This window comes from Kitasatospora sp. NPDC085879 (genome assembly GCF_040686255.1).
Taxonomy (GTDB): Bacteria; Actinomycetota; Actinomycetes; order Streptomycetales; family Streptomycetaceae; genus Kitasatospora.
The window spans coordinates 1-52,923 of the sequence record NZ_JBFBJZ010000045.1 but is presented as its reverse complement, the minus strand read 5'-3'; the positions used below and the strand labels follow the sequence as shown (position 1 = coordinate 52,923).

Below are 52,923 nucleotides of genomic sequence, written 5' to 3'. Positions count from 1 at the left end.
AGTCGGTGGAGGAGAGGATGACCGCCGCCGAGGCCGATTCGGCGGCCATCCCCTGTGGCGCCTCGATCTCCACCAGGCCCTTGCCGAGTGCCCGGATGACCCGCCAGCCGCCGATGTAGGTCCCGAGGGCGATCGCCACCGCGCAGCAGGTGACCACCCAGACCGGGGCGCTCGCTCCGGCGTGGAGCGTGCCGTTGGCGATCAGCGCCAGGGTGATGACGCCCATGGTCTTCTGCGCGTCGTTGGTTCCGTGGGCGAGCGAGACCATGCAGGCCGAACCGACCTGGCCGAGTCTGAAGCCGTGCGCCCGCGGGCCCTCGGCCACGTCGCGGGTGATGCGGTGGATGAGGTAGGTGCCGAGCGCGGCGACCGACCCGGCGATGAACGGCGACAGGGCGGCGGGCACGATCACCTTGGCGACCAGGCCCTGCCACTTGACGGCCGAGGCGCCGGCCGCGGCCATGGTCGCCCCGACCACACCGCCGATCAGCGCGTGCGAGGAACTGGACGGGATCCCGAAGAACCACGTGGTCAGGTTCCACAGGATGCTGCCCGCCAGGCCCGCCATCACCACGGTCAGCGTCACATCGCCACTGTCGACCAGGCCGCTCGCGATGGTCGCGGCGACCGCGGTCGACAGGAACGCGCCGACCAGGTTCAGCACTGCCGACACCGCGACCGCGACACGCGGCCGGAGGGCCCCGGTGACGATCGAGGTCGCCATGGCGTTGCCGGTGTCGTGGAATCCGTTGGTGAAGTCGAAGCCCAGCGCGGTCGCGACCACCAGCACCAGGACCGCGTCGTTGCCGGTCACGTGTACGAACGTAACCAACCGCCCCACCGCCCCCGGCGTACGACACTCCGTCGAACCGAACCGTCCGGGCCACGCGGTGTCAGCGTCCGCCGTCGGTGAGCAGCAGGGTGCGCACGGCCTCCTCCACCGGACCGTGGACGGCGAGCGGGGCATCGTCCGCGCCCAGGCCGTCGAGGCCCGGATCGATGGTGACACCGTCCTCGAACAGCTCGACCAGGCGCGGGTTGATGTACGAGGCGCGGCACACCGCCGGGGTGTTGCCCAGGCGGTCGGCCACCTCCCGGACGACCCGGGCGACCGCCCGGCGCCGGGCGGCCTCGGATCCGGCTGCCGTTCGGACGGACACCGCCATGCCTACGGCGGCCAGCACGGTCGCGTCCCAGGTACGGAATTCCTTCGCGGTCAGGTCGGTCCCGCTGCGCTCGCGGAGGTAGCTGTTGAGGTCGTCGCCACGGACCTCGTGCCAGCCCCGGCCGCTGCGGTGGGCCCGCAGCCGGTCGCCCGGGTACGTGCTGCGCAGCAGGGCGCGCAGGGCCGCGGTCGTCGCGGGGTCGGCGACGGTGGCCACGCGCCGCTGTCCGGACTTGGCGGGGTAGTCGAAGCGGACGTGTGCACCGCGGACGGCGACCTGGCTGCGCAGCACGGTGGTCAGGCCGTGGGAGCCGTTGGCACGGGCGTGCGTCTCGGACCGGAGGCGGAACATGTCGAGTTGAGCAGCCGGACGGCGCAGGCCATCACACGGTCGCGGGGCAGTCCGCGGTGGCGCAGGTCGCTGTCGACCGCGGCCCTCGGTTCGGGCAGCCGGGCGGAGAGCTTGAGGACGTGCTCGTGTTTGGCCGGCTCCTGCTGCCGGGCGCGGACCTCCGGGTGGTGCAGGTACTGGCAGCGGTCCTTGGCATCGGTGCCGAGCGCCTGCAGGTGACCGCCCGGGTGGGGACAGATCCAGATGTCCGTCCACGCGGGCGGGACGGCGAGGGCACGGATGCGGTCCAGTTCTGCGCGGTCGGTGACGGGCCGGCCGTTCGGGGAAAGGTAGCGGAAGCCCCCGCCGCACCGCGTTCGCCGCAGGCCCGGGCCGTGGGGGTCGCTGGTCCTCAGCCTCATCCCCGACGGTCCTCGCAGGGCCGGGGGCAGGGCACCGACCGGCCGCGGTGCACGGGGGTCATGCCGGACGCCTGCCCGGAACGCCCGTCCGACACACCTGCCGTACGCGGACCGCAGGCCGGTGGGGGCGGGATACGGGGTAGCCGCCGCCCGTGTGCGTCGATGCTTCCGGGGCGCCGGTCGGTCGGGGTGCGGTGGACGCTCATCGACGGAGCCGGTTCGGGTGGTCCCGCCGGCGGCGGCGCCGGACACCTGCGCGGTACGGCGAGCTGGCCCTGGGGCGCCGTCACCCCGCGGCCAGAGGACCGCGGCGCGGCGGGAGATCTCGAAGGGCGGTCCTGGCGCGCGGGAGGAACGGACCGGGGCAGCGGCGGACCCGGCCGTGCGGGCCGAGCGGGGAGCGGCGGCCGGGCCGGTGGCCACCCCGACGGGCGGCGGGCACGACGACGGGGTGTCTCGGTCTCACGGCTTCCTCCAAGTGGTTCGCGGACGGAAGTGCCCATGCGGCTACCCGTCGTTCGGGCATCGAAGCACCGCCCGGCCGTTCCGGGCGCGCCTGCCCGCGGCCCGCTCCCCCGCCGCTCCGTCGGGACCATCAGGGCATCAATCCGACCCGCCACGAACGGTCGGGTGAAAGGCCCGGGGTAGCCGCAGGCCGGAACGCACGAACCCGCGGTCCGGCCCGTCGCTGCCGGCCCGCGGGAGCGACGGCGGTCGGTCAGTCCTCGCTGAGCACGGCACGGCGTAGGGTTCGGCGTCCCGCCACGGCGCCTCGCCGTCCGGCTGTGTGCGAGTCTCGCGACTGCCGCCCGTCGCCGCCACGCGGCGTGCCTCGGCGAGACGGCGGCCCGGTCGGGCGCACGAATCCTGACGGACATCAGGGCGCCTCGCTGCTGCGACTCGGCCATCACGACCCGGGGGCCGAGCCCGAGGACGAGGGAATCCCCGACCTCGAGGACGGCTCGCCCGGCGCGCGCCGGGCCGAGGCCCCGCAGCGGATGCCGGTGCCCGGCGAGGCGCCCGTGGCGGCGGAGTCCTTCGGCGTGACGGGCGCCGAGCAGGCCGCGGGACAGTCGCTCGACGAGCGGCTCGCTGCCGAGGAACCCGAGATCGACGCGGTCGGCGCCGCCGGCACGCCCGACCCCGCCGGAGTCGGCCCCGAGGAGCGCGCGGTCCGCACGCGCCGCGTGGAGCAGGTCGACCTGCTGCCACAGGGGTGACGCGCGCGAGCGGCCGCAGCCCCCGGGCGGGCTGCGGCCGTCGGGCTGTCACGGCAGCGGTGTGCCTCCGGTCGCGTTGACAATCTCCCCTGTGATGTACGAGGCCTCCTGCGAGGCGAGGAACACGTACGCGGGTGCCATCTCGGCCGGCTGCGCGGCCCGCCCGAGCGGGGACTGCTCCCCGAAGTGCGCCACCTTCTCGGGCGTCATGGTGGCCGGGATCAGCGGCGTCCACACCGGGCCGGGGGCCACCGCGTTCACCCGGATCCCCTCCGGGGCGAGCTGCAGCGCGAGGCCCTGGGTGAAGGCGACGATCGCCGCCTTCGTCATGGCGTAGTCGAGCAGGTGCGGGCTGGGCTTGTACGCCTGCACCGAGGCGGTGTTGATGACCGCCGAACCGGGCCGCAGACCGGGCAGCGCGGCGCGGGTGAGCCAGAACATGCCGTACAGGTTGGTCCTCATCACCCGGTCGAACTGCTCGGTGGTGATCGCCGCCAATCCGTCCGGTTGCGACATCTGGTAAGCAGCGTTGTTCACCAGGACGTCCAGCCCGCCGAGTTCCCGGTCGCAGCGGTCCACCAGCGCGCGGCAGAAACCCTCATCTCGGAGGTCGCCCGGCACGGCCAGCGCCTTCCGCCCGGCCTCCTCCACCAGGCGGACGGTCTCCTCGGCGTCCTGCTGCTCCTCGGGGAGGTGGCAGAACGCCACCTCCGCGCCCTCGCGGGCGAAGGCGAGCGCGACCGCCCGGCCGATGCCCGAGTCACCGCCGGTGATCAGCGCCCGGCGGTCCTCCAGCCGTCCGCAGCCCCGGTAGGTGTCCTCGCCGTGGTCGGGCTCGGGGCGCATCCGACCGCCGGTGCCCGGATGCGGCTGCTGCTGTTCGGGGAACTCGGGCTGCGGGTGCTGACCCACCGGGTCCCTCCGCCGGTACTGATCGCCCGTCATGGCGGCTCTCCTCCTGGTACGCGGCCGGCCCTCGGAGTATGCACGGGTGGGGGCGGCCGACCCGGTTCAGGTCACCGCACGCACGGGACGGCACCGTCCCGCCGCAGTTCCGACCGCCGAGGGGAGACCGGTCGGCGCGGCGTTCGGGGAGACGGTGCCGGGCCTATCTGTGAAGGTGCGGGACGCCTGCCCGGCGCGGTTTCGGACAAACCCGCACAGGCGGGACGAACCCGAACGGGCCGCCCGGCCCGGGTCAGGCCCGCCAGCGCAGGACGGCGCCCACCCCGCCGGCCGGGCCCCCGGTGCCGTCCGGCACCGTCATCGCCTCGGCCCGCGAGGCGATGACGCAGCGCAGCAGCGCGTCACCGGCCTGCGCCCGCACGGGATGGGGAACGCCCATGCTGCGCAGCTCGCCGCGGTCCGTGCCGATGTGCTCGGGCTCGGGTCCGATCCAGACCTCGCGGCCGGTGTCCGGGCCGTCCGCGCGGAGCAGCAGGGTGGCGAGCTGGTGCTGCCGGGCGGCGGCCGCGACGGCGGGGACGCCCTCGGCGGCGGCTCCCGGCGCGATCTCGGTGCCCGTGCCGTCGGTGCGGTGTTCGCCGGGGCGGCCGGTGCCGCTGCGGAACCGGTCGAGGATCTCGTCGGCGTGGTGCCGGGAGAACTCCTGCCACGCCTCGTCGAGCCGCTGTTCGAAGGTCTCGGTGCGGATGCCGTCGGCGCGTCCGCCGCCGTCCACCTCCACGGTGAGCGGCCGCAGGTCCTGGGGGAGCCGCTCGTGGACGGCCCGGCGCTCGCGCGCGTCGCCGGTGAGGACGATGAGGTTCGCGCCGCAGTCCGAGCGGGCTTCGGCGAGGTGCCCGGCGATCGCGTCGGCGGACCGGTCCCAGGCGTCCTGCTCGCGGTGCCGGTAGTGCCATTCGTAGCGGTCGGCGGGCGGGGCGCGGTGCCCGCGGCCCTGCCAGGTCACTCCGTCCACGGTGCTGAGCGGCTCCGGCCGGCCGAGGCGGCGGAGCTCCAGGTCGGCTCCGGTGCGGTCGATCGCGGCGACCAGGCAGTCGGCGGCCGCGGCCTCCAGCCGGCCGAGCAGCGGGGCCAGGTGCGGCAGCGGCCCCCAGGCGGTCTCCACGGCCGGGGGTGCCGTGGTCAGCGGCACGTCGAGCACGACCTCGCCGCCTTCCGCGAACAGGGCTCGACCCGGCGGGGAGCCCGATGCGGGCTCCCCCGCGAGGTGCTCTCCGACGGCCCGGCAGGTCCGGGGGTCGGCCCCGCGGTCGGCGAGCTGGCGCACCGCCGCCCGCCGCAGCAGAACCTGCCGGTGTTCGGCGTCCTCGGTGGTGCGGGAGGTGTCGAGGCAGACGGTGGCCCAGGGGCCGGGCCTGCCTATCAGAGGTTCGAGGAAGCCGAGGTCCATGGCGTTCTCCGGGTCGGTGCGGGCCGGTGACGGCGCGGCGGGTCGGTGGGCCGGTGCGGCTTCCCGGCCCGTGCGCCCGGAAACCGGGCGGTCAGTCCGTGAGGCGGAGCGTGGTGCGGGGCGCTGCCCGGTACACCTCGCGGTAGAACGCGGCGAGCCGGCCGCTGTGGCCGAAGCCCCAGCGCGCGGCGATCTCGGTCACGGTGGTGGTCACCGGGTCCGCCGCCACCAGGTCCCGGTGGGCCGCATCCGGGCGGACCCGGCGCGGGTGGGTGAGCGGTGTGGTGTCCCGGTGCCGGCGGAAGGCGTACTGCAGGGCGCGCGACGTGACGTAGGCGGCCGCGGCGATGTCGGCGAGGACGACGTCCTCGGCCGCGTGGGACTGCATGAAGGCGCGGCGCACCGTGTCCGGGGCCGCGGCCACGCCCGGCTCGGGTACCGGGCCGGCGTCCGGGTCCGGCGACGTCGGGGAGGACGGCGGACGCAGCGGAGAACGGCCTTCCACAGGTCCGCGGCGGCCGTTTCCGGCAGGCCGATTCCGGGGCGGAGCCGCAAGATCGGGTCGCCGTCGGTCCGGCCGGCCAGTCTCAGCAAGGTCCCGAGAACAGGGGTCCGCGACCCGCCACGGCACACCACTGGCCGGGGCCGGAGCCGGAGCCGGGGCCGGGGCCGGGGGCGGCGAGCGGCCCGGCGGGATCGGATCGGAGCAAGCGGTACCGGCCATCCGGGGACCACCTCCTCGACGGCGACAGGCGACGGCCGACCGGTACCGGGAGGCTCGGCGCCGCGCCCTGTCCCTTTACACCTGCACCACTGGGCGGAGGCGAAACCCCTCGGCCCCACCAATGAGGCCCGCCCCGTTAGAAGAGGGAGCCGCCGGGCAGACGCGTCGCGGACCTGTTGGACGAGAAGACTGGAGGCCCGGCATGAGCATGGTTCAAGAGTCCGTCGAGGTCGAGGTTCCGCTGCACACCGCGTACAACCAGTGGACGCAGTTCGCGGACTTCCCCCGCTTCATGGAGGGCGTGGAGGAGGTCACCCAGATCGACGAGCGGCACAACCACTGGAAGACCAAGGTCGCCGGGGTGAGCCGCGAGTTCGACACCGAGATCGTCGACCAGTTGCCCGACGAGAAGATCGCCTGGCGCACCATGGGCGGCGACGTCCAGCAGATGGGCGTGGTCACGTTCGAGCGCCTCGACCAGGACCACACGATGGTGCGGCTGGCAATGGACTTCAAGCCGGGCGGCGTCGCCGAGAAGGCCGCCGAGATGATGGGGATGGTCGACCGCCGAGTCAAGGGCGACCTGCGGCGCTTCAAGTCCTTCATCGAGGACCAGGGCCTGGAGAGCGGCGGCTGGCGCGGCCGGATCACCCCCGGCAGCTCCTGACCACCCGCGGGAACGGAGGGCCGCCGCGGTGCTCCGCGGCGGCCTTCCACCGTGTGCCGCACCGGAGCTTTCCGCTCGCCGGCAGGGCAGGCGCGGGCCATGGACCAGTCACAAGCCCCCGTGCTGGAGGCCCTCGCGGCCCACCACGCGAATCCGCCGACCGCGTTCACCCCGCCGGGCCACAAGCAGGGCCGCGGCACCGACCCACGGGTCCTGGCGACCCTCGGCGCGGACGTGTTCCGCTCGGACGTGCTCGCCGTCAGCGGCCTGGACGACCGCACCTCGTCCCGGCGGATCCTCGAACACGCGCAGGAGCTGATGGCCGAGGCCGTCGGCGCGGAGCACACCTTCTTCTCCACCTGCGGCAGTTCGCTGTCGGTCAAGGCGGCCATGCTCTCGGTCGCCGGCCCGCACGAGGAACTGCTGGTCGGCCGCGACGCCCACAAGTCCGTCGTGGCCGGACTGATCCTCGCCGGCATCCGCCCGGTCTGGGTGGACCCGCAGTGGGACCCCGACCTTCATCTGGCGCACCCGCCGTCGGCGGACGCCTTCGACGCCGCCTTCCGCGAACACCCCGACGCGCGCGGCGCCCTCGTCACCTCACCCACCCGTACGGCACCTGCGCCGACCTCGCCGCGATCGCCGAGACCGCCCACCGACGCGGCCGGCCGCTGATCGTGGACGAGGCCTGGGGCGCCCACCTGCCCTTCCACCCCGAGCTGCCGACCTGGGCCATGGACGCGGGCGCCGACGTCTGCGTGACCTCCGTCCACAAGATGGGCTCCGCCTTCGAGCAGAGTTCGGTCTTCCACCTGCAGGGCGATCTGGTCGATCCGGCCGTGCTGAAGCAGCGCGCCGACCTGCTCGGCACCACCAGCCCCTCCGTCCTGGTGTACGCCGCGCTCGACGGCTGGCGCCGCCAGATGGTCCAGCACGGCCGGGCCCTGTACGACGCCGCCCTCGGCCTGGCCGCCGACCTCCGCACCCGCATCGACGCACTGGACGGCCTGCACGTCCACGGCCGCGAGGACTTCTGCGCGCCCGGCCGCGCCGCCGACCTCGACCCGCTGCAACTCGTCGTCGACCTGTCGGAGCTCGGCACGACCGGCTACCTCGCGGGCGACTGGCTGCGCTCCCACCACCAGGTCGACCTGCACGTGTGCGACCACCGCCGGATCAGCGCCCAGCTGACCCACGCCGACGACAGCACCACGGCCCACGTCCTGGTGTCCGCGCTGACCGAACTCGTCGCGGTCGCGCCCGGTCTTCCGCCCGCCGGCAAGGTCCACGTCCCCGACCCGGCCCGGCTGCGCCTGGAGCAGGTGCTCCTCCCCCGCGACGCCTTCTTCGGCGCGGTGGAGCGGGTGCCGGTCGAGGAGGCCGCCGGCCGGATCACCGCCGAGATGCTCACGCCGTACCCTCCCGGCATCCCGGCCACGCTGCCGGGCGAGCGCCTGAACGGCGACGTGGTGGCCTACCTGCGCACCGGGGCCGACGCCGGGATGCTCGTCCCCGACGCCGCCGACCCCCGGCTGCGGTCGGTGCGGGTCGCCGTCGAGGGCTGACCGCCATGCGTGAGCGGGGGTCCGCGGGGTAGGCGCGCCGCCAGGCACCAGCGAGCCCGAGGAGGAGCCATGCCGGCCGGTTCGAGCAAGAAGCGGGAACGCCAGTACGAGCACATCAAGGACAGTGCGCTGGACCGCGGCGAGAGCGAGAAGCGGGCGGAGGAGATCGCCGCCCGGACGGTCAACAAGGAACGCGCCCGGCACGGCGAGTCGAAGACCGCCAGCCGCAGCTCCATCCAGGACATGTCATCCTCGCGGCGGGGCGGGCAGCGCTCGCACTCCGGTGCCCAGGGCCCCACCTACGACCAGCTCTACAACGAGGCCAGGCAGCGCAACATCCACGGCCGCTCGAAGATGAACAAGAAACAGCTCGCCAACGCGCTCGGCCGCTGAGGCCTCTGCCCCGGCCCTCGGAGGTCGGCCGGTGCCCTACGGCGCCGCCGACCTCCGGGGGCCGCCCGCCTCCCCGGGTCACCGAATCGACGGTCCGTCCGGAGGTCCCCCTGATGGACACCTCTGCCGACAAGGCATCCGATGGCACACCGCCCGCACCGGCCGGGTCCGATCCCGAGCTGGATGCGGAGCTGACCGCGACCGTGCGCCGGACCGGCGCGTCCGCGGGCGCCGTCTACCTCCTCGACCGGGAACCGGTCCTGGTGATGGCCGTGGCCTTCGGCCTGCCGTCGGGACTCACCGCCGCGTGGAAGCGCGTCCCGCTGGGCGCACCGCTGCCGGTCTGCGACGCGGTGCGGGAGGAGCGGTTCGTGTGGGTCGGCTCGCAGCAGGACCTCGCCCGCTCCTACCCCCGCCTCGCGGCCTCCCTGCCCCACCCGCTCGCCCTCGCCGCGGCCCCGCTCACCGGGGCCCGCAGGGTCTGGGGCGCGGTGCTGCTGGTCTTCCCCGCCGACCACCCCCAGCGCGCCACCCCCCGCGAACGCGGCCACATCACCAACCGGGCCCGCCGGCTCGCCCGCCTCCTGGACGACGCGGACCACCCGCCGAACCTGCCCGACCTGCCGCGCACCGCCCCTGACCTGCCGGCCCGTCAGGCGCCGGTGCAGCCGGCACTGGCGGCGGCGGACTTCGCCGAACGCCTGCCCGGGGCCAGCCTGGCCCTCGACCTGGAGGGACGGATCGCCTACGCCAGCGCCGGCACCGAGGATCTGCTGGGCCGCACCCCGGACCAGCTGGTCGGCGCGCTGCCCTGGCTGGCTCTTCCGTGGCTCGACGTCCCCGGCGTCGAGGACCGCTACCGCACGGCCGTCATCAGCCGGGAGCCCGCCGCCTTCACCGCGCTGCGGCCGCCCGACACCTGGCTGGACTTCCGGCTCCATCCGGACCGCAGCGGCATCAGCGTCCGCGTCACCCCCGCCCACACCGGTTCGGCGGCGGACGACCCCGTGGACGGGCCCCGGCCCGACGACCACCGGGGCGGCCGCCTCTACCAGCTCATGCACCTCACCGCGGCCCTCACCGAGGCCGTCGGCGTCCGCGACGTCGTCGAGATGGTCGCCGACCAGGTCCTGCCCGCGTTCGGCGCGGACGGGCTCGTCCTGTCGGCCGCCGACGCCGGCCGACTGAAGATCATCGGCCACTGCGGCTACCCCTCCGCGAACATCGACCGGCTGGACGGCCTGCCGCTCGACACCCGCCTCACCCCCGCCGGCCACGTGCTGGCCACCGGCATCCCGGAGTTCTTCTCGGACCCGCACCGGATGGCCGACGAGTACCCCCGCGCCCAGCGGATGAGCGGCAAGCACGCCTGGGCCGTGCTCCCGCTGATCGTCTCCGGCCGGCCGGTCGGCGTCTGCATCCTGTCCTACGACCGCCCCCGGACGTTCAGCGCCGACGAGCGCGCCGTCCTCACCTCGCTCGCCGGCCTGCTGGCCCAGGCCGTCGACCGCGCCCGGCTGTACGACGCCACGCACGACCTCGCCGACGACCTCCAGCACGCGCTGCTCCCGCACTCCCTCCCGCACGTCCCCGGCATCACGGTCGCCTCCCGATACCTGCCCGCCACCCGCGGCCTCGACGTCGGCGGCGACTTCTACGACTTCATCCGGCTCGACGAACGCACCGCGGCCGCGGTGATCGGCGATGTGCAGGGCCACAACACCACCGCCGCCGCCCTGATGGGCCAGGTCCGCACCGCCGTCCACGCCCACGCGAGCGCCGGCGCCGCCCCGGGCCAGGTGCTGGCCCGCACCAACCGGCTGCTCGCCGATCTCGACCCCGATCTGCTCGTCTCCTGCCTCTACGCCCAGCTCGACCTCACCCGCCGCCAGGTCACCCTCGCCTCCGCCGGCCACCCGCCGCCGCTGCTGCGCCGCCCGGGCGGGCAGAGCCACGTCCTGACCGTCGAGGCCGGGCCCCTGCTCGGCGTCGACACGGACGCCGGCTACCCACTCACCACCCTCCCGCTGCTCAACGGGACACTGCTGGCCCTGTACACCGACGGGCTGGTCGAGATCCCCGGCACGGACGCCTCCCGCACCACGGCCGACCTGGCCGCTCTCCTCGGCGACAGCCGCGCCGAAACACCCGACCGGCTCATCGACGAGCTGGTGCACCACAGCTGGCCCGCCGGCCGGCACACCGACGACATCGCCCTCCTCGTGCTGGCCATCGTGCCCGCCGACGCGGCACCGTACGGGCCCGGCCGCCCGGGCGACCACGACACGCCGGCCGGTGCGCCGCGCGGGAGTGAGCGGTCCGCGGCAGGGTAGATGGCTGTGACTCACGGCGTCCGCCGCCCGGCGCGGCGCCCGCATGCTCCGCACCCGGGAGGTCCCCCGCCGTGGCATCCGCGTCCGCCGTCCAGGAGTTCATCGCCGTCAGAACGCCCGAGGAGATCGACCGCGCGGCCTGCGCGGTCCGCATCGACGGCGGGCCCGAGGCCCGCGGTGCCGCCGCGGCCTACCGGTGGGTGCTCGACCCGGAGGCGCCGGCGCCGATCAGCGGCAGCCGGTGCGGGGTGATCACGGAGCCGGACCTGGCAGCGGAGGAGCGGGCAGCGCTCCTGGCCGCCCGGGACCCCGCACGCTCCGCGGCCGAGAGGCAGCGCGCACGCGGCGTGGCCAAGGCGCTCGGCTGGGTGCTCGGCTTCGCACCGCTGAACGACTGAAGGGCACGCGGGTGAGGAGTCGGTCCGTTCAGGTCAGGGGCTTTCCATCCGGAAGAAGTCCCGCAGGTGCGTCTTCGGGCGCGGCCCGGTCGGCGGGAGGTCGTCCCGGGGGCGGTCGGCCGGCGAGCGGCGCACCTTGTGGACCGGCGCCGATCTGGCCTGTGCGCCCACATCCACCAGCTCCTCCCGCGATGCGGCGGTGCCGAGCTCGTCGAGGATCAGCGTCTGTTCCTCGTTGGCGTGGCCGGTGACCTCGCGGACGAGCAGCGCGACCTTGCGGTCGAAGAGCGGGGCGTCCGCGCCGATCCGGGACAGGTCGTCGAGCAGGGCGCCCATGGTGGCGAGGCCGGCCCGCTCCTGCTCGATGGTCTCCCGGCGGTTCGGCAGGGTGCGCAGCGCCAGCGGGTAGAGGTACTCCGCCTCGACCGCCATGTGGCGCTCCAGCAGGCCGGCCGCCTCGTCGAGGAGTTCACGGCGCAGCGGGTCCTTCAGCGGTGTGCCCGCCATGCGGCCGAACAGGGTGCGGAGCCGTTCGTGGTCGGTGCTGAGGACGTCGATGAGGTCGCCGGAGGTCATGGTGCACCTCGTCTTCCTGGCCGGGCGTTTCGGTCGACGGTGGCGTGTACCCGGGGCCGGGTGCGCCAACCGGCGCCGGTCAGAGCAGGGCGAGCGTGGCCGTGCCGTGCAGAACGACGCCGTCGTCGCAGACCTCGGCGACATTGCAGGTGAGTGCGGCGGCCTCCTTCTGCGGGTCGCTGCCGGACGCGCCGGTGAGGCGGGTTCCGGGCGGGACGACGACCACCAGGACCTCACCCTGTTCTCGGGCCGCGGTGCGCCACTCGGGGGAGGCCGCGGGTTCGGGCACCGGTTCCCAGGACTGCCGGCCGCCCACGAAGACCAGCCGTTCGATCAGGGGCCCCGCGCATCACGACCAAGGCGGTGCTCGGCGGCGCCTCGCCGGCGGCCGGCAGGAAGCCGCTCTCCAGGGCGTGGGCGAGCAGGTCGGCGTGCCACCGCCGGGCGACCGCGATGTACGCCTCCGCGACGGGAGGGCCGACCGGCTGCTCCTGCACGCAGGTGCTCCGGCGGATCTCCTGCCCGGGACGACCGTTCCGCAGGTGCGCCCGGGCCCTTCGTGTGCGCGTGCGGCGCACGGGTAGGCGCCGGGCAGAGCGCGGGCCGGAAGGCCCCGACACCCGGGCCGATCAGGAGGCTTCACCCATGACCTCTCCGCCCGCACCCGAGCCCCGACACCGGAGGTACCTCCTGTGCCCGCCGACGCACTTCGCCGTGCGCTACGCGATCAACCCGTGGATGGACCCCGACCGGCCGGTCGACGGCGCCGCGGCCGAACGGCAGTGGCGGCGGCTCTGCACGGTGCTGCGCGGTCTGGGCCACGAGGTGGCGACCATGGATCCGCTGCCTGGGCTGCCCGACATGGTGTTCACCGCCAACGGCGCCACCGTGGTCGACGGGCGGGTGCTGGTGGCGCGGTTCAAGCACGCGGAGCGTGCGGGCGAGGCACCGGCCCACCGTCGATGGTTCGCCGGCGCGGGCTTCCGGCCCGTGCACACGGCGACCCTGGTCAACGAGGGCGAGGGCGATCTGCTGGTCGCCGGACGGCGGATCCTGGCGGGCACGGGCTTCCGCACGACCGCGCCGGCCCACCGCGAGGCCCAGAACCTGCTCGGCCTGCCGGTGGTCACCCTGCAGCTGGTCGACCCGCGCTTCTACCACCTGGACACCGCGCTCGCCGTATTGAGCGACGATCAGATCATGTACTGGCCGCCCGCCTTCGCCCCCGCGAGTCGGCGGCTGCTGGCAAGGCTCTACCCCGACGCCGTCCGCGCGGCGGAGGCGGACGCCGCCGTGTTCGGGCTCAACGCGGTCAGCGACGGCCGGCACGTGGTGCTGCCGCGGGCCGCCACCGGCCTGGCCGCGCAGCTGCACGCGCACGGCTTCCGCCCCGTCCCGGTGGAGATGCCCGAGCTCCTCAAGGCCGGTGGCGGCCCCAAGTGCTGCACGCTCGAACTCCGCGGTGCGTGATCCGCGCCGCGGCCCCCGCGAGAGAGGCTCCCGCATGTCGACCGCGCTCCGTCCTGCCGCCCCGGCGGCGCCCGTCCTGCCCTCGGCGCGCGGCCCGCTGTCCGCGCTCGTCCTGGACCTGCTGACCGCCGTGCCGGGCACCGCGCCCCACGGCGTCCCGGCGGACGTCCCGGACCCGCTGGGCGACGACGCGCAACTCGCCCTGTACGTCTGCTACGAGCTCCACTACCAGGGCTTCCAGCGGGTCGACCCGGCCTGGGAGTGGGATCTCGGGCTGCTGGCGCTGCGCGCCCGACTGGAGGAGGCTTTCCTCGCGGCGCTCCGCGAGGCGGTGGGCGACCCGGGCCCACTGGAACGGGTGGTCGCCGACCTGCTCGTCGAGCCCCCGGACGGGGCGGGGCCCTCGTACCACCTGCTGGAGCGCGGTGAGCGCTGGCAGGCCCGGGAGTACCTCGTGCACCGGTCGCTGTACCACCTCAAGGAGGCCGACCCGCAGCTCTGGGTCGCCCCGCGGCTGCCCCACCCGGCCAAGGCCGCCCTGATGACCGTCCAGTACGACGAGTACGGCGCGGGGCGGCCCGAGCAGGCTCATGCGCTGCTCTTCGCGGGGATGATGGCCGATCTCGGCCTCGACACCCGCTACGGGCACTACCTCGATACCGTGCCCGCCCCCGCGCTGGCCGTGGTCAACCTGATGTCGCTGTTCGGGCTGCACCGGGCGCTGCGCGGTGCGGCGGTCGGCCAGTTCGCCGCGGTCGAGATCACCTCCCCGCCGGGCGCGGCCCGGCTGGCCCGGGCACTGGACCGCCTCGGTGCCTCGCCTGCGGGCACGCTCTTCTACCGGGAGCACGTGGTGGCCGACGCCGTCCACGAACAGCTGGTCCGCCGCACCGTCCTGGAACCGCTGGTGGCGGGCGACCCGGCGCTCGCCGCGGACATCGCCTTCGGCATCGCCGCCACCGGCGCGGTGGAGGACCGGCTCGCCGATCACCTGGTGACCGCCTGGGGCCGGGGTCGCAGCTCGCTGCGGTCTCCGCTGGACGACGGCCCGCCGGCCTGACGGCCGCCGCCCGCTGCCCAGGTGCCGCACGATGTGCTCCGCCCACCCGCGGGACGCCCCATGAGCATGATTGGGCCCCGGAGCGAGGGGCAGGCGCGGACCATGCTTCTGATCACCCCGCCGGGCGTGTACCCGGCCCAGGGGGACACCCGGCTGCTCACCGAGGCACTGGAGCGCGAGCACCTCGGCGGCCGGCGGGTCCTCGATCTGTGCACCGGCAGCGGGGCCGTGGCCATGGCCGCCGCCGCCCGGGGCGCCCGCGTGACGGCGGTGGACGTCTCCCGCCGCGCCCTGGCCGCGGCCGCGACCAACCTGCTGCTCAACCGGCGGCGGGTGCGGCTGCGCCACGGCGACCTGCTCACGCCGGTCGTCGGCGCTCGGTTCGACCTGATCACGGCCAATCCGCCGTACGTGCCGAGCCGGTCGGCGCCGCCGCGCCGCGGGATCGCCCGCAGCTGGGACGCCGGCCGCGACGGCCGCGCCCTGCTGGACCGGATCTGCGCCGACGCGCCCGCGCTGCTCGCACCGGGCGGGGTTCTGCTCGTGGTGCAGTCGGCGCTCGCAGGCGTCCCGGCGACCTGTGCCGCGCTCACCCGCGCCGGGCTCCGCGTCGGCATCGCCGCGCGGCGGCGCCAGCCGTTCGGGCCGGTGATGACCGCCCGGGCCGGCTGGTTCGAGGAGCGCGGCCTGATCGCCCCGGGGCAGCGCGAGGAGGAACTGGTGGTGGTCCGCGGTGTCCGGCCCGCCTGAGCGCCCGCCACGCGAGCACGCGCCGCGGCGGGTCACCGTCGCCGAGGACGGCCCGTACCTGGTCGAGGGTCCCGTCGAGGTCGTGCTGCCGGACGGTACCCGGCAGGTCAGCGAGCGGCCGGTGGTCGCGCTGTGCGCCTGCCGTCGCAGCCGGTGCTTCCCGTTCTGCGACACCAGCCACCGCCGCCGCAGCCGGCCACCGGACCCGCGGGTGTGAAGCTCCCCGCGCTGCCCCTCGCCGTGGCACCCGACCCGGTCGGCCGCCGGTCACCGCTTCAGGGTGACCGAGGGGGCGACCCCGTAGGCCTTCCGGTAGGCCTCCGCGAACCGGCCGGGGTGGGCGAAGCCCCAGCGGGCGGCGACCCCGGTCACCGTCACCCCGGTCTGCGTGTCGCCGCCTTCAGGTCGCCGTGCGCCCGGGCCAGCCGGACGCGTCGCAGGTCGGCCAGCGGGGTGCTGCCGGTGAGCCGCCGGAACGAGTAGCGCAGGGCCCGCGGCGTGACGTAGGCCGCCGCGACGATGTCGGCCAGGGTGAGGTCCAGTGGGCGTTGTCGTCGATGAACGCCATCGCCCGGCGCAGGGTGGCGGGCGTGGCGTCCCGGGTGTCGGCGGGCAGCAGGTCGGTGCGGGCGGTGTGCGGCAGCGAGGTCAGGGTGACGGCCGCCAAGTGCTGGGCCGCGGTCGACAGGAGCAGCTCGGACTCGCAGGCCACCGGGTCGTCCAGCACAGCGTCACGCCCGGGCGTCCTCGACCGGGCCGCCGATCCTCATCGGTGTGGAGGCCGAGGACAGGAAGTCCTCCGCCGCCTCCAGACTCGCGCTGTCGAAGAGGATCGACTCCATCACCACCACCAGAGCGCGGGAACGTCCCGTCCTCGCCGACGCTACGCCGAACCGCCCGGGACCGGCGATACCGGGGTGCCGGGTCCCCGCACGCGCGGTCAAAAGACGCGGCGGCGGCGGCCCTTCCGCGATTGCGGCCCGACGACGGGTGTGCACCCGGCACGACGGGGCAGCCGCCGACCACAGGCCCGCACCGGCGGGCCCCGACCGGAGGAGGCGGCGATGGCAGGCCACGGCGGCGACGTCATCAAGGAACTGGAGACCGACCACCGCGAGGTCGAGGACCTGTTCGCACAGATCCTCAAGTCCACCGGAGGACACCGCAAATCGCTGCTCGACGAGGTGACCGTCGAGCTCGTGCGGCACTCCGTGGCCGAAGAGGCCTACCTGTACCCCGCGGTCCGCGAGCACGTGACCGGCGGCGACGCGATGGCCGACCGCGAGGTCGACGACCACGCCAGGGTCGAGCGCCTGCTGAAGGAGATCGAGGGCCGGGACGCCGACGACCCCGAACTCACCCGTCTGGCGGACACCCTGGTCGACGAGGTCACCTCACACATCCGCGACGAAGAGCGGAACCTCTTCCCGGCGCTGCGCTCGGCCTGCACCCAAGCCGACCTGGAGGAGTTGGGCAACCGGGTCCGCCGCGCCAAGGCGACCGCGCCGACGCGTCCGCACCCCGGTGCGCCCTCCTCGCCGACCGCCCGCAAGGTGCTGGCGCCGGGCGTCGGGCTGATCGACCGGGTGCGGGACTACGTGTCCGACCGCGGCGCCGCGTAGGAGGGGCCGTGAGCATCCGACGCCGGGCGTACCCGGAGGCACGCAGCGACCAGGCCCGACGCGACGGCCACCGAACCGGCCCGTCCGACGGCGAGCGGGGCCCGGAGCGGGCCGCCCGCCGAGAGGAGCCGGGCGAGAGCACCGCGTCCTCGCCGGCAGCGGGACGCCGCGACGACGGACCGGAACCACCGGCGGCCGACACCGCGGCACCATAGCGACGGCCGCGACCGTTCCCCGACGACCGGGTGTCGGGAACGGGCGCTGTTCACCTGCGGAGCAGGCCGGGTAGACCGGCGAACGGCAGGGAGCCGCGTCGTCGTCCGTCCCTGTCGGCAGCGGCGATCATGAGGCCGCCGAGCACCATCGCCGTCGCCAGCGCGTGGTCCTACCCGGGCGTCCACCCGCTCGCCGCTCGTGGTCGGGGTTACTGCTCAGGCGAAGATGCGCGCCACCATGAAGACCAGGACGCAGAGGACGAGCAGTCCGATGACCGCAAGCGGCCACGGACCCCAGGCATTTCGCAGTTCCGGCGGCTCGGGCACCGAGATGCCCGCCGTGGTGCTCGACTCGGCCGGCGGCGTCTCCTCGGGCCGTCCGGCTCGGACGACCGGCGCGGACCGGTCCGGCCAGCTGCTCGCGGGGGCGGTCGGGGGCGTCCGGGTCTCCGCGGGCCGCCGGCCGGTCGATTCCAGCTCCCGCACGGTCGCGGCCAGGTCGAGTTCGACGACACCGGTGCCCGGGCCGGAGGCGCTGGCGTACGCGAAGGCGCCGTCGTGCGTGAAGACGGCCATCAGCGAGCGTCCCGGTCTCGTGAAGAGGAGGCGTTCGTTGCGCGTCCGGTCACCGGGCTCGCGGCGGACCGCCCAGCCGAGTTCGCCGGCCCGCTCGTAGAGTGCGGTCTGCTGCCGGCTGAGCGGCAGTCTTCGTGCGACGGTGGCCATGGTCGTGCACCCGTTCCGGTCGACCCGTTCCGCGTCCCGGTGCGCGGGGGGGGCTCCCACCGGGATCGCCTGAACCGGTGCGTCTGCCCGCGGATTCCCGGCCCAATCCAGGTGAGGGGCCGGCGTCCGCTGCGAGACGACGACGCGGGTCAGTGCAGGATGCCCGCCGTCTCGTCGGTGATCATGCGCACGAGGCCCTTGCGGCCGCTCTGCCGGAGTTCGCGGCGTTGGCGGAGCGCGCCGTTGCCCTCGGCGAGCAGGCGGCGCAGACCCCCACCGACGCGTTCCAGGTCGCCGCCGGCCCGCAGTTCGGGTTCGACGCAGGCGAGGGTGGTCGCAGCCGCTTCGGCGGCCGGGACGAGGGTGCCGGTCGCGGGGTCGGGCAGCCGCTCGGCGAGGCCGTGCCGGGCGGCGTACCAGGCGGCGGTCTGCAGGAGTTCTGGCGGGGCCGGCGGGACGGCGGGGGCACGTCGCGGGTCGAGGGACCGGGCGGCGAGGGCGCGGACGAGTCCGGCGAGCAGGACGGCCTCGTCCGCCCGCAGCTGGACGTCCGTCGCGCGGACCTCGACCGTCGGGTAGCGCTCCGAGAGCCGGGCCTGCCAGTACAGCTGCCCGGTGTCGCGGAGCAGTCCGGTGGCGACCAGCCGGTGGATGCGCCGGTCGTAGTCGGCGTCGTCCGCGAAGTGCGGGGGTACGCCGCTGACCGGCCAGCGGCCGAAGACGACGGTGCGCCAGCTGGCGAAGCCGGTGTCCTTGCCGCGCCACAGCGGGGAGTTGGCGCTCAGCGCGGTCAGCACGGGCAGCCAGGGGCGCAGCCCGTTGAGCACGGCCACGCCCGCCGCCCGGCCGGGCACACCGATGTGCACGTGCATGCCGTTGATCATCTGTTCGTCGGTGAGCGCCGGCGCGTCCCGGCGCATCCGCCGGTAGCGTGCCGACGGCGTGACCGGTACCGGGAGCCGGTCGGTGAACGGGGCGGAGCCGCAGGCGGCGAGCCGGCAGCCGCAGGCCTCGGCGGCGCCGGAGAGGCAGTGGCGCAGCCGCAGCAGATGGCCGCCGAGTTCGTCGAGGCCGTGGCAGACCGGGGTGGCCACCTCCAGCTGTGCCTGCAGCAGCTCGCGCTGTACCTCGCCGCGGTCCACCGCCGGGTGCAGGCCGGCCTCTGCCAGTACCCGGGCGGCGCACGCGACAGGCACCCCCGTGGCCGGAGAGACGAGGAGGTACTCCTCCTCCACGCCGATGGTGAGCACGTGAGGCGGCTACCCGCCGTCGCCGGCGGTCAACCGGCGTCCGGGGTTTGGCCCTGCGCGAACGGGACAGGCGCCGCGCCATGGCTCTCACGAACACGATCTGACCAGCGGACTGGACGGCCCTCGCCGTGGACGACGCCGGCCCGCACCTGCGGCTGATCGCGGCCGGGGCGGCCCTGGTGGTCGCCCTCGTCCTGGCGTTCGTCCTCGGACAGCGACGCAAGGACAAGGAGCCGCCGCCCCTGGACCTGCGCCACGAGGACGGGGGCGCAGACGCCGAGCGGCGGGACGGACCGGCGTAGCGGAGGGGTGCGGCAGTCAGCGGGCGGCTGTGGCGCGCCCTGACCGCCTCAGGCGATCGCGCCGAGGTCGGTGGGGCCCCGCTCGGCGGCGGGGCGGCGGACGACGATCGAAGGCCGGCTGCGGAACCGCTGTTCGCCCGGCCCAAGCGCCGCGAGGTCGTCGAAGAGTGCGCTGATCGCGGTGAGGACGGCCTGCTCGTGGCGTGCCTCCTCCCGCGCGGTGGGGCGCTGCGTGCGGGGGCGGGAGTTCGAGTGGTTGGGCACGACGGACTCCTCACGGGTGGAGCGGTCGGGCTCAGGTGAGCTCGGGGTGGCCGAGGAGGTCGGCGAACCCTGCGGGAAGTTCAGTGACGAGGGCGTCGAGTTCGCTGTCGTCCACGGCCTCGGCCACAGCGCGCAGGACGGCGGAAGCGTCCACGACGGCCTCGTCGGCGGTGGTGTCCCGTGCCTCGGCGAGCCGGCCGAGAAAGCCCTCGGTGGTCCAGTGGGCCTCCTCGCCGTCCGAGTCGGTCAGGACCAGGTCGCCCAGTTCCTCGGGGAGTTGGTCCGCGAGAGCCTCTGCGGAGCCCGTTCCCAGCAGTTCGCCCAGCAGGCCGAGCACGGTGGTGACCGCCTCGTCCGTGCCGTCGTCCTCGTAGCCGCCCGCTTCTCGCACCAGGCGGCGGAATTCCTCGTGTTCCATGGCCCGTTCCCTACGACCGGACGGATGGGATCAGTCGGCCTCGGAGGAACCGTCGTCGGACTGCGCGTCGGACGGCGGGTGCTCCGCGTCGGCGTCCTGCTCGGCGACCGGTGTGCCCGCACGTACGGTCTTCACCGTTGGCGTCCTCCGGTCGTCCTGTTCGTCGTCGTGGTGGCCGGGCACTCCCCCGGCGCCGCCCTGCGGGATGTCCTCCATGGCTCCTCCTCCGGTAGTGCGGTCACGGAGTACCGGTCTCGCCTGCCCGGCTTCCCACCTGGCAAAACGCCGCTCGGCTCATGGTGTGCCGATCCCGTGGTTCCACACCGGCCGCATTGGCTGGAAGCGGGTCCGCCCGTCCCCGGCGGAGCCCGACAAGGTGTCCCGAACGAACGGCCGGCCGCCCGGACGGTCGAACCGGCGCAGGACGCGGCTTCGTCCCCACGGACGGTCGACCACGGGAGGTCCCGGCGTGACCGACCCCGGTATCTCCCGCTCCGCACCGGCGGCCCCTCGACCGGGGCGGCCGGGAACGGCGACCAGGACCCGTCGCAGGGCATCCTGGAGGCGACCACGCAGGTGGCGCGGCTGCTCAAGGCGAGCGGCCACCGTTTCGCGCTCGCCGGCAGCGTCGCCGCCTACGCGCACGGAGTGCCGCGGCGGACGCTGCACGACACCGACTTCTGCGGCTGCGGCTGCGGCTGCGGCTGCGGCTGCGGGACGAGATCGGCGCCGTCAGCGATGTCCTCACCAGGTCGGGGCTGCACGTGTGGTCGCCGCCGGAGGACTGGCTGGTCAAGACCGAGTTCCAGGGGCGGCCGGTCGACCTGATCTTCGCCCTCTCCGACTAGCCGGTGAGCGCGGACCTGCTGGAGCGGGCGGCCGCCCGGCCGGTGGACTCGGTGTGGATGCCCGTCCCGGCACGAACCGACCTGATGGCCAGTCAACTCACCGCCTTCTCCGAGCGCCACTGCGGCTTCAGCCGGGTCCTACCCCTCGGCAGCTACCTGCTGGCGGAGGCCATCGACGGGGGCGGGCGGATCTGGCCGTCCACGGCCACGCCCACGCCGGCACCGAGCACGGGATGACCGCCGGCGGGGTGCCCGTAAGGAAGGTGGCGCAGCCGGTCGTCCGGCACGCCTTCGCCCTGTACGAGCTTCACCCGGCCGTCCCGGCCGGGTGCTGAGGCTCTTTCGGTTCGCATGCGGTCGCTGCTGCGTCAGTACGGCAGCGGGCGACCGGACGGGGTCCGCAGGTCGATCGGGGGCCGCGGGCGGCCGCGGCCGGGCTTTGGGGAAATCCGGATCCTGGCCATCACCCTCACCTCCTCGCTTCGGGCCTGCGGAGCGCCTGCCCGGGCATGGCGTTCCCACGCCTCCAACTGCCCTGCGCTTCACGGCGACCCGCCGTCCGGGCAGGTACCGGAACCGGCTCACCCTACGCGCCGGTCCCTGCCCTGCCCCGCGGCCATACGGCGGCGGATCACCATGAGGTCGAGCGCGGCGATGCCGGCGAAGGCCAGGCAGAGGAGCGCGAAGACGGCGAAGGTGGTGCCGTTCGGGGCGGGCCCCGTGCCCGCCGTCCCGGCAAGGACGGCGAAGGCGACCGTGCCCACCACGAAGAAGCCCAGGAAGATCCGCGACAGCAGACGCCTGAGCTCCAGGTCGGTGCGGGCCGTGACCGGCTCCGTGCCGCGACGCAGCGGCTCCTGGGGTCGCCACTGCGGCGAGGTGCGGCCCGGTCCGTGCGGGGCGTGCGGGTAGTCGTGCCGTTCCCCGGGTCGACGGGCGCCGTCCGGGGTGCGCTTACGGATGGTCATCACGGGCTCCTCGCGGCCGTGTGTCCCGCTCGGGCGGCTGCCCGTCCGGGGCCCGGCCGCGCGGTCCCGCAGGGCTGATTCCCGATCCGCGGGCCGGGCAGGCGCGGGGTGGACGGAAGGAGAGCGCCGTGGCCCATCGCACCGGGCTTGCCGGACCGAACGGGCAGGACGGCGGGTCCGCGACACCTCGGTGTACCGGACCCGCCCGTGCCTCGGGCCTTCCGCCCGAGGCCCCCGGCTACCGTCACCAGCGGTACCACCGAGACTGCCCGGAGGTACCTCGGACGAAGAAGCCCACCAGCCACAGGACCAGCACGGCCAGCGCGATCCACCACAGCAGGTGGAGGGCGAACCCGGCGCCGAACAGCACCAGGATCAGCAGCAGGACGAGCAACAGCGCAACCATGATCGATCACCTTCCCGCTCGGCGTGTGCCCGGCGGTGACCAGGTCAATCCACGTGGATCCGGAAGGGCCGGAAACGAGAGGACGCGGCGATGACCCTGCAGCATCCGGCACGGAAGGGCGAGGACGGCCGCCGGGGCCCGTTCGAGCGGTTCGCCGAGCTGGCGTCGAACTTCACCGCCTCGCCGCTGTTCGCCGGCCTGTGCCTGCTGCTGGTGGCGGCGTTCGTGGCCGTGCACGCGGCGGGGCTCGGCGCGGAGTGGCAACTGGTCGTCGGGGACACGATGACCGCCGTCACACTGCTTCTGCTCGCCATGCTGAAGAACTCGGAGCGACGCACCGAGCACGCGATCCAGCGCAAGCTCGACGCCATCGCCGAGGCACTGCTCGAACTTCAGGAGGACCAGCCGGGCGACGCCCACGAGCGCCTCCGGGAGGCCGTCGGCATGGAGGAGCGGCTGTAGCGCGAGCTCGGCCAGGCCGACGGACTGTCACTGCGGCTCGTTGGTGCCGCGTCCGGCGCGGTCCTACGTCCCGCGGCCGGCGAGTTCGCCGGCGATCAGCAGGCCGAGCCCGCGGGATCCACCGGTGACCAGCGCGGTCGCACCGCGGAAACGGTCGCTGTGGTGGCTGGACATGGTCGGCCTCGTCTCCGGTGTCCGGCCCGCGCGGGAACTCCCCCGCGGGCGCCTGTCCGACGCCCGCGGCCGCAAACGCGGGCCGGGCCGCCGTTTCCGCCCGGTGGCGATGGGCAGCCGCGACCACCGGACGACGAGAGCGGCGGCGGAGAGGCTGGTCGACGTGAAGGCAGTGGTGTTCAAGGGGCCGTACGAGGTGTCGGTCGAGGAGGTGCCCGACCCGAGGCCGGAGGCGCCCGGGGACGCGGTCGTGCGCATCACCACGACCAACATCTGCGGGTCCGACCTGCACATGTACGAGGAGCGGACCTCGGTGGAGGAGGGCAAGGTCCTCGGCCACGAGAACATGGGCATCGTCGAGGCGACCGGCCCTGGCGTCACCCGGATCGAGCCGGGCGACCGGGTGTCCGTCCCGTTCAACATCGCCTGTGGCAGCTGCCGCAACTGCGTGGACGGGCTGACGGCCTTCTGCCTCCGCACGAACCCCACCGAGGGTGTCGACGGCGCGGCCTACGGCTACGCGAACATGGGCCCGTACGGCGGCGGGCAGGCCGAGTACCTGCGGGTGCCGCACGCGGACTTCAACCTGCTGGAGCTCCCGGCGGGCACCGAGCACGAGAACGACTTCACCATGCTGTCGGACATCTTCCCGACCGGCTGGCACGGCACCGAGCTGGCCGGTATGCGGCCGGGCGACACCGTCGCCGTGTTCGGCGCCGGCCCGGTCGGCCTGCTGGCCGCCCACAGCGCGGTGATCCGCGGCGCCGCGCGGGTGTTCGTCGTCGACGAGGAACCGGACCGGCTGGCGCTCGCCGAGCGGATCGGCGCCGAGCCCGTCGACTTCTCCGCGGCCGACCCGGTCGAGCAGATCACCGGCGCCACGCACGGCGCCGGCGCGGACTGCGGCGTCGAGGCCGTCGGCTACCAGGCGCACGACCCGACCGGCCGGGAGCACTCCGAACTGGTGCTGGACCAGCTGGTCAAGGCCGTCCGGACGGCGGGCGGCATCGGTGTGGTCGGCGTCCACGTCCCCGAGGACCCGGAGGCCGCCGCCGAGGGCGCAAAGGACGGCCGGATCGGCTTCGACTACGGCACCTTCTTCACCAAGGGCCAGCGGATGGGCACCGGCCAGTGCCCGGTGAAGCGGTACAACGCCCGGCTGCGCGACCTCATCGTCGCCGGGCGGGCGGAGCCGTCCTTCCTGGTCTCCCACGAACTGCCGCTCACCGAGGCCCCCCGGGGCTACCGCTGCTTCGACCACCGGGACGACGGCTGGACGAAGGTCCTGCTGCACCCGACGGTCCTTGCGGCCTGACCGCGCACCGCACGGACGGAGGAACGACACCATGACGGACCGCGAGGGCGAGCGGTGGCTCGCCATCTACCTCAACGACCACCTGGCCGGCGCCTACGGCGGCGCGGCGCTCGCCCGCCGGATCGCCCGCGAGCATCCGACCGACCCGGACTCCCCCGACCTGCGGTCGCTGGCCCGGGAGATCGCCGAGGACCGCGACGAACTCGTCGCCCTGATGCGGGCGCTCGGCGTCCGGCCCCGGCGGCACCGGATGCTGCTGGGTGCGGCCGCGGAGCTGGCCGGCCGGCTGAAGCTCAACGGGCGGGTACTGCGCCGCTCGCCGCTGAGCGACCTGCTGGAGACCGAGGCGATGCGCTCCGGTGTCCAGGGCAAGACCGCGCTCTGGCGGGCGCTGCGGGCGGCGTCCTCGGACGACCTTCTCGACGCCCGGCTGCGGCGCCTGTCGGCGCGGGCCGACCGCCAGGCGGAGGTACTCGACGCCCGGCACGCCGAGGCCGCCGAGCTGCTGCGGCACGCCCTCGACCGGACCTGGCGGGCGGCGAAGCGCCCCGATCGGGTGCACGGCACCGTGCCGGAGCACGTCTGACCGCACCGGCCGTCAGCTCTGCGCGGCGACGGCCACGCAGAGCACGGCGACGCCGACGGCCAGCCAGGCGAGGTAGTCGCCGAGATGGCCGGAGTGCAGCCGCCGCAGGCCGCGCACGGCCCGGGCGGCGGCCCGCGGGCGGCGGTGGGTGTCGGGCTGCCGCACCAGGGCGGTGGTGTGACCGGCCGTCATTCCGTTCCTCCGTCCGTGGTGTCGTGGTCGTCGTCGCGGTCGTGCTCGTCGCCGCGGCCGGTGACGAAGCGGGTGAAGACGAGTGTCCCGGCGGGGGCGAGGACGGCCAGCACCAGCGCGAGGTCCTGGTAGGACGGCCGGTCGTAGGCCTCGCGCAGCAGCAGGAACACCGCGCCGACGACGCTCGACAGCAGGCAGAGCCCGATGAGCCGGCCGACGGTTCCGCCCCTCGACAGCGCCCACACGCAGGCGGGGACGTCGGCGGCGAGCAGAACCAGGGCGGCGGCGGTCCAGGCGTTCACCGTCGCTCTCCCGGGTCGGTGACCGCCTGCTCCACCGGCCCCGGGCACCGGTCGAGGGTGTGCAGCAGGGGGTCGTCCTCGTGTGGCAGGTCGAGGACGCAGGTGTCCGGCGAGGCGGCCAGCACGACGGCCGCCCATCCGGGGTCGGCGCCCTCCCGCAGGACGGTCCGGCGTACCGTCGCTCCGTCGTCGCGGCGCCGCACCACCGCGGCCGACAGCGCGGCGCACCCGCACGGCACCGCCCACGGCAGCCGCAACACCGCCTGCCCGGCGCCGCGGGCACCCCGCCACCCGACACCCGCGGCGCGGCGCATGGCGCGGGCCGTGCAGGCCGCACCGAGCGCCGCCGTGGCGGCGACCAGTGTCTCGACGGGCGACACGGTGCTGATCGACACCACCGTCACTCCCGTCAGCGCGGCCCACCAGACGGCGGTCTCGACCGGACCCGCGGCCACCGCCTTGTCCTTCCGTCGAACGGCCATCTGTTCATCGGCCGTCCGGGCCGAGGGCCCGAGCGGCGGTCAGTCCGGCGGCTCGACGGGCTCGGCCGGGCCGGGTTCGGTGTCCGGTTCCCCGTCCGGCGGCCGCGGGTGGGGCGGTTCCGGCGGCGGGGTCGGCGAGCCGGGAGGCGGGGGCGGGTCGGGCGGCACCGGGGTGACGTCCGGGTCGGGGGACACGGGGACGGATCCCATGGTGGTCACTCCTGTCGTACGGGGGTCGGAGGCGCGCCGGGGCTCTCCGCCGCGCTCCGTCCCGGATCCATCGCGGTCTGCGGGCCGGGGATCCGTGACGCTGGCCCGGGCAGCGCCGCCCGTAGCCCCGGCATCACCCGTCCTGCCGTCCGCAGGCCTCGGGCTGCGAGGGTGCCGAGCAGGTGCGCGGCCTGCTGCTGGCGGCTGCGGGCCCGCGCCCGGTCGTCGAAGCGGCCGTGCGAGCCGGGGGCGTCGGCCGGCCGGGGCTCGCCGCTCTGGGTCGGCGACGTCGGCCTCGATGGCGATCGCCTTCGCGGCACCGGCCGGCTCGGCCTCGTGGACGGCGCCGTCGAGTATCCGGCGCGGCCGCGGGCGATCAGCGCGAGCCGGTCGCCGCGTGCGGCGAAGGCGGCGGCGCAGGCCCGCCCGATGCCTCCGGTCGCCCCGGTGATCACGACGGTCCGGGCGGCGGCTTGGTGGCCTGTCATACCGTGCGGCTTTCCGGTCCGGGTCCGGGCAAACGGGGGCGGTGGCCACGTGCCGGGTCAGGACCGCAGGGCCGGCAGGACGAGTTCGCGGTAGGCGTCGAAGAAGACCTCCTGGTCGGGGCCGACCTGGCCGACGTACACCTCGTCGAAGCCGGCCCGGGCGTAGCCGCGCACCGTGTCGATGTGCTGCTGGGCGTCGTCGCCGCAGGTCACCGCCTCGGCGACCATCGCGCGGGTGACGAGCTCGCCGGCCTGCTCGAAGTGGGCGGGCGTGGGGAGGATCTGCGCGAGTTCGCCGGGCAGGAGTTCGGTGGGCCACAGCCGGTGGACGGTGTCGACCGCCTTGTCCCGGTTGCTGCTCCAGCAGACCTTCGCCCCGCCGACGACGGGCTTGCCGGCGCCTCCGCCGTCCCGGAAGGCCGCGACCAGGTCGGCGTCGGGCGTCATGGTGACGAAGCCGTCGCCGATCCGGCCGGCCAGCTCGGCCGCGTTCGGCCCGAAGCCCGAGACGTACACCGGCAGCGGCCCGTCGGGCGGGGTGTAGAGCCGGGCGTTGTCGACCGTGTAGTGCCGGCCGCGGTGGCTGACGAGCCCGCCGGTGAACAGCTCCCTCATCACCGCGACGGCCTCCTCCAGCATCGCGGCGCGGTCGTCGAAGGACGGCCACCGGTCGCCGTGGATGTGCTCGTTGAGCGCCTCGCCGGTGCCCACGCCGAGGGCGAAGCGGCCACCCAGCAGCACGCTGGACGTCGCCGCGGCCTGGGCCGTGACAGCGGGGTGCAGCCGCACCGTCGGGCAGGTCACGAGGGTGGTGACCGGCAGGTCGACGACCTGCGACAGTGCGCCGATCACCGACCAGACGAACGGACTGTTGCCCTGCGCGTCGTTCCACGGGTGGAAGTGGTCGGAGATCGCCAGCCGGGTGAAGCCCGCCTGCCGCGCGCGCCGGGCCTGGTCGATCAGCTCGGCGGGCGTGAACTCCTCGCACGACAGGAAGTAGCCGTAGTCGGTCATGGCATGGTGGTCCTCTCTGTGCCGGCCCCCTTGCGGCGGCTACCCGGGGCGCCGCGGCGGACACGTCGGCGCGGCCCGGGAGGACTGCTCAGGAGGACAGCAGTGCGGTGATGCACCCGTCCCAGTCGATCCGGGCACCCTCCGACCCGACCGGGACGAGGTCGGTGGTGGCGGCCAGGAACCGCGCCAGGTGGCCGAGCGGCGTGTGCAGCAGGGCCGTGTCGGCGCTCCGGCCCAGGGCGACGAACAGGTCGGTGCCACAGCACGGCTCGACGCGGACGTCGCCGGCCCCGGCCGGTCCGTGCAGGCCGGCCAGCAGCAGCTCGCGCGAGACGATCCAGGTCGCTCCGGGGTCGAAGGCCCGGAAGTCGAGGTGGACGGCGAACGGGTCGTCGGCGCGGTACCGCAGAACGGCGTCGATGTCGTGGACCGAGTCGGCTCCAGTGATCAGCCGCATGGGCATGCGGGCGGTGACACCTTCCATCTGTGCGCTGTCCCTTCGCCGACTGGTACCGCGTACGGTGTGGCCCCCGTCTGCCCCTCTGCTCCCGTACTCACACCCGTCGATGACGCCCCGTCATGATGGCTCGGCGAGCCGGACCGCGGCCTCCAGCAGGAGCGCGTGGACGAAAGCCTGCGGCAGGTTGCCGCGCAGCTGGCGCTGGGCGACGTCGAACTCCTCTGCGTCCAGCCCTGCTGGCCCGCACGCGGCGCGGTTGCGTTCGTACCAGCGCACGGCCTCGACGAGTTTGCCGCGCTGGTGCTCGGCCAGTGCCATGACGAAGCCGCAGAGCAGGAAGGCCCCCTCGGCGTCCTCCAGGGGGCGGCGGTCATGGCGGAAGCGGTAGACGTAGTGGTCCTGGACGAGGTCGGTACGGACGGCCCGCAGGGTGGCCGTGGTCCGCGGGTCGTCGGCGGGCAGGGCACCGCGGACTGCGGGCAGCAGCAGTGCGGCGTCCACCGCGCGGTCGGTCGGGGTGCGTTGCCAGCGGCCGGTGGGGTGCAGGCTGTCAGCCGCGGTGTCGGCGACGATCCGGTCCGCGAGCGCCTCCCAGCGGGCGGCTCGGCCGCTGTCGGCGCCGGGCGCGGAGGCGGCGAGGGCGGAGGCGGCGAGGGCGCGCAGTCCAGCGGCGCAGACGAGTCGGCTGTGTGTCCAGCGGTCGTCGTGGAGTTCCCAGATCCCGGCGTCCGGCTCGTCGCGGCGCGTCTCGACGGCCGGGCGGCGACCAGGGCCGCCCGCCGGCCGTCTGCGTCGAGCCGGCCGGCGCGGGCGGCGGCCGCGAGCAGCAGCAGGCTTTCGCCCAGGGTGTCCAGTTGGAACTGCCGGTTGACGTGGTTTCCGACGACGTCGAAGCCGCCGGGGTAGCCGGGCAGGTCGAGGGTCCGCCGGTCGGGCCCGGTGGCCCCGGTCAGGGTGTAGGCGGGGGCGAGGGCCGGGCCGTCCGCGAGCAGGCGGGCGGCGACGAACCGCACGGAGTCGTCGAGGAGGGGGTGCGTGCCGGCCGCCGCGGCGGCCTGGCCGATGTAGCACTGGTCGCGGATCCACGCACCGGTAGTCGTAGTTGCGGCTCTGTTCGGCCCGTTCGGGCAGGCTGGTGGTCGCGGCGGCGACGGTGCCGCCGGCCCGGGCCGTCATGCCGCGCAGCACGGCGACGGCGTGCCGGGCGTCGCGGCGCCCGAGCGCGTACGGCAGGTCGGGGACGCAGGCGGCCCAGGAGTCCTCGGTGGCACGCCAGAGGCGGTCCGCGGGCTTCGGGCTCGGGCAGTGGCCGGTCGGAGATTTCGAGGATCAGGTCGTGATGCGTGTCGGCGTCCAGGCGTACGGAGGTGCGGAGCAACGCGTCCCCGGGGCCGGCCGGTCGGGCGCCGGGGGCGCCGGTCCAGCGCAGGTGCAGGCCGCCGGCCCGGGCGGTCCAGCGCCCGGCGTCGTCCCGGTGCGGGTCGCGCGGTGGTGGGCGCCGAACCCCGCTGCCGCGTGCAGGCGCACGTCGAGCCGGGCGTCGCCGTCGACGGCCAGGATCCGGCGGAGCAGCACGCGCGGTGCGGGTCGCCGGGGTGGGCGAGGGCTTCGCGGCATTCGACGATGCCGCCGGTGGTGGTCCAGCGGCTGCGCCAGATCAGGGTGCCGCTCTCGTAGTAGCCGGCCCGCACGACGGGTTCGGCGGGGGGTGACGGAGCAGTGGCCGGCGCCGCCGATCAGGGCGGCGAAGACGGTGTCGCTGTCCCAGGCGGGCGCGCACAGCCACACGATGATGCCGCGCGGACCGACCAGGGCGCCGCGCTCGCCGTCGGCGAGCAGGGCGTAGTCGCGCAGCGCGTGCGGGGTGGGGCGTCACCGCTGGAAGGTGTGAGTTCCTCTCTGCCGGGCTGTCAGGTGGCCCGGAGGTGCTCGGCCTCCTGCGGTCTGAGGGTCAGTCCGAGGCCGGGAGCGCCGGAGCCGCCGGGGCGGATGCTGCCGCCGGTGGGGTCCATGGCGCCGTCGAAGAGCCGGCTCTCGATCCGGACGTGGTCGTGGAACCACTCGAGGTGGCGGAGGTTGGGGATCGCTCCGGCGGCGTGGGCGTGGGCGTGGACGTGCAGGGCGCAGTGGCCGGACAGCTGGAGGCCGCACGCCTCGGCAAGGTCTGCGGCGCGCAGCCAGACGGTGATACCGCCGCAGCGGGTGGCGTCCGCCTGCAGGCAGTCGACGGCCGGGGCCATCCGGGCGAAGGAGGGCAGGTCGTAGCCGTACTCAGTCCGTGCCACGGCTTTCCGTGCCGGTCCTGGGTGGCCTGGATCAGCTGCTTCTGCAGGTCGGGCGCGAGGTCGGCGAAGGAGGCGGCGCCGTGCCGCTCGGCGGCGTCCTCGTCGAGGGTGGCGAGGGTGGCCCGCCAGGCGTCGCCGTCCTCGGGCATGTCGGCGTAACGCCAGCCGTCGGTCTGCGCCTCGGCGAGGCGGGCGTCGACCATCTGCAGGACGGGGACCTCGGGCGCGCCGGGCGGGCCGTCCTGGGCGAGCAGCCGGTCGAACAGGGCGCCTGCGGTGGCCTCCTCGGCGGGGGTGAAGAACCGCAGGTCGGGTTGGAGCGCGAGCCGTCCGACGACGGTGGCGGCGGTGGCCGGGTCCCACTCGCCGACCCGGTCGAGGACGTCGAGGTGCGGGAAGCCGCGGCCGCTCTCCCCCGAGGGGACGCGGCGGCCGGCCGGCAGGCGCTGTCCTCGCACGGCTCACCTCTCCCGGCGCAGCACGGCGGCGAGCAGGCCCATGCCGCCGACCATGGTGACCAGCAGCGGTGCGAAGAGCGGTGGGCCGGTCTCAAGACGTTGAAGCGGACCATCGACCATTCGCCGGGTTTCCGCGCGATGCCGCGCACGTGCAGCCAGGTGCCCTGCAGGCCGTTGGCGACGACGGCCGCGGAGACCGCCGGCAGCACGGTGTGCGCGGCGCGCTCGCTGCGGAAGCCGGCGACCCCGGCCGCCGCCCCGAGCGGGCCCAGGACGACGGGCCACCACATCATCCGGTTCCCGAAGCCCGCCCGGTCGTGCTCCAGGTAGATCTCCGCCGTCGTGACGAGCGCGCCCGCGGCCGTCAGCAGCGACATGGACCGTTCGAACCGCCCGTGCCGGACACCGGCGACCAGCCGTCCGACCGTCGAGGCGGGCGCCGCGGTGCCCCGCGTCATCGCGCTCACCCCTTCCCCCGGCCGGGCAGGAACTCCTGGATCTTGGCCTTCATGCCCTGCTTCACCACGGCGGCGCGGTCGCTGTCGCCGTGCAGCACCGCGGAGGCGGCCGACGTGATCTGGTCCCAGCTGGCGTGCGGCGGGATCGGCGGCACGGCCGGGTCGGTGCGGAAGTCGATGACGAACGGGCGGTCAGAGGCGAGGGCCTGACGCCACACCGGCTCCACGTCCTCCGGTTGTTCGACCCGTACGCCGTACAGGCCGAGGAGCACCGCGATGTCGGCGTACCGGACGTCCGGGAGGCTCTGCGAGGCCTCGAACCGGGGGGCGCCTTGCATGGCGCGCATCTCCCACGTGACCTGGTTGAGGTCGTGGTTGTTGAGGACGGCGACGATCAGCCGTGGGTCCGACCACTCCTGGTAGTACTTGGCCGCGGTGATCAGCTCGGCGAGTCCGTTCATCTGCGTGGCGCCGTCGCCGACGATCGCGATGGCCGGCCGGTCCGGGTGGGCGAACTTCGCGCCGATCGTGTAGGGCACGCCGGGGCCCATGGTGGCGAGGGTGCCGGAGAGCGAGCCGCGCATGGTGCCGCGCATTCGCAGGTGCCGGGCGTACCAGTTGGCGGCCGACCCGGAGTCCGCGGCGAGGATCGCGTTCTCGGGCAGCAGGGCGTCGAGGGCGTGCACCACGTGCTCGGGGTTGAGCGGGTCCGCCGGCACCTCGGCGCGGCGCTGCATGACCTCCCACCAGCGGGCGGTGTTCTCCTCGACGGTCTTGCGCCAGGTGCGGTCCTCCTTGTGCTCCAGCAGCGGGATCAGGCGGCGCAGCGACTCGGCGGCGTCGCCGACCAGGTTGGCCTCGAACGGGTAGCGCAGCCCGACCATCGACGGGTCGAGCTCGATCTGGACCGCCCGGGCCTGGTCGAACTCGGGCAGGAACTGGGTGTAGGGGAAGCTGGAGCCGACCACCAGCAGGGTGTCGCAGTCCCGCATCAGCTCGTAGGACGGGCGGGTGCCGAGCAGGCCGATCGCCCCGGTCACGTACGTCAGGGTGTCCGGCAGGACGTCCTTGCCGAGCAGCGCCTTCGCCACCCCGGCGCCGAGCAGCTCGGCGGTCTCCTCGACCTCCGCGCGGGCGTGCCGGGCGCCCTGCCCGACCAGCATCGCGACCTTCTCTCCCGCGTTGAGGATCTCGGCCGCGCGGGCCAGGTCCTCCTCCGCCGGGATCGGCGCCCACCGACCGGTGCCGAGGCTGGAGGGGACCTGTTTGAAGGCGTGTGCCGGCGGCTCGTACTCCAGCTCCTGCACGTCCGCCGGGATGATCACCGCGGTGACGGTGCGCCTGGCCGCGGCCACCCGCATCGCTCGGTCCAGCACGTTCGGCAGCTGCTCGGGAACGGTGACCATCTCGCAGAACTCCGAGGCCACGTCCTTGTACAGGGTCAGCAGGTCGACCTCCTGCTGGTAGGAACCGCCCATCGCGCTGCGGTCGGTCTGGCCGACGATCGCCACCACCGGTACATGGTCGAGCCTCGCGTCGTACAGGCCGTTCAGCAGGTGAATGGCGCCCGGCCCCGAGGTGGCGACACACACGCCCGTCCGGCCGGAGAACTTGGCGTAGCCGACGGCCTGGAACGCGGCCATCTCCTCGTGCCGGGCCTGCACGAACCGGGGCCGGTCCTCGGCCCTGCCCCAGGCCGCCAGCAGTCCGTTGATCCCGTCGCCGGGATAGGCGAAGACGTGGTCGACCTCCCATTGCCTGAGGCGCTGCAGTACGTAGTCGGAGACCTTCATCGGCCGGCTCCTTCTGCTCCGCTCGGTCGCACGGGACCGGTCAGCCCCTGGAACGCGGGTAACCGCTGTCACCGGCCCAAAACCCGCCGGATTCCGTGCCGGTCCCGACGGCAGCTCGGACGAACGCGGTCATGCGTGCGCCGGCGCGGCCCAAGCCGCGAGGGTGCCGAGGAAGACGGGGCAGCGCCAGGGCCGCCGCCCTCCAGGCGCGGGCGAGCCGAAGAGCCAACGGGTCGCGACGCGGCGGGCCCGACGGCCCGGGTACCGAACGATCGACCGAGCGGCTGCGCGTGGACGGGCGTGTCCGGCACCGGCCGACCCACGAGGTCCAGAACGTGGACCAGGCCGCCGTCCTCAATCTCGACCCGCACCGTGCGGTCCGCGTCCTCGTAGATCGGGAACCCGTGGAGGCCGTATCCCGCCTGCGCCTCCACCACGACGGTGTCCTGCTCGCCGTGGGAGCCCGCGGGGCCGGGAAACGTCAGGATCCAGCGGGACGGCTGTCGCGTCACGACGATCACCTCCCTGGTCGACCTTGGGCGGCGGCCCGTCGTCCTACCGCACGCCCTGCGAGGGCCCTGCGCCTGCAGGACGCCCGCTCTCGGCCCCGGCCGGGAGCGACGGCGGGTCCGGGGACACCGGGGCTCACGGCGGTGCCGGGCCACAGGCTCATGGCGCACCTGCTCGGGGATTCACCGGCCGATCCGAGAGCGGCCCGCCCGCCCTGCTCAGTCGCCCGGACGAGTCGGAGACCGATGCCGGAACCGGCGGGCCCGGACGACTTCGCCCAGGCACGGCACAACGGCGCCGCCGGCAGCCGGAGCACAGCAACCGGCCCCGGTCGGCGGGCGCAGCGTCAGCGTGCGCCGTCGGCCTGGAACTGGAACAGACCCGCGGTAGCGGTGAGCCTCAGCAGGCGCGCCACCTGGCGGGAGGGCCGCGCCACCCGCACCGGGACGCCTTCCCGGCCGGCGCGGTCACGGGCTTTCAGTAGGGCGTTGAGGCCCGAGGAGTCGCAGAAGTCCACCATCGCCATGTCCACCGTGATCGCCGCCCCGCGGGGACACAGATCCACCGCATCCTCCAGGGCCTCGGCCAGGGTGGGGACGCTGTGCCGATCGATCTCCCCTTCCAGGAACAGCACCGGCCCCTGCACCCGGGAACCCCTCGTCACCGACAGACCAGACATGACCCGACCCACTCCCCTCGACGACCCGAGGCCCGGCGGCAGCGCCGCCCCGGGGTGAACCCCGGCTCGCCTACCCCCACACCCGCGCACCGAACCCGGCCCGCGGCACGTGGGCCGCACCGAGCGCAACGCGCCGCCATCCGCCCGCCCCACCTTGCGGTCGACCTGAGCGGGGGAACTCTCGCCTCCGGCGGACTGAACGCCCTGCTGCGGGCCCGGACCGCGGCAGCCGACCGGGCGCGGCACGTCGAGGAACCGCCCGCCTTCGACGCGTAGACGGCTTCGGTCGGGGCAGACGCTCGAACGGAGACCCTTCGGCCATCGACCAGGAACCGTCATGTGCTCCTCCCCTCACCCCGTGGCTTCGGACCGGCGTCGACTGGACTTCCTGCCCGGCGGCGAACCGGAGTGCGTGAGCGAGGGCCTCGCCTTCACCAGGGCCGCCCTCGCCGACTGGCACCTGCCGACCGCAGCCGGCCAGGTGGCCGCCGACACCGTTCTCGTGGCGGCCGAGCTGCTCGCCAATGCCGCCGAGCACGCCGGCCGGCCCCTCTTCCTCCGGCTCCACCGCGCTCCCGGGCGGCTTCGCATCGCCGTCACCGACCCCGACCCCACCCCGCCGAGCATGGTGAAGCCGCACCGGCCCGAGACGCCGCACGGACACGGCCTGGTCGTTGTCGACCGGATCGCCGCCGATTGGGGCTGCGCCCCCGACGGGCACGGCGGCAAGACCGTCTGGGCCGACCTCCCCCTGCCTTCCCCGGATACCGACCCCGCGGCCGAACCGGACCCCCGACCCGCGCGCTGGACGGCGCTGGCCGACCCCGACCCGTTGTTGGACAACTGACTCACCTGACGGGCCCATGGAGCGGTTTCGTCCGCCGGCTGCGATTCGCCGAGCGCTCCGGGACGTTCGGTGCGGGCCGGTTCGCGGGAAGCAGACGGCCCCGCCGCGACCCGAGTCGGGGCGGGGGCGGCTGGCTCACCATCACGAGGCGGCTCGTGTGCTGGGGGGTGCTCGCTCGCATGGACGTCGGGAGGCGGCTGGTGGAGAGCTGGGCGGTCTGGGCCCACGGCCTGTGCGTGGTCGAAGCCGCCCGTGATCTGCGTGAAGCCGGTGGTGATCGCCGTGGTCACCCGCGGGTGGGAGATGACCGTGCCGTCCAGTACGACCGCGACCTGGTTCGCGGGCTCGGTCCCGCCGCCGGCCGAATCCGGCTCGCGGCCGCAGGCCACCATCTGCCCGGCGGGCTCCGGCGCGACGGGACGAGCAGCAGCAGCCGTGCAGTTCACGGCGGAGAACTGCTGCCGAAGCGGTTCCGGCACCACGCCGACAACTGGTGCACCCGGCGCGGCGACGGCCACCACCGGCCGGAAGGAGAGCGCCCTGTGGCTGCCAGGGGCCTCTTCAGCGGCTCAAGGCGCACGGCGTACCTGCCGAGCCCTACTGCAAGGCGTTGGAAGGACGCTGACCGCGGGACGGAGTGGTGACCGATACGCCGACACGGGTGGCGTCGCAGCGATGAGTTTGCGCGTTCCCGCAGGTCCGGCCATCTCCGACCGAGCCGACCAATCACCGGGAGTAGGGCATGGGCCTCATCCACATCGAGCTGTTCGCAACCCTCGACCTCGTCGGGCAGGCGCCCGGCGGCCCCGACGAGGACCCGGTGGGGTTCCCGTTCGGCGGCTGGCAGGCACCCCTGTTGGACGATGTCGCCGGGGCGCAGGTCGGTGCCGCGTACGAGGACACGGACGCCCTCCTGCTCGGCCGGCGGACGTATGACATCTTCGCCGCCTATTGGCCGCACCAGGAGGGCGGCGAGGACGATCAGATCGCCACGCTCTTCAACAGCGTCCCGAAGTACGTGGCCTCCCGTGGCAGGCCCGACCTCTCGTGGGCCGGATCCGTGCAGCTCGGCCCGGACCTGGCCGGCGCGGTGCGCGAGGTCCGTGACCGGCACGAGCACGTGAAGGTCGTCGGGAGCCTGAACCTGGTGCAGACCCTCCTGCGCGAGAAGCTCTTCGACCGTCTCGACCTCTGGGTGCACCCGATCGTGCTCGGCGTCGGAAAGAAGGTGTTCGACGGTGGCGCGGTCCCCACGAACGTCACACTCCTCGAACCGCCGGTAGCCAGTCCGAGGGGCATCGTGTACCTGCGCTACGGGCTCGCCGACGGCACCCCTCGAACGGGGGACATGAGCGCACCCGATCGCGGTGCTGGGCGCAACGGCTGAAGTCACCCCCGCGCCAGATGGGGTCCGCGTCGTCGGCGGTGAATCCGCCAGGTCGTGCTTCCCTCGCCATCACCTCGGCGGCGGAACCGCCCGCCTCCGCGGCCTCGCGGACCCCCTGCGGCGGGAGTCGGCACTGCCTCGGGGCGGCGATCCGGCCGACACGGCACACGCCCCGGCGACGGCACCCCCGGTCCCGCGGGCAGGCGCAGGGGTGGAGCGGGGCCGCAAGATGGAACCGACGGGCGGCCCCGACGGTTGACACCGGGCCGCCGGAGGGACCTGCGAGAGGAGGAGCGATGGCTTCGAAGGAGTCTCCGGCCGAGAGGCTCTCGGCGGAGGCCGACGCGCGCACCGAGCTGTTGAAGGCGATCAGTGCGGAGACCCGGGCCCTGGGCCGCTACAGCGGGCAGCACCACCGCGCCCTGGTGGAGCTGGCCCACGCGTACGCGCTCGTGACCGGCGGCGTGGGATCCTCTGCCACCTCCAGCCCGGAGCAGCGGCTCTAGCCGGAGGCGGCGCGATGGCGTTCGACCCGCTGCAGGGCCCCGGCGATCCGGGAGACGAGCAGCAGCTGCTGAGCTCGGCGTTCACGGGGCTCGCGGCCGGGCTGCTCCTGATCGATGCCGGTGGACGGATCCTGGCCGCCAACCCGCGGGCCGAGGCCCTGCTGGGCCGCCCGGCGGCGGCCATGGTGGGTGCCGACGCCCACGACCTGCTGCACCGGGGCCCCACCGGTGCCCGGGTTCCGCGTTCGCAGTGTCTGCTGCTGGCGGTCTCCGAGCAGGCGAGGCCCGCGTGGGGTGAGACCGACTCCTTCCTGACCGGCGACGGCAGGGCACTGCCGGTGCGCTGGTCGGCGGCGCCCGTCATGCACGGGGGCCGGACGGTGGGCCTCGCCATACTGTTCGCCGACGTCGCGGGTAGCAGTGCACCCGACGGACGGGAGGCCGCCCGGATCGACCTGCTGGAGGACCTGACCGAGCGGCTGACCCTGGTGAGCGCCATCACCGAGGTGCTCTCCGAGACGCTGGACGTCGAGGAGGCGGTGGACCTGCTCGGCCCGCTCCTCGTCCCCCGGCTCGCCGACTGGGTGGCCGTGGACCTGCGGACCGCCGAGGGCGAGGTGCGCCGGGTGGCCGTCCTCGGCCCGGAGGGGCGGTCCTCCGCCCTGGAGGCGTGGCGGGGCCCCTTGCCGTCCCCGACGGCGCTCTCGCGCTCGGCACTGGTGCGGGTGCTGCACGGTGCGGAGCCCGTGGTGCTCGGCACGCGCGAGATGGCCGAACCGCCGGACGCCCCGCTCGCCGCCGTCCAGGTGGGGTTCCTCCGCGCGCTGGGCGCGACATCGGCCGCGGTCGTCCCGCTGACCAGCGCCCGCGAGATCACCGGAGCCGTCACCGCGGTGCGCACCGGACCGGGCCATCCCTTCAACGAGCAGGAGCTGGCCCTGCTCGCCGACATCGGCCACCGGGCCGGCGTGGCGATCGACAACGCCCGGCTGTTCGGCGAGCAGCGCGACATCGCCACCGCCATGCAGCACCATCTGCTCACCGAGCTGCCGCACAGCCCGGACCTCCAGCTGGCCGCCAGGTACCAGCCCGCGCCGGCCGGCTCGCGGGTCGGCGGCGACTGGTACGACGCCTTTCCGCTCAGGGACGGCGCGACCGCGCTGGTGATCGGCGACGTGATCGGGCACGATCTTCAGGCCGCCGCCCGCATGGCCCAGCTCCGCAACATCCTGCGCGCACTGGCCTGGGACCGCCACGAGGCACCGGCGGCGGTCGTCGCACGGCTCGACGACGCCATGACGAGTCTGACAGACGTGCCCATGGCCACCATGATCCTCGCCTGTGTCGAGGCGCCCGCGGACGGGTCGTGGCGGTTGCGGTGGACGAGCGCCGGGCACCCCCCGCCGCTCCTGCTTCCCGCTGCCGGGACGCAGTCCCGCGGCGGGGCACGCTACCTGGAGGCCGGCCAGGGGCTGGTGCTCGGAGCGGGCGGCGATCCCGACCGTCCGAACGGCGTGGAGGACCTGCCGGCCGGTTCGACGCTGCTGCTGTTCACGGACGGTCTCGTGGAAGCCCCGGGCACCGACCTCGGGGCCGGCCTGGAGAGGCTGCGCAGCCATGCCATGGGCGTGGTGGGGCTCCCTCTGGAGGAGTTCTGCGACGGGATCCTGCGGGCCGTGCCGCCCGGCAGCACCGACGACACCGCTCTTCTCGCGCTGCGGGTGCCGCCGGAGCGACTCCGGCCGCCGCCAAACCGGACAGGCTCCGCCGGGTCCGGGCTCGCCGACCGACCGGGCCCGCAGGGATGACGGACTCTGACCCTGGACACCGGCGGTGTCCCGCGGGGACTCACGCCGCGCCGTCCTCCTCCTCGTACTCCTCGGCCGGCTCGTAGGCGTCCTCGTACTCGTCGTCGCCGTACTCGTCGTCGCCGTACTCGTCGTCGCCGTACTCGTCGTCGCCGTACTCGTCGTCCGGCTCTTCGCCGTCCTCGGCCTCGTCCTCCTGGTTCCGGGCGGCCTCCTCCTCTTCCATGGCCTCGTCATGGGTCTTGACGACCTCGCCGTCTCGAAGAAGCCAGCGGGGTAGTACTCGACCACGAGGACGACGCGGGTCAGGTCCGGAGTGAGTTCGTGGAATCTGACGGCACCGCGGGTGCTGCCCTTGGCACCCTCCGAGGTCCACACGATGCGCTCGTCCGGCACCTGCTCCTGCACGGTCGCCTTGAAACTGCGCTTCGAGGGGCCGACCTTGACCTTCCAGTCGGTGGTGACCTCGTCGCCCTGCGAGACGCTCTGCACTCCCTTGGCAAACCACTGAAGTCCTCGTACTTGGTCCAGTGGTCGTAGACGGTCCGTACGGGCAGGCCGATGTCCAGGGTCTCGATCATGTTCATCGGCTTCTTGCCGGACTTCCGCCCGGGCTTACCGCCGCCGAAGGCTCCCTTGACCTTGTCGACGACGTTGTCCTTGATACTCTTCGCCTTCTCACCGAGAAAGGCCTTGATCGGCGAGTCGCCCTGCAGGACACGGGCACCCACCTTCGGCAGCACTCCCCCGTTCTCGGCAACGTCCCCGAGTTGACCCGTAAGGTCGGAGACCTTGTCGCCGGCCTTCTCGACCAGGTGCTCCATCTGGGCCCCGAAATAGTGGACGGCCTCCTCGCGTAGCCGGTCCATGCCCGAGGCCTCGTTGGTCTTCTGCGCGGTGTCGGTGTCGGCCATGACCTACCTCCGCCCGGTCGAGCGCGCGGACGGCTCCGCAGCGGTCTTCTTCGCGGCTGTGGTCTTCTTGGCCGCCGTCTTCTTCGCCGGGGCGGCCGCCTTTGTGCCGGGCGGCTTGGCGGCCGCGGTCTTGGACGAGCTCGAGCGGGCCGGTGTCCGCTTGGCCGTCGGGGTGCTCTTCGCCGGAGCTTTCCGGGCTGCCGCCTTCCTCGCCGGGGCGGCGGTGTCCTTGGCCGGCTTCCGCGCGGCCGGCGACTTCGCGGGGGACTTCGCGGCGGTGCGCGAGGCGCGGGGACGCTCGGCGGAGGCGGGAGCGGTGCGGCGACGCCGCGGGCGGCGGCGGCTCCTCCTCGTCCTCCGCTTCTCCCTCTTCCTCCTCTGCTTCCTCTTCGCCCTCTTCCTCCTCCGGCTCCTCGGCCTCCTCCTCGGGCGGTTCCCCGCCCTCGGCGAACGGCTCCTCCTCTTCCTGGTCCTCGTCGTCCTGGGGCTTCGGCTTGCCGACGTTCAGCGTGCGCTCGCGCAGAGAGTCCGCGAGTTCGCCGATGCGCCTGTTGGCTGCGGCCGCCACCGCGTGCTTGCCGGCTTCGAGCAGTTCACCACGGACCTGCTCGTTCAGTTCGGCGACCTGTGGCACCTCTGCCAGCTTTCTCAGCCCCTCCGTGACAAGCTGGCGCGGTTCGAGCCCGAACCGCCGACCTGCGAGATAGGTGGCGGCGGCGAACGCCAGACGCCCCTTCTTGACACGCCCCACCACGTAACCGCCGGCGACGGCGGCAGCAAGGGCGATCTTGGTGGTGTCCTGCATGGGTTGTCCTTTCGGGACCTGCTACTTCTCGGGCAGTCGGCCCGTTCGTGATCGGCTTTCCGCGGCGGGCCGGGCGGCCGGGCTCGGTGTCGCGAGACCGTCTCCGACGACGTGTCAGCCGGCCCCGATCCAACGGAATTTGCGCGCGGTCGGTCGGGCCCTCACGGCTTCGACCGAACCGCGGGCAGTCGACATGCTGCATGCACAACCTTCCGTGCGACCTCGGATCGGATATCGCCGAGGCGGGGAGCGGTCCCCAGGCACCGGTAGGCCCCGCCATCAAGGCCTATGGCCGAATCCGCACTTCCTGCACAAAATCGCCTCAATTAGCCGCATATCAGCATGATTCGGTCTTATCGGGGCAGGCGCGCTCGCACCGTACGCACGAGATCTCCGAACACCGGAGCAGGACCCATGGCCCCAGGCCCAGGCATCAAAGGCGAGGCACGCCCGCGGCGGCGAGCCGCACCGGCGACGCCCACCGAACGTGCCGACGCCGCCGGTACCCGGCGGTCGGAGGGCGGGACCGCTCGCCGTCCGCGGCGCCGCATCCCGGCATCGCAGGCGATGCGCTACGCCGCCCGGCAGCTCGCGGAACTCCTTGGCCGGACCCCGGAGTCCGTCTCGGCGCTCAAGCCCGCCGACGACGGCTGGCAGGCCGACGTCGAGGTCGTGGAGCTCGAACGCATCCCGGAGACGACCAGTGTGATGGCCAGCTACCGGGTGTCACTCGACGAGGACGGCGAGTTGGTCGCGTACGAGCGGATCCGCCGCTACACCCGCGGACAGATCGACCGGGGGACCTGAGAGCCCGCCGCACTCCGCGGCGCACCTCGACGCAACCGTCTCCCCCCGGCCGGAGGAGGCGGCGAAGGGAGGCACCATGACTGTGGCGCCGCAAAGCCAAGCCGGCGTTTCCCGTGGCGGGAGCACCGGCAGTCTCTACGACATCCTCGAACTGATCCTGGACCGCGGGCTGGTCATCGACGTCTTCATCCGGGTCTCCCTGGTCGGCATCGAGATCCTGAAGATCGACATCCGGATCGTCGTCGCCAGCGTCGACACCTACCTGCGCTTCGCCGAGGCCTGCAACCGCCTGGACCTCGAGGCCGGGCGCAAGGCACCCGCCCAGCTCACCGACATCGTCGGCGAGGTGACCGAGAGCGGAGCGCACGGCAAGAGCAAGGGCGCGCTGTCCGGCGCGGTCGAGGCCGTGGCCGACACCCTCCACCTGGGACGCGACCAGGACGACGAGGAGGAGAAGGAACCCGAACCGAAACGCACCCGGCCGGCCCGCAGGCCCGCCCGCCGCCGGGAGGAGTGAGGCGGGACGTGTACGTCTGCTCCGTGGTCGCCCGGACACACCCCGCGAACCTCCACAGGCTCACCGGCGTCGGCGAGACCGCCCCCGGGCTGCGACCCAAGCGCCGCGACCTCGTCGCCCACCAGGCGGTCCAGGAGCGGCTGATGAGCGACACGACCGGCCTGCCCATGCGCTTCGGGCTCGCCGTTCCCGACGACGACGCCGTCCGGACAGCACTCGCCGCAGAAGTCGTCGACGCGCTGCGACCCTTCGCGCGGCAGGACGCCGCCCACCGGCGACACTTCCTCAACGTGTTCTTCCTCGTCCGCCGAAACCGCGAGCCGGGCTTCCTCCGGGCGGAGGAGGGCCTGTTCGCCGATCTCGGCGGCGAGGTCGGCGCCCGCCTCCACGGGCCACTGCCCCCGTACAGCTTCGTCCGAGGAGAGACCGCCGTGGGCCTTCTCGCCCAGATCCTCACCCTTCCGCTGGCCCCGGTCCGCGGCACCGTGTGGGTGCTGGAACGAATCGTCGAGACCGCGGAGAACGAGTACTACGACCCCGCGCCCGTCGAACGCGAGCTCGCCGGACTCGAGAGTGACCTGCTGGCCGGACGCATCGACGAGGAGACCTTCGACCGGCGCGAGGACGAGCTCCTCGACCGGCTGGACGACATCCGGGCCCACTGACGGGGGGAGGCCCACTGACCGCGACCACGGCCCGCCCGCAGCACACACCACAGGGAAAGGAGGCCGAGCGCCATGAGCGACCGCATCGCCGACCGCCTCGGCACGCTGCCCTCCCGCTCCGCCCCCGTCCAGGGATCGTCCGCGAGCCTCGCCGACATCCTGGAACGCGTGCTCGACAAGGGCATCGTCATCGCCGGCGACATCCAGATCAACCTCCTCGACATCGAACTGCTCACCATCAAACTGCGTCTGCTGATCGCCTCCGTGGACAAGGCCAAGGAGATGGGCATCGACTGGTGGGAGCACGACCCCTCGCTCTCCTCCCGCGCCGACGACCGCCCCTCGCTCGCGGAGGAGAACGAGCGCCTGCGCGCCGAGATCGAGGCACTGCGCCGGAGCCCCGAGATCCCGTCCGGCGAGGACGCCGAGCCGCGACCGGCCGCGGCCGCATCGGGCCCGCCGGCCGGACCAGGTACCCGCCCCACCCGCCGGAGCCGGCCGTGACACCGCACCTCGGCTGCACCTACGCCGTCGCACGGCGCGCCGACCCGCTCGCGGCCGCCCTGACCCGGATCGACGGGGTGGCTCGGGCCCCCGTCCACCTCGTCCACGCGACCCGCGACGCCGGGCTGCTCGCCGCCGTGAGCCCGGTGAGCGCCGACCGACACCGAGGCCGGCGTCCACGACGACGTCGCGGTCGCCGCCGCGCAGCCACCACAGGTTGCCGCGCAGCAGCGGGTCGACGTGCGGTTCGGTGATCCGGGCGACGCCTCCTCCCAGCTCGTGCACCTCGAACCAGCGATCCGCCGTCGGCACGTCCACCGGGTCCCCTCCGTACGCCACCGGACACGTCGTCACCCACCCTACGCAGCCGGCGGCGCCCTCCACCGGCCGGACTCAGCCCATGCCGAAGAAGTCGTGGACGGGCCGCACCTCGACCGCCACGACGTGGAAGTCGACGACCCGCTCGGCGATCGTGCGCGCCCGCTCCGGGCTCTCGCAGTCGATCACGTAGTAGGCGGTGAGCTGTTCGACGGCCCCGGTGAGCGGGCCCTCCGACGCGGTCGGGCCGTCCTCGCCGCGGCGGAGGGTGGTCGTGTCCACGGGGTAGGCCAGTCCGGCGCCGTTCAGGAGTTCACCCGTGTCGACCAGGTCCCGGTGGAGCGCCTTGTGCCGGCCGAAGACCTCGGCCCGCTCCTCGGCGGTCATCGCCGCGGTCGCCGCGGGATCGGCGTACATCAGCACCATGTACTTCATCCCGCCAGACTGACACCTCATCGGGTCCGGCGTACGGCAGCCTCACCGTTCGCCGGCGTCCGGAATCCGTACGAGGACCGGATTCCGCCTGCGGGGCCCGCGGTGGTTGTCACACCGGTGCGCCCGGCGGTGTCTTCATACCGAATAGGCCGACGTCCGAGGAGGACTGCCATGGCGCTCCGTGTGCCGAAGGCTGAGCTGCCCGACGGGCTCAGCGAGAACATGATCAAGCAGCTCGGTGCCGTGCCCGAGCCCGTCGAGGTGGTGTGGCACAACCCCGGGGTCGCCACCGCCAACCTGGAGTTCTCCGGCAGGCTGGCCCGGTGGGACACCGCCGACGCGAGCCTCAAGTCCTTCGCCCACATGGCCGTCGCGGCCCAGGTCGGCTGCAGCTGGTGCCTCGACGTCGGCTACTTCCAGGCGCAGAACCAGGACCTCGACCTGGCCAAGGCCAGCCAGGTGCCGCGCTGGCGGACGTCTGCGGTGTTCACCCCGCTGGAGCGGGCCTCGAGTACGCCGAGGCCATGACGAACACCCCGCCGACCGTCACCGACGACCTGTACGCGGGGCTGCTCGACCGCCTCGGCGCGGCGGCGATGGTGGAACTCACCGCCTACATCGCCTTCGTCAACATGGCGACCAGGAACAACACCGCGAACGGCGTCGTCTCGCAGGGCTTCTCCGACGCCTGCGAGGTTCCGCTCGCCGAGCGGCCCGCCCGGCCCGGCCCCGCGACGGCGGCATGACCGGGTACCCGTTCGTCGCCCACCGCAACCTGCTGTTCACCGTCGCCTACGAGATGCTCGGGTCGGCGGCCGACACGGAGGACGTGCTCCAGGAGTCCTGGCTGCGGTGGGCCGGCGTCGACCGGCGCCAGGTACACGACCCGAGGGCCTACCTCGCGGCCAGTCCCAGCCCGAGCCCGCGGGCGAATTACCGTGCCGGACGGCGATGTCGGGGCTGACGCGCCACATCTGGCCGAGGCCGCGGCCCCAGTCCATCGCGTTGTACTTCTCGGCGACGGCCGGCCCGTACCCGGCCGGGGCGGACTCGTTGAAGAGGATCTTGCGGGTCTTGTTGGCGGTGGCGGTGTTCAGGGCGTTCGCGAAGGTGGTGAACACCTGCTGGCGGTTGGCGGCGGTGGTGCCGCAGTTGTCGAGTTTGATGGAGTCGATGCCCCAGTAGGCGAGCGAGTCGGCGTCGGCCTGCTCGTGACCGAGGACGCCGCCGGGCACGCCCTGACAGGTGTTCACGCCGGAGGTGCTGTAGAGGCCGGCCTCCATGCGCTGGTTGTGGACGTAGTCTGCGTAGGCGGTGAGTTCCCAGTCGAAACCGGGCTGGCTGCTGCCGCCCCAGGTGGCGGCGCCGTGCAGGTAGCCGGCGGAGGTGCGCTGCATCCAGCAGTCGTCGACGGTGAGGTTGGTGTGGCCGGCGGCGACCAGGCCGGTGTCCTTCATGGCCTTCGCCTGGTCCTGCATGAACTGCTGGAACGAGTAGCCGCCGGACGTGCCGTCCAGGCGTGTCTGCGCCGCGCACGTGAAGCGCGCCCAGTTGTTGAACCCCATGATCGGGGTGTTCGTGTTGGCCGCGAGGGTGTCGGCGGCGGCCGGGGCGGCCGTGACCGCTGCCGGTCCGGCCGCGAGGACGGCCGCCGTACAGATCCCGAGGACGCGGTGTGCCATCTCATGCGATGCCCCTAGGCATGCAATGCGTGATTGAACTTGATTCATATCAGCGTTAATCAAGCATGTTTGAGCAAGAGTGGACAGTGCGCGCATCCGCGTCAAGACTCGTGGCACGCCGAACCGCGACAACTCCCCCCATCGGACACAGGGACCGGCGCCGGCCGGTGTGCTCAGCGCCGCGCCGGGGCGGCGACCCCGCGGGCGTCCTGGAGGTGGCGTCGTGCGCGGGAGAGGTTGCGGACGACCTGCGGGAGGAAGGCGCCGCGGAAGGCATCGGCGGTCCCCGCGGCGACGGCCGCCAGCTCCAGGTGTGCGGCTGCGGCCGGCACCACCTCGCCGAGGCGGGAGAGCGCAACCTCGCGGGCGCTCCGGCCGATCAGCTCGGCCAACTCAGCCGCGCCCGGGTCCTCCAGACCCTCATGCCCCCACACCGCGAGTTCGTCGACCAGGGCGGCCAGTTCCCGGTCGCGGCGGCGTTCCCACCACGTCCCCCCAAGAGTCTGCATCCCTCGATCATGCGCGCCTCAAGGAAAGGGGGGCCGGGGTACATCCGAAAGCCACCCCCTTCGGGCGACCGGCAGCGCCCACGGACCTCCTGTGGTACGTGGGGCGCTGCCCGATCGACCGCCCGGCCTCGACCGCCCGGCAAGACCGCCCGAAATCGAGCGCCCGGCCCGGACGGAACCCGCCCGGATCAGGACTTCGACGCGAGCTCCGCGAGCAGCCGGCGGGCGTCCGCCCTGGTGTCGCACACCGCGGCCTGCCTGCTGACCCCGGCGCGGTGGAGCCGCTGCTCCAGCTGGGGCCGCATCCCGCACAGTGCCACGGGCAGGCCGGCGTCGGTCAGCGCGGACACCTCCTCGACCAGGAGGAGGACGCCGATCGCGTCCGCCGAGGTCGTCTCGGTCAGATCCAGGACGACGCCCAAGGCTCCGCCGGCCGCTCCCGCCCGTGCGGCCGCGCCCACCTCTCGCGCCTGCAGGACGTCCAACGGGCCCGTCGATCCCACCACCACCGTTCCGCACGGCTCCTTCTCCGCACGCGGCTGCCCTAACCCCTCCACGCCCACCTCCTGATCGATCACGGTCACGGACCAGGCCAGTGAAACCCGAGCACCCGGTCCCGGCGGTGAAACACGCCGCCCCGGTTGCCCGGCCGCGACGGCTCCCGCGCGTTGCCGACGGGATCGGCACCCGTGTGGTGCAGTGTCGACCGCATGACGACGACCGCGGGCGACAGTGGTGTCCGGGCGCCGGCCCGGGGGTGGTGCGGGTTCCGGGCGGGCGGTTCCTGATGGGTTCGGAGGAGTTCTATCCGGAGGAGCGGCCGGTGCACCCGGTGCGGGTGGACGGCTTCTGGATGGACGAGCACCCGGTGACGGTGGTGGCGTTCCGCCGGTTCGTGAAGGCGACCGGGTACGTGACGGTCGCCGAGCGCGCGCTGGACCCGGCGGACTATCCGGGGGCCGATCCGACGGCACTGGTGCCCGGCGCGCTGGTGTTCCGGATGACGTCCGGGCCGGTCGACCTCGACGAGTGGCGCCGATGGTGGAGCTACCTCCCGGGCGCCTCCTGGCGCCACCCGTACGGTCCTGGGAGCAGCTGAACGGCCGCGAGCGGCATCCGGTCACCCAGGTCGCCCACGAGGACGCCCGTGCGTACGCCGACTGGGCGGGCAAGGACCTGCCGACTTCGTCGACGACGTCAAGGCGATCGCCCCCGAGCGGCCGGTCTTCCTCTACTATGCGCCGGGCTGCGCGCACGCCCCGCACCAGGCGCCGAGGGAGTGGCTCGACCGGTATCTGGGGCGGTTCGACGAGGGCTACGAGGTGATGCGGGAGCAGATCCTGGCCCGGCAGAAGCAGATGGGTCTCGTACCGGAGAACACCGAGCTGCCGCCGCTGAACCCGATCGGCACGCCGGAGACCCGGACCGGCCCGGGCGGGGAGCCGTTCCCGGCGCTGGACTTCACGCGGCCGTGGGCGGAGCTGGGCGCGGACGAGCGGCGGCTGTTCGCGCGGATGGCGGAGGCGTACGCCGGGGTGTCGCCGGGTGTGGCCACCGGTGTCCTCAGCCTGTACCACGGGGACCGGAAGGTCGGCGAACGCCGCATCAGGACCCAGCCCGGCCGCTTCACCCTGGCTGGCGAGGGCCTGGTGGTCGGCCGGGATTCCGGAGAGCCCGTCAGCGACCTCTACCCCGGCACCTCGCCCTGGGCGTTCACCGGCGGTGTCCTGCACCGCGTCGCCGTCGACGTCAGCGGCGAGCCCTACATCGATCTGGAGGCCGAGGCACAGGCCATGCTCGCCCGGGAGTGATCGCGGCCGGCCCCGCCGTCCGGGCCGAAACCCGGTCGACACCGGCGGCGCCCGCCTCCTACTGTCCCGGGCAGGACGCGCCGGAGGCGGTGCGGCGACGGAGGGACGGGGCATGGCAGTGGGATTCCGTGCGGCGGTGGCCGGGGACGCCGAGCAGGTGGCGCGGCTGCACGCCGACAGCTGGCGCAGGCACTATCGCGGGGCGTACTCCGACGCCTATCTGGACGGCGACGTGGTCGCCGACCGGCTCGCCGTCTGGTCGGCCCGGCTCGGCTCCCCCGCCGGCGCCGCGACCTTCGTCGCCGAGGACGGGGAGGGAGCGGTGGGCTTCGTCCATGTGGTGCTCGACCAGGACCCGCGGTTCGGCAGTCTGGTCGACAATCTGCACGTCGCCCACGACCGGCGGCGTGGCGGTACCGGTAGGGCGCTGATGGCGCACGCCGCCGCGGCCGTCGCCGAGCGGGCCTCCTCCGCGGCCGTCCACCTCTGGGTGCTCGAACAGAACGCGGCGGCCCAGCGGTTCTACCGGGCACTCGGCGGGGCGTGCGCGGAACGGGCCGCGGTCCCCGCTCCGGGCGGCGTCCCCGGCCGGCTGCGCGGCACGCCGACCAAGCTGCGGTTCGTCTGGCCGGACGCGAAGGCTCTCCTGGCGGGCAGCCGCGCCGAGAGCTGAGCACACGGGCCGACTACCCTTCGGCGGGACGGTTTCCCGGCGCCCGCCGCGAGGGTGCGGCCGCCCGGGCGGGCGAGGGAAGGGTGTGGCCTCGGTGCTGGACGGCCTGGATGCGGCGCTGGTCCGCGAGCTGCAGCGGGACGGCCGGGTGAGCTACCAGCGCCTGGCCGAGCTGCTCGGCGTCTCGCGGGAGGCGGTGCGGGCGCGGGTGCACCGGTTGACCGCGGCCGGCACGGTGCGGGTGGTGGGGATCGTCCGCCCGTCGGTGGTGGGGATCGCGGCGGTCGCCCACGTGTCGCTGAACGTCGAGGGCCCGGCGCGGCCGGTCGCCGAGGCGGCGGCCGCCCGTCCGGCGACCTCGTTCGTGTCCTGCACGGCGGGCGGCGGCGCGGTGGTCGCGGAGGTGAGGGTCGCCGACGACACCGCGTTGGAGCGCGAGTTCGCCGCGCTCCGCGAAGTCCCGGGTGTGCACGGCATCGAGGTGTTCCGCTGCGCGGCGCTGCTGCGGGACGCGTACTCGCCGCTGCCCGGCGGGCCCGCGGCGCCTCGCCCCGCCGGCGGGCCGCCGCCGGCCGTGGACGAGACCGACCGGGTCCTGCTCGGGCTGCTGCAGGTCGACGGGCGGGCCTCGTTCGCGGCGCTCGCCGAGCGGGTCGGGCTGTCCCAGCCGGCGACCCGGGCGCGGGTGCTGCGCCTGCTGGAGTCGGGGGCGGTGCACGTCACCGGGCTGGTCGCCTCGCAGGCGCTCGGGGTGCGGGAGGCGGTCGGGGTGGGGCTGGGCGTCCGGGGCGGTGCCCGGGAGGCGGCCGGGCTCGCGGTCGGACTGCCGGGGGTGAACTACGTGGCGGCGGGCTACGGCCGCTTCGACGTGGTCTGCGGGGTCGACGCCGCGGACCGCGCGGCACTGCTCGGCACCCTCGACGCGCTGCGCGCCCTGCCGGGGGTGGTCCGCGCGGAGTCCTGGTACCACCTCGACATCGTGAAGGAGACGTACAGCTACGATCTCCCGGCCGGGGCGGCGAATCACTCGCCCTGAGGAGCAGCTGGAAACGAATCGCAGGAATTGCAGGAAATTCACTGCGAAAAGGCATTCGAAGGCCATTGACGCGATGTTTTCGCCTGCCATTGAATGACCGGCGTCCCCCTCCCTCCTCACCACGCCGGGATGTCCGATGACCAGATCCCCCCAGCCGGCCGTCGCCGCGCTCCCCCGCTCGCTCGGCGTCTTCGGCGGCGTCCTGCTGACGCTCTCCTGCGTGACCCCGGCCTCCTCGCTGTTCATCGTGGTGCCGCCGCTGCTGCAGTCCCAGGGCAGTGGCGCCGTCACGACCCTGCTGATCGCCGCCCTGCTCTCGCTCGGCGTCGGGTTCTGCTACGCCGAGCTGGGCACGCTCGTGCCGAGCGCCGGTGGCGAGTACTCGATCGTCGGCCGGCTGCTCGGCCGGCTGGCCGGCTGGCTGGTCTTCGTGATCTCCGTGGTGTCGCTGCTGGTGATCCCGCCGATCATCGCGCTGGGCACGGCCGACTACCTGGCGTCGGTGGTCTCCCTCGACCCGGCGGTGACGGGCGCCGTGGTGATGGCGCTGGCCGTCGCCGTGGGCGTGCTCGACATCAAGTCGAACGCGCTGATCACCGGCCTCTTCCTCGGCCTGGAGGTGCTCGCCGCGGCCGTGGTCAGCGTGCTGGGCTTCACCCACGTCCACCAGCCGGTGGACAGCCTGCTGCACGCCGTCGTCCCGGACGGCCACGGCGGCACCGGCCCGTTCACCGCCGGGCTGCTGATCTCCGGGCTGGCGGTCGCGCTGTTCACCTACAACGGCTTCGGCACCGCCGTCTACCTCTCCGAGGACCTGCGCGACCCGCGCCGCACGGTGGCCCGCACGGTGCTGTGGTCGCTGCTCGCCGGCGTCCTGCTCATCACCGTGCCGGTCGCCGCGATCTGCCTGGGCGTCGATTCGCCCGACCGGCTCGCCGCCGGCGACCTGGTGGCGATCGTCGACTCCTGGGCCGGCAGCACCGTCGGCACCTTCGTCAGCCTGTGCATCGCCGCCGCGATCCTCAACGCGGTGATCGTCATGGTGCTGCAGAACGGCCGGGTGCTGTACGCCTCCGCCCGCGACCGCACCTGGCCCGACCCGGTCAACCGGGTGCTCGGCTCGCTGCACCCGCGCTGGGGCTCGCCCTGGGCCGCCACCCTGGCGATCGGACTGCCGGGCGCGGTGCTCGCCCTCGCCGTGCCGATCGACGCGCTGCTCGGCTTCACCGGCGTCGTGGTCGCCGTCATCTACCTGCTGCTGGGCTGCGCGGCGCTGACCGCCCGGCGCACCCGGCACCGGGCCACGCCCGCCTGGCGGATGCCACTGTGGCCGGTCGTCCCGCTGGTCACCATCGCCGTCCTCGGCTACGCGCTCACCCAGCAGACCGCACGGGACCTGCTGATCACCGGCGGTGTCCTGCTCGCCGGCGCCTGCTACTGGTTCGCCTACCTGCGTCCGCGCAGCGCCACCCACTGGGTGCTCAGCCTGCCCGCCGACGTGACCGCCACCGCCGACGGCGCCGAGGGCGCCGCGTCCCCGCTGAACGGAGCCCGGCTGTGACCCGCCCCGCCGCCCTCGTCCTGCACAACGCCCATGTGCACACCGTCGACGACACCCGCCCGCGCGCCGAGGCCGTCGCCGTCCGCGACGGCCGGATCGCCTGGATCGGCGACGGCGACGACTGGCGCGCCCTCGCCGGCCCCGACACCGAGGTGGTCGACGCCCGCGGACGGCTGGTGCTGCCCGGGTTCGTCGACAGCCACAACCACGTCCGGCTCGGCTCCGACGCGGACTGCGTCCAGCTCGCCGGGGCCGGCACCCTCGACGAGATCGGCGCGCGGATCGCCGACCGGCTGCGCAGCCACCCGGACGCCGAGTGGATCGAGGGCGAGGCCTTCGACTACTCGGCGATCCCCGGCGGCCGGATGCCGACCGCCGCCGACCTGGACGGGTTCACCGGGGACAGGCCGACGTTCGTGCTCAGCTACGACGTGCACACCGCCTGGCTGAACACCGCCGCCCTGCGCCGCCTCGGCATCGACCGGGACACCGTGCAGACCGCGTACGGCACGGTGCAGAAGGACCCGGCGACGGGCGAGCCCACCGGGTTCCTCACCGATTTCGCGGTGCGCGGCCTGTCCCGGGACGGCCACCGCGCGCTGCGCGCCGCCGGCCTGCCGTGGGCCGACCCGGACCGGCAGTACCGGCGGCTGGCCGGCAGCCTCGACATGGCCGCCCGGTACGGCATCACCACCGTGGTCGAGCCGCAGAACTCGCTCGACGACCTGCCGCTGTTCGAGCGTGCGCTGGCCGAGGGCAGGCTGCGCTCCCGACTGGTGGCCGGGCTGTTCCACCCGCGCGGCACGACGGCGGAGGACCTCGCCGAGTTCGCCGCGGCGGCCCGGCGGCACACCTCCGACCGGTTCCGGGTCGGCCCGCTGAAGCTGTACATCGACGACGTGGTGGAGCCGCACACCGCCGCGCTGCTCGAACCGTACGCGGGCCACCACAGCCACCGCGGTGAGACCTTCTACCCGCCGGGGGAGTTCGCGGAGGTACTGGCCGGGCTGGACGCGGCGGGCTTCCAGGCGTTCGTGCACGCCACCGGGGACCGCGGCATCCGCACCGTGCTGGACGCGGTGGCGCACGCCCGGGCGGTCAACGGCCCGCGCGACGCCCGCCACCAGGTCGTCCACGTCGAATGCCTGGACCCGGCCGACGTGCCGCGGTTCGCCGAGCTCGGCGTGGTCGCCTGCATGCAGCCCCGGCACTGCTCGCCGGACATCGCCGGCCCCGGCCGGGACTGGGCCGAGGCCGTCGGCGAGCACCGCTGGAACAAGGCCTGGCCGATGCACAGCCTGCACGAGGCCGGCGCGGTGCTCGCGCTCTCCAGCGACTGGAACGTCGCCGAGATGGACCCGCTGGTCGGGCTGTACACCGCGGTCACCCGCCGCGGCCTGGCCGGCGGCGAGCCGTGGATGCCCGACGAGACGCTCGACCTGGCGACCGCGCTGCGCGGCTACACCCTGGGCAGCGCCCACGCCGTCCATCTGGAGCACGAACTCGGCAGCCTCACCCCGGGAAAGCTCGCCGACCTGGTGATGCTCTCGGACGACCTGTTCGAGATCGAGCCGAAGGCCTTCCTGGACGCCCGCGTGGAACTCGGCGTGCTCGGCGGCGAGGTCGTCCACCGGGCCGGCTGACGGTCCGCCCGCCCCCGGCGCCCGCCCGAAGCGGGCCCGCGCCCCTGTGCGTGAGCCTGTGGCGCCGCCTCAGATCGTCGGTGAGGACTCCGTTGGGAAATCCGCAAAGCGGTGATGGCGGATGGTTCCGGCTGCCAGGATCGGGCTTGTTGTCGGTCAAGGGGGTCGGGTGTCGCTG

At 74.2% G+C, this 52,923-nt stretch carries 61 protein-coding genes and 11 pseudogenes (1 of these 72 only partly in view); 35 read left to right on the top strand and 37 right to left on the bottom strand.

Annotated features, from left to right (window positions below):
• The 3 genes from AB0P35_RS28860 to AB0P35_RS28850 all read right to left on the bottom strand — a co-directional run.
• On the bottom strand, positions 1–814 hold the 5' portion of the coding sequence (locus tag AB0P35_RS28860; RefSeq protein WP_363516363.1) for an inorganic phosphate transporter. The gene continues 341 nt to the left of window position 1, outside the view; only the first 814 of its 1,155 coding nucleotides appear in the window; the start codon lies at positions 812–814; the stop codon falls past the left edge of the window.
• Between the two features lie 79 nt (positions 815–893).
• Positions 894–1,517 carry a hypothetical protein gene (locus AB0P35_RS28855; protein ID WP_363516360.1) on the bottom strand — a complete coding sequence of 208 codons (624 nt, stop codon included), beginning with the start codon at positions 1,515–1,517 and terminating at the stop codon, positions 894–896.
• Complete coding sequence (locus AB0P35_RS28850) at positions 1,463–1,918, bottom strand: hypothetical protein (RefSeq protein ID WP_363516357.1); 456 nt, start codon at positions 1,916–1,918, stop codon at positions 1,463–1,465. Before AB0P35_RS28850 ends, AB0P35_RS28855 begins: the two co-directional genes overlap by 55 nt.
• An 827-nt stretch (positions 1,919–2,745) precedes the next feature.
• Between AB0P35_RS28850 and AB0P35_RS28845 the strand changes: the two genes are divergently transcribed.
• A complete protein-coding gene (locus AB0P35_RS28845; RefSeq protein WP_363516354.1) occupies positions 2,746–3,138 on the top strand; it encodes a hypothetical protein in 393 nt (130 codons plus the stop codon).
• Between the two features lie 48 nt (positions 3,139–3,186).
• Here the strand turns inward: AB0P35_RS28845 and AB0P35_RS28840 are convergent, their stop codons facing one another.
• From AB0P35_RS28840 to AB0P35_RS28830, 3 genes are all read right to left on the bottom strand, one after another.
• Positions 3,187–4,083, bottom strand: coding sequence for an SDR family oxidoreductase (locus AB0P35_RS28840; RefSeq protein ID WP_363516351.1), 897 nt, complete (start codon positions 4,081–4,083; stop codon positions 3,187–3,189).
• A 253-nt stretch (positions 4,084–4,336) separates the two neighbouring features.
• Entirely contained in the window at positions 4,337–5,494 is a 1,158-nt protein-coding gene (locus AB0P35_RS28835; protein ID WP_363516348.1) for a hypothetical protein, read from the bottom strand.
• 91 nt (positions 5,495–5,585) lie between these two features.
• Positions 5,586–5,918, bottom strand: a complete 333-nt coding sequence (locus AB0P35_RS28830; RefSeq protein WP_363516345.1) for a helix-turn-helix domain-containing protein — start codon at positions 5,916–5,918, stop codon at positions 5,586–5,588.
• Positions 5,919–6,420: 502 nt separating this feature from the next.
• On the opposite strand from AB0P35_RS28830, the gene AB0P35_RS28825 reads away from it, so the two are divergent.
• From AB0P35_RS28825 to AB0P35_RS28805, 5 genes and pseudogenes are all read left to right on the top strand, one after another.
• Complete coding sequence (locus AB0P35_RS28825) at positions 6,421–6,885, top strand: SRPBCC family protein (RefSeq protein ID WP_095878042.1); 465 nt, start codon at positions 6,421–6,423, stop codon at positions 6,883–6,885.
• Positions 6,886–6,984: 99 nt separating this feature from the next.
• Positions 6,985–8,450 (top strand): annotated as a pseudogene (locus tag AB0P35_RS28820) (ornithine decarboxylase).
• Between the two features lie 69 nt (positions 8,451–8,519).
• A complete protein-coding gene (locus AB0P35_RS28815; RefSeq protein WP_363516342.1) occupies positions 8,520–8,843 on the top strand; it encodes a plasmid stabilization protein in 324 nt (107 codons plus the stop codon).
• A gap of 113 nt (positions 8,844–8,956) precedes the next feature.
• Positions 8,957–11,176, top strand: coding sequence for a SpoIIE family protein phosphatase (locus AB0P35_RS28810; protein ID WP_363516339.1), 2,220 nt, complete (start codon positions 8,957–8,959; stop codon positions 11,174–11,176).
• A 71-nt stretch (positions 11,177–11,247) separates the two neighbouring features.
• Complete coding sequence (locus tag AB0P35_RS28805) at positions 11,248–11,574, top strand: hypothetical protein (RefSeq protein WP_363516336.1); 327 nt, start codon at positions 11,248–11,250, stop codon at positions 11,572–11,574.
• Positions 11,575–11,607: 33 nt separating this feature from the next.
• On the opposite strand, the gene AB0P35_RS28800 is transcribed toward AB0P35_RS28805, so the two are convergent.
• Positions 11,608–12,150 (bottom strand): hemerythrin domain-containing protein, encoded by a 543-nt coding sequence (locus tag AB0P35_RS28800; RefSeq protein WP_095878048.1) that lies wholly within the window; start codon positions 12,148–12,150, stop codon positions 11,608–11,610.
• 79 nt (positions 12,151–12,229) lie between these two features.
• Positions 12,230–12,439, bottom strand: coding sequence for a hypothetical protein (locus AB0P35_RS28795; RefSeq protein ID WP_363516333.1), 210 nt, complete (start codon positions 12,437–12,439; stop codon positions 12,230–12,232).
• Between the two features lie 356 nt (positions 12,440–12,795).
• On the opposite strand from AB0P35_RS28795, the gene ddaH reads away from it, so the two are divergent.
• From ddaH to AB0P35_RS28775, 4 genes are all read left to right on the top strand, one after another.
• Positions 12,796–13,620 (top strand): dimethylargininase, encoded by an 825-nt coding sequence (ddaH, locus tag AB0P35_RS28790; RefSeq protein ID WP_095878050.1) that lies wholly within the window; start codon positions 12,796–12,798, stop codon positions 13,618–13,620.
• 34 nt (positions 13,621–13,654) lie between these two features.
• Positions 13,655–14,680: an iron-containing redox enzyme family protein gene (locus AB0P35_RS28785; protein WP_363516330.1), complete on the top strand. Its 1,026-nt coding sequence runs from the start codon at positions 13,655–13,657 to the stop codon at positions 14,678–14,680.
• A gap of 102 nt (positions 14,681–14,782) precedes the next feature.
• Positions 14,783–15,430, top strand: a complete 648-nt coding sequence (locus AB0P35_RS28780; RefSeq protein ID WP_363516327.1) for a HemK2/MTQ2 family protein methyltransferase — start codon at positions 14,783–14,785, stop codon at positions 15,428–15,430.
• Complete coding sequence (locus AB0P35_RS28775; RefSeq protein WP_363516324.1) at positions 15,414–15,647, top strand: CDGSH iron-sulfur domain-containing protein; 234 nt, start codon at positions 15,414–15,416, stop codon at positions 15,645–15,647. Before AB0P35_RS28780 ends, AB0P35_RS28775 begins: the two co-directional genes overlap by 17 nt.
• Before the next feature lie 50 nt (positions 15,648–15,697).
• Here AB0P35_RS28775 and AB0P35_RS28770 read toward each other — a convergent pair whose 3' ends face one another.
• A complete protein-coding gene (locus AB0P35_RS28770; protein ID WP_363516321.1) occupies positions 15,698–15,808 on the bottom strand; it encodes a helix-turn-helix domain-containing protein in 111 nt (36 codons plus the stop codon).
• A gap of 22 nt (positions 15,809–15,830) precedes the next feature.
• Positions 15,831–16,157, bottom strand: a complete 327-nt coding sequence (locus AB0P35_RS28765; RefSeq protein WP_363516318.1) for a hypothetical protein — start codon at positions 16,155–16,157, stop codon at positions 15,831–15,833.
• Positions 16,158–16,494: 337 nt separating this feature from the next.
• Here AB0P35_RS28765 and AB0P35_RS28760 point away from each other — a divergent pair, with 337 nt between their 5' ends.
• Positions 16,495–17,052, top strand: a complete 558-nt coding sequence (locus AB0P35_RS28760) for a hemerythrin domain-containing protein (protein WP_363516315.1) — start codon at positions 16,495–16,497, stop codon at positions 17,050–17,052.
• 431 nt (positions 17,053–17,483) lie between these two features.
• Here AB0P35_RS28760 and AB0P35_RS28755 read toward each other — a convergent pair whose 3' ends face one another.
• Together AB0P35_RS28755 and AB0P35_RS28750 are read right to left on the bottom strand one after the other, a co-directional pair.
• Entirely contained in the window at positions 17,484–17,993 is a 510-nt protein-coding gene (locus AB0P35_RS28755) for a DUF6480 family protein (RefSeq protein ID WP_363516312.1), read from the bottom strand.
• Positions 17,994–18,142: 149 nt separating this feature from the next.
• Entirely contained in the window at positions 18,143–19,243 is a 1,101-nt protein-coding gene (locus tag AB0P35_RS28750) for a glutamate--cysteine ligase (protein ID WP_363516309.1), read from the bottom strand.
• Between the two features lie 128 nt (positions 19,244–19,371).
• Between AB0P35_RS28750 and AB0P35_RS28745 the strand changes: the two genes are divergently transcribed.
• Positions 19,372–19,545 carry a hypothetical protein gene (locus tag AB0P35_RS28745; RefSeq protein ID WP_363516306.1) on the top strand — a complete coding sequence of 58 codons (174 nt, stop codon included), beginning with the start codon at positions 19,372–19,374 and terminating at the stop codon, positions 19,543–19,545.
• A gap of 48 nt (positions 19,546–19,593) precedes the next feature.
• Here the strand turns inward: AB0P35_RS28745 and AB0P35_RS28740 are convergent, their stop codons facing one another.
• Genes AB0P35_RS28740 through AB0P35_RS28730 form a run of 3 tightly spaced genes read right to left on the bottom strand, consistent with a single transcriptional unit; the run spans position 19,594 to position 20,443 of the window.
• Positions 19,594–19,809, bottom strand: a complete 216-nt coding sequence (locus AB0P35_RS28740; protein WP_363516303.1) for a hypothetical protein — start codon at positions 19,807–19,809, stop codon at positions 19,594–19,596.
• Between the two features lie 31 nt (positions 19,810–19,840).
• Complete coding sequence (locus AB0P35_RS28735; protein ID WP_363516300.1) at positions 19,841–20,227, bottom strand: DUF2267 domain-containing protein; 387 nt, start codon at positions 20,225–20,227, stop codon at positions 19,841–19,843.
• 30 nt (positions 20,228–20,257) lie between these two features.
• Positions 20,258–20,443 (bottom strand): hypothetical protein, encoded by a 186-nt coding sequence (locus AB0P35_RS28730; protein WP_095878061.1) that lies wholly within the window; start codon positions 20,441–20,443, stop codon positions 20,258–20,260.
• A gap of 776 nt (positions 20,444–21,219) precedes the next feature.
• Between AB0P35_RS28730 and AB0P35_RS28725 the strand changes: the two are divergent.
• Positions 21,220–21,410: pseudogene (locus AB0P35_RS28725) on the top strand (metallophosphoesterase); the annotation flags it as partial.
• Between the two features lie 246 nt (positions 21,411–21,656).
• Here AB0P35_RS28725 and AB0P35_RS28720 read toward each other — a convergent pair.
• The gene (locus tag AB0P35_RS28720; protein ID WP_363516297.1) at positions 21,657–22,043 is read right to left on the bottom strand and encodes a hypothetical protein; all 387 of its coding nucleotides are present in this window, start codon (positions 22,041–22,043) and stop codon (positions 21,657–21,659) included.
• 244 nt (positions 22,044–22,287) lie between these two features.
• Positions 22,288–22,449 carry a hydrophobic protein gene (locus AB0P35_RS28715; protein WP_095878063.1) on the bottom strand — a complete coding sequence of 54 codons (162 nt, stop codon included), beginning with the start codon at positions 22,447–22,449 and terminating at the stop codon, positions 22,288–22,290.
• Between the two features lie 90 nt (positions 22,450–22,539).
• Between AB0P35_RS28715 and AB0P35_RS28710 the strand changes: the two genes are divergently transcribed.
• The 3 genes from AB0P35_RS28710 to AB0P35_RS28700 all read left to right on the top strand — a co-directional run bounded on the left by AB0P35_RS28710 (position 22,540) and on the right by AB0P35_RS28700 (position 24,986).
• Positions 22,540–22,911 (top strand): low affinity iron permease family protein, encoded by a 372-nt coding sequence (locus AB0P35_RS28710; protein ID WP_363516294.1) that lies wholly within the window; start codon positions 22,540–22,542, stop codon positions 22,909–22,911.
• 337 nt (positions 22,912–23,248) lie between these two features.
• A complete protein-coding gene (locus AB0P35_RS28705) occupies positions 23,249–24,400 on the top strand; it encodes a glutathione-independent formaldehyde dehydrogenase (protein WP_363516399.1) in 1,152 nt (383 codons plus the stop codon).
• A gap of 31 nt (positions 24,401–24,431) precedes the next feature.
• Positions 24,432–24,986, top strand: a complete 555-nt coding sequence (locus AB0P35_RS28700) for a hypothetical protein (RefSeq protein ID WP_363516291.1) — start codon at positions 24,432–24,434, stop codon at positions 24,984–24,986.
• Positions 24,987–24,998: 12 nt separating this feature from the next.
• On the opposite strand, the gene AB0P35_RS28695 is transcribed toward AB0P35_RS28700, so the two are convergent.
• The 15 genes and pseudogenes from AB0P35_RS28695 to AB0P35_RS28625 form a co-directional block, all read right to left on the bottom strand.
• Positions 24,999–25,178: a hypothetical protein gene (locus AB0P35_RS28695; protein WP_363516288.1), complete on the bottom strand. Its 180-nt coding sequence runs from the start codon at positions 25,176–25,178 to the stop codon at positions 24,999–25,001.
• Entirely contained in the window at positions 25,175–25,480 is a 306-nt protein-coding gene (locus tag AB0P35_RS28690; protein WP_363516285.1) for an MrpF/PhaF family protein, read from the bottom strand. Before AB0P35_RS28690 ends, AB0P35_RS28695 begins: the two co-directional genes overlap by 4 nt.
• Positions 25,477–25,962: a hypothetical protein gene (locus AB0P35_RS28685; RefSeq protein WP_363516282.1), complete on the bottom strand. Its 486-nt coding sequence runs from the start codon at positions 25,960–25,962 to the stop codon at positions 25,477–25,479. The genes AB0P35_RS28690 and AB0P35_RS28685 overlap by 4 nt, the downstream gene beginning before the upstream one ends.
• Before the next feature lie 39 nt (positions 25,963–26,001).
• Positions 26,002–26,172 carry a hypothetical protein gene (locus AB0P35_RS28680; protein WP_363516279.1) on the bottom strand — a complete coding sequence of 57 codons (171 nt, stop codon included), beginning with the start codon at positions 26,170–26,172 and terminating at the stop codon, positions 26,002–26,004.
• A 5-nt stretch (positions 26,173–26,177) separates the two neighbouring features.
• Complete coding sequence (locus AB0P35_RS28675) at positions 26,178–26,660, bottom strand: hypothetical protein (protein WP_363516276.1); 483 nt, start codon at positions 26,658–26,660, stop codon at positions 26,178–26,180.
• Positions 26,661–26,717: 57 nt separating this feature from the next.
• Positions 26,718–27,674: a TIGR03557 family F420-dependent LLM class oxidoreductase gene (locus tag AB0P35_RS28670; protein ID WP_363516273.1), complete on the bottom strand. Its 957-nt coding sequence runs from the start codon at positions 27,672–27,674 to the stop codon at positions 26,718–26,720.
• An 88-nt stretch (positions 27,675–27,762) separates the two neighbouring features.
• Complete coding sequence (locus AB0P35_RS28665) at positions 27,763–28,137, bottom strand: SsgA family sporulation/cell division regulator (RefSeq protein WP_363516270.1); 375 nt, start codon at positions 28,135–28,137, stop codon at positions 27,763–27,765.
• A 114-nt stretch (positions 28,138–28,251) separates the two neighbouring features.
• Positions 28,252–28,854, bottom strand: a complete 603-nt coding sequence (locus AB0P35_RS28660; protein ID WP_363516396.1) for a glycoside hydrolase family 15 protein — start codon at positions 28,852–28,854, stop codon at positions 28,252–28,254.
• A gap of 140 nt (positions 28,855–28,994) precedes the next feature.
• Positions 28,995–29,198 (bottom strand): annotated as a pseudogene (locus tag AB0P35_RS28655) (glycoside hydrolase family 15 protein); the annotation flags it as partial.
• A gap of 265 nt (positions 29,199–29,463) precedes the next feature.
• On the bottom strand, positions 29,464–29,922 hold the full coding sequence (locus tag AB0P35_RS28650) for a hypothetical protein (RefSeq protein WP_363516268.1): 459 nt from the start codon (positions 29,920–29,922) through the stop codon (positions 29,464–29,466).
• A 122-nt stretch (positions 29,923–30,044) separates the two neighbouring features.
• Positions 30,045–30,419, bottom strand: a pseudogene (locus AB0P35_RS28645) (enolase C-terminal domain-like protein); the annotation flags it as partial.
• 65 nt (positions 30,420–30,484) lie between these two features.
• Positions 30,485–30,877 (bottom strand): annotated as a pseudogene (locus AB0P35_RS28640) (gluconate 2-dehydrogenase subunit 3 family protein); the annotation flags it as partial.
• A gap of 463 nt (positions 30,878–31,340) precedes the next feature.
• Complete coding sequence (locus AB0P35_RS28635) at positions 31,341–33,128, bottom strand: thiamine pyrophosphate-requiring protein (protein ID WP_363516266.1); 1,788 nt, start codon at positions 33,126–33,128, stop codon at positions 31,341–31,343.
• 68 nt (positions 33,129–33,196) lie between these two features.
• A complete protein-coding gene (locus AB0P35_RS28630; RefSeq protein WP_363516393.1) occupies positions 33,197–33,640 on the bottom strand; it encodes a DUF6296 family protein in 444 nt (147 codons plus the stop codon).
• A 344-nt stretch (positions 33,641–33,984) separates the two neighbouring features.
• Complete coding sequence (locus AB0P35_RS28625) at positions 33,985–34,272, bottom strand: STAS domain-containing protein (protein ID WP_179419800.1); 288 nt, start codon at positions 34,270–34,272, stop codon at positions 33,985–33,987.
• Between the two features lie 403 nt (positions 34,273–34,675).
• Between AB0P35_RS28625 and AB0P35_RS28620 the strand changes: the two genes are divergently transcribed.
• From AB0P35_RS28620 to AB0P35_RS28605, 4 genes are all read left to right on the top strand, one after another.
• Positions 34,676–35,164, top strand: coding sequence for an ATP-binding protein (locus AB0P35_RS28620; protein ID WP_363516264.1), 489 nt, complete (start codon positions 34,676–34,678; stop codon positions 35,162–35,164).
• A 742-nt stretch (positions 35,165–35,906) separates the two neighbouring features.
• The gene (locus AB0P35_RS28615) at positions 35,907–36,551 is read left to right on the top strand and encodes a dihydrofolate reductase family protein (protein ID WP_363516262.1); all 645 of its coding nucleotides are present in this window, start codon (positions 35,907–35,909) and stop codon (positions 36,549–36,551) included.
• 296 nt (positions 36,552–36,847) lie between these two features.
• Complete coding sequence (locus AB0P35_RS28610) at positions 36,848–37,057, top strand: hypothetical protein (RefSeq protein ID WP_363516260.1); 210 nt, start codon at positions 36,848–36,850, stop codon at positions 37,055–37,057.
• Positions 37,058–37,071: 14 nt separating this feature from the next.
• A complete protein-coding gene (locus tag AB0P35_RS28605; RefSeq protein WP_363516257.1) occupies positions 37,072–38,865 on the top strand; it encodes a SpoIIE family protein phosphatase in 1,794 nt (597 codons plus the stop codon).
• A gap of 40 nt (positions 38,866–38,905) precedes the next feature.
• Here AB0P35_RS28605 and AB0P35_RS28600 read toward each other — a convergent pair.
• Positions 38,906–39,779: pseudogene (locus tag AB0P35_RS28600) on the bottom strand (SRPBCC family protein).
• Between AB0P35_RS28600 and AB0P35_RS28595 the strand changes: the two are divergent.
• The 6 genes and pseudogenes from AB0P35_RS28595 (at position 39,778) to AB0P35_RS28570 (ending at position 43,077) form a co-directional block, all read left to right on the top strand.
• A complete protein-coding gene (locus AB0P35_RS28595) occupies positions 39,778–40,635 on the top strand; it encodes a hypothetical protein (protein WP_363516254.1) in 858 nt (285 codons plus the stop codon). The pseudogene AB0P35_RS28600 and the gene AB0P35_RS28595 overlap by 2 nt on opposite strands.
• Before the next feature lie 483 nt (positions 40,636–41,118).
• Positions 41,119–41,391: pseudogene (locus AB0P35_RS28590) on the top strand (gas vesicle protein); the annotation flags it as partial.
• Between the two features lie 76 nt (positions 41,392–41,467).
• Positions 41,468–41,908 (top strand): gas vesicle structural protein GvpA, encoded by a 441-nt coding sequence (locus tag AB0P35_RS28585; RefSeq protein ID WP_363516251.1) that lies wholly within the window; start codon positions 41,468–41,470, stop codon positions 41,906–41,908.
• Positions 41,905–42,312 (top strand): annotated as a pseudogene (locus AB0P35_RS28580) (GvpL/GvpF family gas vesicle protein); the annotation flags it as partial. The gene AB0P35_RS28585 and the pseudogene AB0P35_RS28580, both read left to right, overlap by 4 nt.
• A 27-nt stretch (positions 42,313–42,339) precedes the next feature.
• Complete coding sequence (locus AB0P35_RS28575; protein WP_363516390.1) at positions 42,340–42,573, top strand: gas vesicle protein GvpG; 234 nt, start codon at positions 42,340–42,342, stop codon at positions 42,571–42,573.
• A gap of 72 nt (positions 42,574–42,645) precedes the next feature.
• The gene (locus AB0P35_RS28570) at positions 42,646–43,077 is read left to right on the top strand and encodes a gas vesicle protein (RefSeq protein ID WP_363516248.1); all 432 of its coding nucleotides are present in this window, start codon (positions 42,646–42,648) and stop codon (positions 43,075–43,077) included.
• A 393-nt stretch (positions 43,078–43,470) separates the two neighbouring features.
• On the opposite strand, the gene AB0P35_RS28565 is transcribed toward AB0P35_RS28570, so the two are convergent.
• Positions 43,471–43,830 (bottom strand): YciI family protein, encoded by a 360-nt coding sequence (locus AB0P35_RS28565; RefSeq protein ID WP_179419803.1) that lies wholly within the window; start codon positions 43,828–43,830, stop codon positions 43,471–43,473.
• 171 nt (positions 43,831–44,001) lie between these two features.
• Here AB0P35_RS28565 and AB0P35_RS28560 point away from each other — a divergent pair.
• Positions 44,002–44,576 (top strand): annotated as a pseudogene (locus AB0P35_RS28560) (carboxymuconolactone decarboxylase family protein).
• Positions 44,519–44,731: pseudogene (locus AB0P35_RS28555) on the top strand (sigma factor); the annotation flags it as partial. The pseudogenes AB0P35_RS28560 and AB0P35_RS28555, both read left to right, overlap by 58 nt.
• A 61-nt stretch (positions 44,732–44,792) precedes the next feature.
• Here AB0P35_RS28555 and AB0P35_RS28550 read toward each other — a convergent pair.
• The 3 genes and pseudogenes from AB0P35_RS28550 to AB0P35_RS28540 form a co-directional block, all read right to left on the bottom strand.
• Positions 44,793–45,395 (bottom strand): annotated as a pseudogene (locus tag AB0P35_RS28550) (hypothetical protein); the annotation flags it as partial.
• A 290-nt stretch (positions 45,396–45,685) separates the two neighbouring features.
• Positions 45,686–46,021: a hypothetical protein gene (locus AB0P35_RS28545; RefSeq protein ID WP_363516245.1), complete on the bottom strand. Its 336-nt coding sequence runs from the start codon at positions 46,019–46,021 to the stop codon at positions 45,686–45,688.
• A 188-nt stretch (positions 46,022–46,209) separates the two neighbouring features.
• Positions 46,210–46,605 (bottom strand): STAS domain-containing protein, encoded by a 396-nt coding sequence (locus tag AB0P35_RS28540; protein WP_179419804.1) that lies wholly within the window; start codon positions 46,603–46,605, stop codon positions 46,210–46,212.
• A gap of 203 nt (positions 46,606–46,808) precedes the next feature.
• Between AB0P35_RS28540 and AB0P35_RS28535 the strand changes: the two genes are divergently transcribed.
• The 7 genes from AB0P35_RS28535 (at position 46,809) to AB0P35_RS28505 (ending at position 52,745) form a co-directional block, all read left to right on the top strand.
• Entirely contained in the window at positions 46,809–47,120 is a 312-nt protein-coding gene (locus AB0P35_RS28535; RefSeq protein ID WP_363516242.1) for an SUMF1/EgtB/PvdO family nonheme iron enzyme, read from the top strand.
• A complete protein-coding gene (locus AB0P35_RS28530) occupies positions 47,060–47,347 on the top strand; it encodes an SUMF1/EgtB/PvdO family nonheme iron enzyme (RefSeq protein WP_363516239.1) in 288 nt (95 codons plus the stop codon). Before AB0P35_RS28535 ends, AB0P35_RS28530 begins: the two co-directional genes overlap by 61 nt.
• Positions 47,347–47,832 carry a hypothetical protein gene (locus AB0P35_RS28525; RefSeq protein ID WP_363516236.1) on the top strand — a complete coding sequence of 162 codons (486 nt, stop codon included), beginning with the start codon at positions 47,347–47,349 and terminating at the stop codon, positions 47,830–47,832. The genes AB0P35_RS28530 and AB0P35_RS28525 overlap by 1 nt, the downstream gene beginning before the upstream one ends.
• A gap of 112 nt (positions 47,833–47,944) precedes the next feature.
• The gene (locus AB0P35_RS28520) at positions 47,945–48,505 is read left to right on the top strand and encodes a GNAT family N-acetyltransferase (protein ID WP_363516233.1); all 561 of its coding nucleotides are present in this window, start codon (positions 47,945–47,947) and stop codon (positions 48,503–48,505) included.
• 85 nt (positions 48,506–48,590) lie between these two features.
• Positions 48,591–49,541 (top strand): Lrp/AsnC family transcriptional regulator, encoded by a 951-nt coding sequence (locus AB0P35_RS28515; protein WP_363516230.1) that lies wholly within the window; start codon positions 48,591–48,593, stop codon positions 49,539–49,541.
• A gap of 136 nt (positions 49,542–49,677) precedes the next feature.
• Positions 49,678–51,102: an APC family permease gene (locus AB0P35_RS28510; protein WP_363516227.1), complete on the top strand. Its 1,425-nt coding sequence runs from the start codon at positions 49,678–49,680 to the stop codon at positions 51,100–51,102.
• Positions 51,099–52,745: an amidohydrolase gene (locus tag AB0P35_RS28505; protein WP_363516224.1), complete on the top strand. Its 1,647-nt coding sequence runs from the start codon at positions 51,099–51,101 to the stop codon at positions 52,743–52,745. The genes AB0P35_RS28510 and AB0P35_RS28505 overlap by 4 nt, the downstream gene beginning before the upstream one ends.
• The last annotated feature ends 178 nt before the right edge of the window (positions 52,746–52,923 follow it).

What these genes read in the sequence shown, in the direction of transcription:
- AB0P35_RS28755 (WP_363516312.1), bottom strand. Translation starts at nt 17,993, where the DNA reads ATGGCCACCGTCGCACGAAGACTGCCGCTCAGCCGGCAGCAGACCGCA.
- AB0P35_RS28530 (WP_363516239.1), top strand. Translation starts at nt 47,060, where the DNA reads ATGGTGGAGCTACCTCCCGGGCGCCTCCTGGCGCCACCCGTACGGTCC.
- AB0P35_RS28700 (WP_363516291.1), top strand. Translation starts at nt 24,432, where the DNA reads ATGACGGACCGCGAGGGCGAGCGGTGGCTCGCCATCTACCTCAACGAC.
- AB0P35_RS28635 (WP_363516266.1), bottom strand. Translation starts at nt 33,128, where the DNA reads ATGAAGGTCTCCGACTACGTACTGCAGCGCCTCAGGCAATGGGAGGTC.
- AB0P35_RS28850 (WP_363516357.1), bottom strand. Translation starts at nt 1,918, where the DNA reads ATGAGGCTGAGGACCAGCGACCCCCACGGCCCGGGCCTGCGGCGAACG.
- AB0P35_RS28670 (WP_363516273.1), bottom strand. Translation starts at nt 27,674, where the DNA reads ATGACCGACTACGGCTACTTCCTGTCGTGCGAGGAGTTCACGCCCGCC.
- AB0P35_RS28825 (WP_095878042.1), top strand. Translation starts at nt 6,421, where the DNA reads ATGAGCATGGTTCAAGAGTCCGTCGAGGTCGAGGTTCCGCTGCACACC.
- AB0P35_RS28760 (WP_363516315.1), top strand. Translation starts at nt 16,495, where the DNA reads ATGGCAGGCCACGGCGGCGACGTCATCAAGGAACTGGAGACCGACCAC.
- AB0P35_RS28545 (WP_363516245.1), bottom strand. Translation starts at nt 46,021, where the DNA reads ATGCAGACTCTTGGGGGGACGTGGTGGGAACGCCGCCGCGACCGGGAA.
- AB0P35_RS28595 (WP_363516254.1), top strand. Translation starts at nt 39,778, where the DNA reads ATGACCTACCTCCGCCCGGTCGAGCGCGCGGACGGCTCCGCAGCGGTC.
- AB0P35_RS28665 (WP_363516270.1), bottom strand. Translation starts at nt 28,137, where the DNA reads ATGCCCATGCGGCTGATCACTGGAGCCGACTCGGTCCACGACATCGAC.
- AB0P35_RS28815 (WP_363516342.1), top strand. Translation starts at nt 8,520, where the DNA reads ATGCCGGCCGGTTCGAGCAAGAAGCGGGAACGCCAGTACGAGCACATC.
- AB0P35_RS28710 (WP_363516294.1), top strand. Translation starts at nt 22,540, where the DNA reads ATGACCCTGCAGCATCCGGCACGGAAGGGCGAGGACGGCCGCCGGGGC.
- AB0P35_RS28570 (WP_363516248.1), top strand. Translation starts at nt 42,646, where the DNA reads ATGAGCGACCGCATCGCCGACCGCCTCGGCACGCTGCCCTCCCGCTCC.
- AB0P35_RS28855 (WP_363516360.1), bottom strand. Translation starts at nt 1,517, where the DNA reads ATGTTCCGCCTCCGGTCCGAGACGCACGCCCGTGCCAACGGCTCCCAC.
- AB0P35_RS28720 (WP_363516297.1), bottom strand. Translation starts at nt 22,043, where the DNA reads ATGACCATCCGTAAGCGCACCCCGGACGGCGCCCGTCGACCCGGGGAA.
- AB0P35_RS28525 (WP_363516236.1), top strand. Translation starts at nt 47,347, where the DNA reads ATGCGGGAGCAGATCCTGGCCCGGCAGAAGCAGATGGGTCTCGTACCG.
- AB0P35_RS28785 (WP_363516330.1), top strand. Translation starts at nt 13,655, where the DNA reads ATGTCGACCGCGCTCCGTCCTGCCGCCCCGGCGGCGCCCGTCCTGCCC.
- AB0P35_RS28510 (WP_363516227.1), top strand. Translation starts at nt 49,678, where the DNA reads ATGACCAGATCCCCCCAGCCGGCCGTCGCCGCGCTCCCCCGCTCGCTC.
- AB0P35_RS28585 (WP_363516251.1), top strand. Translation starts at nt 41,468, where the DNA reads ATGACTGTGGCGCCGCAAAGCCAAGCCGGCGTTTCCCGTGGCGGGAGC.
- AB0P35_RS28715 (WP_095878063.1), bottom strand. Translation starts at nt 22,449, where the DNA reads ATGGTTGCGCTGTTGCTCGTCCTGCTGCTGATCCTGGTGCTGTTCGGC.
- AB0P35_RS28735 (WP_363516300.1), bottom strand. Translation starts at nt 20,227, where the DNA reads ATGGAACACGAGGAATTCCGCCGCCTGGTGCGAGAAGCGGGCGGCTAC.
- AB0P35_RS28615 (WP_363516262.1), top strand. Translation starts at nt 35,907, where the DNA reads ATGGGCCTCATCCACATCGAGCTGTTCGCAACCCTCGACCTCGTCGGG.
- AB0P35_RS28730 (WP_095878061.1), bottom strand. Translation starts at nt 20,443, where the DNA reads ATGGAGGACATCCCGCAGGGCGGCGCCGGGGGAGTGCCCGGCCACCAC.
- AB0P35_RS28675 (WP_363516276.1), bottom strand. Translation starts at nt 26,660, where the DNA reads ATGACAGGCCACCAAGCCGCCGCCCGGACCGTCGTGATCACCGGGGCG.
- AB0P35_RS28835 (WP_363516348.1), bottom strand. Translation starts at nt 5,494, where the DNA reads ATGGACCTCGGCTTCCTCGAACCTCTGATAGGCAGGCCCGGCCCCTGG.
- AB0P35_RS28520 (WP_363516233.1), top strand. Translation starts at nt 47,945, where the DNA reads ATGGCAGTGGGATTCCGTGCGGCGGTGGCCGGGGACGCCGAGCAGGTG.
- AB0P35_RS28800 (WP_095878048.1), bottom strand. Translation starts at nt 12,150, where the DNA reads ATGACCTCCGGCGACCTCATCGACGTCCTCAGCACCGACCACGAACGG.
- AB0P35_RS28605 (WP_363516257.1), top strand. Translation starts at nt 37,072, where the DNA reads ATGGCGTTCGACCCGCTGCAGGGCCCCGGCGATCCGGGAGACGAGCAG.
- AB0P35_RS28685 (WP_363516282.1), bottom strand. Translation starts at nt 25,962, where the DNA reads ATGGCCGTTCGACGGAAGGACAAGGCGGTGGCCGCGGGTCCGGTCGAG.
- AB0P35_RS28565 (WP_179419803.1), bottom strand. Translation starts at nt 43,830, where the DNA reads ATGAAGTACATGGTGCTGATGTACGCCGATCCCGCGGCGACCGCGGCG.
- AB0P35_RS28810 (WP_363516339.1), top strand. Translation starts at nt 8,957, where the DNA reads ATGGACACCTCTGCCGACAAGGCATCCGATGGCACACCGCCCGCACCG.
- AB0P35_RS28610 (WP_363516260.1), top strand. Translation starts at nt 36,848, where the DNA reads ATGGCTTCGAAGGAGTCTCCGGCCGAGAGGCTCTCGGCGGAGGCCGAC.
- AB0P35_RS28680 (WP_363516279.1), bottom strand. Translation starts at nt 26,172, where the DNA reads ATGGGATCCGTCCCCGTGTCCCCCGACCCGGACGTCACCCCGGTGCCG.
- AB0P35_RS28535 (WP_363516242.1), top strand. Translation starts at nt 46,809, where the DNA reads ATGGGTTCGGAGGAGTTCTATCCGGAGGAGCGGCCGGTGCACCCGGTG.
- AB0P35_RS28780 (WP_363516327.1), top strand. Translation starts at nt 14,783, where the DNA reads ATGCTTCTGATCACCCCGCCGGGCGTGTACCCGGCCCAGGGGGACACC.
- ddaH (WP_095878050.1), top strand. Translation starts at nt 12,796, where the DNA reads ATGACCTCTCCGCCCGCACCCGAGCCCCGACACCGGAGGTACCTCCTG.
- AB0P35_RS28695 (WP_363516288.1), bottom strand. Translation starts at nt 25,178, where the DNA reads ATGACGGCCGGTCACACCACCGCCCTGGTGCGGCAGCCCGACACCCAC.
- AB0P35_RS28840 (WP_363516351.1), bottom strand. Translation starts at nt 4,083, where the DNA reads ATGACGGGCGATCAGTACCGGCGGAGGGACCCGGTGGGTCAGCACCCG.